This is a genomic window from Actinomadura formosensis NBRC 14204, from assembly GCF_001552155.1.
Classification (GTDB): domain Bacteria; phylum Actinomycetota; class Actinomycetes; order Streptosporangiales; family Streptosporangiaceae; genus Spirillospora; species Spirillospora formosensis.
Map to the genome: position 1 here is coordinate 1 of NZ_BCQQ01000019.1, position 56763 is coordinate 56763.

A 56763-nucleotide genomic window follows, 5' to 3' on the forward strand; every position below is an offset into this window, starting at 1 on the left:
CGCTCGTGGAAGGAGTGCGCGCTAGCGCATGACGCCGAGAGCGAAGCAATAAACACGGTAGCCTGGGACGCGTCTCAGAACTCACCTGCGAGCAGCGGAAGAGGGCGATCTCCGCCGTGTCGACAGAGTCGTCGCAAACAAGTGCCGACCCACAGATCCCAGATTTCGGCGCCAACGAGTGGCTGGTCGACGAGTTGTACCAGAAGTACCTCGAAGACCCGAACTCCGTTGACGAAGCCTGGTGGAACTTCTTCGCGGACTACCGGCCGGACAGCCGGCCGTCGCCGGTGACCCCGGCGTCCCCCCAGGCGTCCACCGAGAGCGCGGCCACGGTGGCCGCGAACGGCACCGCGGCCGCTCCGCCGACAGCGCAGCGCCCGGTGACACCGTCGAAGGCGCCCGCGCCGAAGGCGGAGCCGAAGCCGGCTCCGCCGCCGGTGCCGGCGGGCGCCGAGGAGGTCCGGCTGCGCGGTGTCGCCGCCCGGACGGTCACCAACATGGAGGCCAGCCTCGGCGTGCCGACGGCGACGAGCGTGCGGGCCGTCTCGGCGAAGCTGCTGATCGACAACCGCATCGTCATCAACAACCACCTCAAGCGCGGGCGCGGCGGCAAGGTCTCGTTCACGCACCTGATCGGGTACGCGATCGTCAAGGCGCTCACGGCGATGCCGGAGATGAACGCCGCGTTCACCGAGGTGGACGGCAAGCCGGTGCTGGTCCGGCCGGAGCACGTCAACTTCGGGCTGGCGATCGACCTGCAGAAGAGCGACGGCTCGCGGCAGCTCGTGGTGCCGAGCATCAAGGCCGCCGAGACACTGGACTTCCGCCAGTTCTGGGCCGCCTACGAGGAGATCGTCCGCAAGGCGCGGGGCGGCAAGCTCACCCTTGACGACTTCCAGGGCACCACGATCAGCCTGACGAACCCGGGCACGATCGGGACCGTCCACTCGGTGCCGCGGCTGATGCCCGGCCAGGGGACGATCATCGGCGTGGGCGCCATGGAGTACCCGGCCGAGTTCGCGGGCGCGTCCAGCGACACCCTGTCCCGCATGGGGATCAGCAAGGTCATGACGCTGACCTCCACCTACGACCACCGGATCATCCAGGGCGCGCAGTCGGGCGACTTCCTGCGCCGCATCCACGAGCTGCTCCTCGGTGAGGACGGCTTCTACGACGAGATCTTCGAGGCGCTGCGCATCCCGTACGAGCCGGTGCGCTGGGTCAAGGACATCTCGGCCTCGCATGAGGACGATGTCGCGAAGGTCGCCCGTGTCCACGAGCTGATCCACGCCTACCGGGTCCGCGGCCACCTGATGGCCGACACCGACCCGCTGGAGTACAAGCAGCGCCGCCACCCCGACCTCGACATCCTCAAGCACGGCCTCACCCTGTGGGACCTGGAGCGCGAGTTCGCGACCGGCGGGTTCGGCGGCAAGCCGACGATGAAGCTGCGCGAAATCCTCGGCGTGCTGCGGATGGCGTACTGCCGGACGGTCGGCATCGAGTACATGCACATCCAGGACCCGGAGGAGCGCGCCTGGATCCAGGAGCGCGTGGAGGTCCCGCACGACAAGCCGTCGCGCGAGGAGCAGCTGCACGTGCTGCGCCGGCTGAACAGCGCCGAGGCGTTCGAGACGTTCCTGCAGACGAAGTTCGTCGGGCAGAAGCGGTTCTCGCTGGAGGGCGGCGAGTCGGTCATCCCGCTGCTGGACTCGGTGATCTCGGCGGCGGCGAAGGCGAGCCTGGACGAGGTCGTCATCGGGATGGCGCACCGCGGCCGGCTGAACGTCCTCGCGAACATCGTCGGCAAGTCCTACGGGCAGATCTTCGGCGAGTTCGAGGGCAACCTGGACCCGCGCAGCGCGCAGGGCTCCGGTGACGTGAAGTACCACCTCGGCGCGTCCGGCGACTTCGTCGCGAGCGACGGCTCCAAGATCCACTGCGAGCTGGTCGCGAACCCGTCCCACCTGGAGACGGTCGACCCGGTGCTGGAGGGCGTCGTCCGCGCCAAGCAGGACGTGCTGGACGTCGGCGAGGCCGGGTTCACCGTGCTGCCGATCCTGCTCCACGGCGACGCCGCGTTCGCCGGGCAGGGCGTGGTGGCCGAGACGCTGAACCTGTCGCAGCTGCGCGGCTACCGCACCGGCGGCACCGTCCACGTCATCATCAACAACCAGGTGGGCTTCACCACCGCCCCCGAGTACTCGCGGTCCACCGTCTACGCGACGGACGTGGCCCGGATGATCCAGGCGCCGATCTTCCACGTGAACGGCGACGACCCGGAGGCGTGCGCGCGGGTGGCGCGGCTGGCGTTCGAGTACCGGCAGACGTTCAAGAAGGACGTCGTCATCGACATGGTCTGCTACCGGCGCCGGGGCCACAACGAGGGTGAGAACCCGTCGTTCACCCAGCCGCTGATGTACGACCTGATCGACGCGAAGCGTTCGGTGCGCAAGCTGTACACCGAGGCGCTGATCGGCCGCGGCGACATCACGGTGGAGGAGGCCGAGCAGGCGCTCCGCGACTACCAGGAGCAGTTGGAGCGGGCCTTCACCGAGACCCGCGAGGCGGTGAAGAAGCCGCTCGAACCGGGTTCGGTCGTAAAGCCGGACGTCGAGGAGAGCATCCCGATCGACCACGGCAAGACCGGGACGGCGATCCCGCCGGAGACCGTCAAGCGGATCATCGAAACCCAGGTCGCGCTGCCGGAGGGCTTCACCCCGCACCCGCGGCTCCAGCCGATCCTGCAGCGCCGCGCCCAGATGATCGAGGACGACGCGATCGACTGGGCGACCGGCGAACTGCTGGCGATGGGCTCGCTGCTGATCGACGGCCACCCGGTGCGGCTCGTCGGGCAGGACACCCGGCGCGGCACGTTCGGCCAGCGGCACGCGGTGCTCGTCGACCGCAGGACGGGCGAGGAGTACACGCCGCTGAAGCAGTTCGGGCAGGGCGTGTCGAAGTTCTACGCGCACGACTCGCTGCTCAGCGAGTACGCGGCGATGGGCTTCGAGTACGGCTACTCGATGACCCGCCCGGACGCGCTGGTCTGCTGGGAGGCCCAGTTCGGCGACTTCGCCAACGGCGCCCAGTCGGTGATGGACGAGTACATCTCGTCCGGTGAGCAGAAGTGGGGCCAGCACTCCAGCGTCGTGCTGCTGCTGCCGCACGGCTACGAGGGGCAGGGCCCCGACCACTCGTCCGCGCGGATCGAGCGGTACCTGCAACTGTGCGCGCAGGACAACATGACGGTCGTCTACCCGACCACGCCGGCGAACTACTTCCACCTGCTGCGCTGGCAGGTGCTGTCGGGCCGGAAGAAGCCGCTGGTCGTGTTCACGCCGAAGTCGCTGCTGCGGCTGAAGGCGGCCACGTCCCCGGTCGGGCAGGTCACCGGCGGTGCGTTCCAGCCGGTCATCCCGGAGAGCGACCCGGCGGTCGACCCGGCGGGTGTGAGGCGGGTGCTGCTCACCACCGGCAAGATCTACTACGAGGTGGTGAAGGCCCGGCAGGAGGCCGGCGCTTACGACACCGCGGTCGTCCGGGTCGAGCGGCTGTACCCGCCGCCGGTGGATGAGATCAAGGCGGAGCTGGCCAAGTACCCGGCGGACGCCGAGGTCGTGTGGGTGCAGGACGAGCCCGCCAACATGGGCGCCTGGCCGTTCATGGCGCTGAAGCTGCCGCATCACATCGAGGGCCTGAAGATGTCGCGGGTGTCGCGCCCGGCGTCCTCGTCGCCCGCGGTGGGGTCGGCGAAGCTGCACCAGGCGGAGCAGGAGGCTCTGCTGGCGAGACTGTTCGAGCAGAAGTAGCCGGACACGACAAGGAATCACCCAGACCCGAGGGCTCCGGTGCGTCGCGCCGGGGCCCTCGGTGTCCCGAGGGCAGGATCGCAGAAAGAAGACATCGGCTCATGTACTTCACCGATCGGGGCATCGAGGAACTGACGGAGCGGCGCGGCGCGGAGGAGGTCAGCCTGACGTGGCTGGCGGAGCGGCTGCGCGAGTTCGTCGATCTGAACCCCGAGTTCGAGACACCCGTCGACCGCCTGGCCACCTGGCTTGCCCGGCTGGACGACGACGAGGACGACTGACTCGATCATAAACACGACATGTCTTGACTTTCCGGGAACGCGACATATCGTGTTCACTGGATCAAGGAGCCGGACGAAGGGCGTCGCGATGTCGCGCTGGACGATCGAGGAACCCACCACCCTGGACTTCGACGGCGTGGTCGCGCTGCGCGTCACGCTGATCGCGGGCAGCGTCTCGGTACTGGCCTCCGACGAGCGCCCGTCCATCATGATCGGCGATGTCGAGGGCCCGCCGCTGATGGTCACGCACGAGGCCGGCATGCTGACCGTCACCCACGAGAAGCTGTGGGAGGGCGTGCTGAGCTGGCTGCGCACCCACAAGTGCCGGGCCACGATCACGGTGACCGTCCCGCACGACTGCCCGGTCTCGCTGAACCTCGTGTCGGCGGACGCGGTGGTGACCGGCATGACGACCCGCACGTCCATCAAGAGCGCGTCCGGCGACGTGACGCTGGACGGGGTGGCGGGCACCATCGACGCGGGCACCGTGTCCGGCGCGATCGAGGCGCAGGGCCTGGACGGGACGGTCTCGTTCACGTCCGTCGCCGGCGACCTGTCGCTGGCCGGCGCGTCCATCGGCACTCTCGCCGCCCGCACGGTCAGCGGGCGCATCGCCGCCGACATCGCCCTGTCCGGCGACGCCAGGGTGGAGGCCAACACGGTGTCCGGCGAGGTGGCGCTGCGCGTCCCCGAGGCGGCCGGCGCGCAGGTCACGCTGAACTCGGCCGCCGGGCGGATCGAGACGTCCTTCCCCGAGCTCGGCCGGCGGGACCGGACCATCGCGCAGAGCGTCACCGGCAAGATCGGGGACGGCACCGCACGGCTGACCGTCAACACGGTGTCCGGCTCGATCACCCTCCTCGGCCGCGACGACGACACCCCCGAGATCACCACCCCCCGAATGGAGAAGTGACGACGTGAGCCCCGTCTTCGGCCACGGTCGCCTGCGGCTGTACCTGCTGAAGCTGCTGGAGGAGAGCCCGCGGCACGGCTACGAGGTGATCCGGCTGCTGCAGGACCGGTTCCTCGGGGTCTACTCGCCCTCCCCCGGCACGATCTACCCGCGGCTGGCCCGGCTGGAGTCCGAGGGCCTCGTCACGCACGAGGTGATCAAGGGCAAGAAGGTGTACTCGCTGACCGACAAGGGCCGCGAGGAGCTGGAACGCCGGATGGACGAGCTGGCCGAGCTGGAGGAGGAGATCGCCGCCTCGGCGCAGGAGTTCGCACGCGGCGTGCAGGAGGACGTCCGGCAGACCGTCCGGACGCTGCGCGAGGAACTGACCGAGGCCGCGCGGACGATGCGCGGACAGGGCAAGACCACGTCCAAGGACGCGTGGAAGGAGACCACCGAGCGGCAGAAGGAGGAGTGGCGGCGGCAGAAGGAGTACTGGCGCGAGCAGAAGCAGGCGTGGAAGGAGGAGTGGCGGCAGAACTGGGACGACGCCTGGAAGACGGCGACCGGCACCCCCGAGGACGTCGCCCGTCTCAAGCTGGAGCGCCTGCTCCGCAAGTTCGTCGAGGACGTCCGCAAGTCGGCGAAGAAGGCCCGCCTCGACGACGACGCCCTCACCGCCGCACAGGCGATCCTGGACGAGGCCCGAGAGCGCCTGAAGAACGAGATCTTCCGCAAAGAAGGGCCGTGACCGGCAGGGCCACGGCCCCCCGGTCTCACGGTGTGAAGACGATCTTCCCGAAGAGGTCACCCTCCGCCATGGCGGCGAACCCCTCGCGGGCCCGGCTCAGCGGCAGCGTCCGGTCGATCAGCGGCCTGGTGCCCGTCTTGGCCAGGAACCGCGCGAGCCGCTCCAGCTGTGCCCGCGTCCCCATGGTGGACCCGACCACCGACAGCTGCAGGAAGAACACCCGGTTCAGCTCCGCGGGCGGCGCCTGGCCGCTGGTGGCGCCGGCCACCACGATCCGCCCGCCGGGCCGCAGCGACTTCAGCGAGTGCGACCAGGTCGCCTGCCCGACGGTCTCGATGACGGCGTCGACCCGCTCCGGCAGCCGCGCCCCCGGCTCGAACGCGGCGTCCGCCCCGAGCTCCCCGGCGCGCTTGCGCTTGGCCTCGCTCCGGCTGGTCGCGTAGACGCGGTACCCCGCGGCCGAGGCCAGCGCGATGGCGGCCGTCGCGACCCCGCCCCCCGCCCCCTGCACGAGCACGGACGCCCCGGGCTGCAACCCCGCCTTGTCGAACAGCATCCGGTAGGCGGTGAGCCACGCCGTCGGCAGGCAGGCGGCCTCCTCGAACGACAGCTCGGCGGGCTTGGGGACGAGGTTGCGCCGCGGCACCGCGACCTTCTCCGCCAGCGTCCCCTGGTGGACCTCCGACAGCAGCGACCGCTTCGGGTCGAGGGTCTCATCGCCGCCGCCCCGGTCGGGGTCGCCGATGACCGAGTGGACGATGACCTCGTTGCCGTCCTCGTCCACCCCGGCCGCGTCACAGCCGAGGATCATCGGGAGCCTCTCGGCGGGCAGCCCCACCCCCTTCAGCGACCACAGGTCGTGGTGGTTGAGCGCGGCGGCCCGCACCGTGACGGTCGTCCACCCGTCCGGTGCCTCGGGTTCGGGCCGCTCCCCCAGCGTCAGCCCGTTCAGCGGATTGTCTGCGTCGATCTGCGTGGCCGTGACAGCGAACATGAACCGACACTAACCGTCCGGCCGGCACGGCGAACGGCCCGCCCCCCGGGCGAGAGGACGGGCCGGCTGCCGGGCGAGCGTCACAGGACCTTGGAGAGGAAGTCCTGGGTGCGCCGGTGCTGGGGGTTGGTCAGGACGTCGCGGGGGGTTCCCTCTTCGACCACGACGCCGCCGTCCATGAAGACCAGGGAGTCGCCGACCTCGCGGGCGAAGCCCATCTCGTGGGTGACCACGACCATGGTCATGCCGTCGAGGGCGAGCTGCTTCATGGTCTCCAGGACCTCGCCGACCAGTTCCGGGTCGAGCGCGGACGTCGGCTCGTCGAACAGCATCAGCGCCGGCTCCATGGCGAGCGCCCGCGCGATGGCCACCCGCTGCTGCTGCCCGCCGGACAGCTGCGCCGGGTAGTTCTCCACCTTGTCGCCCAGCCCGACGCGGGTCAGCAGCGCGATGGCGCGCTCCCTGACCTGCGCCTTCGGCTGCTTCTTGACCCGGCAGGGCGCCTCCATGACGTTCTCCAGCGCCGTCATGTGCGGGAACAGGTTGAACCGCTGGAACACCATGCCGATCTCGCGGCGCTGCGCGGCGACCTCCCTGTCGCGCAGCTCGTAGAGCTTGCCGCCGTGCTCGCGGTAGCCGACCAGGTGGCCGTTCACCCACAGCCGTCCCGCGTTGATCTTCTCCAGGTGGTTGATGCAGCGCAGGAACGTCGACTTGCCGGACCCGGACGGCCCGACGACGCACATCACCTCGCCGGGCTTCACCTCCAGGTCGATGCCTTTCAGCACCTCCAGCCGCCCGAACGACTTGTGCACCGCCTCGGCCTTGACCATCAGGCCGCCGCTCTCGGGCGCGGGCCCCTTGGGGAGGAGATCGCTCGTCATGTCCTCACCTCGTTCACTGGCCGCCGCCCCCGCCGCGGAAGCGGAGCCGCTGTCTGGCCGCGCCTCCCCTGCTGGTGCCCTTGCTGTAGTGCCGTTCCAGATAGTGCTGCCCGACCATCATGACCGAGGAGATCAGCAGGTACCACAGGCAGGCCATCACCAGCATCGGGATGATCTTGTAGGTGTTGGCGTAGATGGTCTGCGCCGTGAACGTCAGCTCCGAGTACGGGATGGCCGCGACCAGCGAGGTGTTCTTCAGCATCGAGATCGCCTCGTTGCCGGTCGGCGGGACGATCACGCGCATCGCCTGCGGCAGCACGATCCGGCGCATGGTCTGCATCCGGGACATGCCGAGCGCGCTCGCGGCCTCCTGCTGCCCCTCGTCCACCGACAGGATGCCGGCCCGGACGATCTCGGCCATGTAGGCGGCCTCGTTGAGGATCAGCCCCAGCGCCGCGGCCAGCGCGGCGTTGACCAGCTCCTGCGTCTTCCACGTCTCGAACTCGGGCCCGAACGGGATGCCGATCCCGACCGTGGGGAACAGCGTGCCGATCGCGCCCCAGATGAGCAGCTGGGTGTAGAGCGGGGTCCCGCGGAAGAACCACAGGTAGACCCACGCAGCACCGCTCAGCAGGGGGTTGGCCGACAGCCGCATCAGCGCGAGGATGATGCCGAGCACCACACCGCCGACCATCGCGGCCAGCGTGAGCCACACGGTGTTGAGGACGCCCTTGAGCACCGCATTGGAGAACAGGTACTTCCACTGCTCGGACCAGTCGAGCGCCTTGCTGGTCAGCAGGAAGTGCAGGAACATTGCGACCAGCACGAGGACGACGGCTCCGCCGAGCCAGCGTCCCGGGTGCCGGACGGGGACGGCCTTGATCGCTTCCGGCCGTCCCCTTTCGACGTCGTTGTCGACGGCCATGGATCAGCTCTGCGCCGCGTTGATCGCCGGGTCGGTGATCGCGCCGCTCTCCACCCCGTTCTCTACCAGGATCTTCTTGTAGGTGCCGTCCGCTATCAGTGCCTTCAGCGCACCGAGCACGGCTTCCTTGAACTGGCCGGAGTCCTTGCCGATCGCGTAGCCGTAGGGGGCGGTGTCGTAGACCTGGCCGATGATCTCCAGCTTGCCGGTCTTCTTGGCCGCGCCGCCGACGATCGGCGAGTCGGCCGCCATCGCGTCGACCTTGCCGGCGACCAGGTCGTTGTTGACCTCGGTCTGCTGCTTGCGGACGACCTGCTTGATCGGCGGCTTGCCCGCGTCGGTGCACTTCTTGCTGCGCGCCGTGAGGTCCTCGACCTCCACGGTGCCCTGCTGGACGCCGATGCTCTTGCCGCAGGCGTCGTCGGGGTTGACGCCCTTGGGGTTGCCCTTGAGCACGCCCCAGGCGATCCCCGCGCTGTAGTAGCTGACGAAGTCGACGACCTTCTCCCGCTCCTTGTTGTCGGTGAAGGAGGAGACGCCGATCTCGTACTTGCCGGACTGGACGCCCGGGATGATCGTGTCGAAGCCCGCGTTGTGGTACTCGGTCTTCAGGCCGAGCTTGGCCGCGACGGCGTTGAACAGGTCGACGTCCCATCCGACGATCTTCTGGGTCGCCGGGTCGACGGATTCGTTGGGCGGATACGACGCGTCCGAGCCGACCGAGATCTTGCCATCGCTCTTGATCGCGTCCGGGACCATGGCCGCGAGCTTGCTGTCCACGCTCGTGTTCGAGGCGGCGGTGCCGCCGGAGTCGCCAGAGTCGTTGCTGTCGCCGCACGCCGACAGGGCGAGGGCACCTGTCAGCACGAGCGCGCCCGCCGCGGCAACGCGACGGCGCAGAGAACCGGTGGTCACAGGTCCCCCTCCAGATCGTTTCGTCGGATCCAAAGATCCGAAGGTCAGATGCACAGTTTGACGTATAACATCCCTGATCTGGATAAAGTCTCCAAAACAATCACGCAACGAGGAAGCTCCGGAACGTTCCACCGACCTCCGTTTTCCGCTACGGACCGGATACGTGTGGCCACCGTCACGTGATGGTCAACACCCACCCCGGCCAGCGGAGGCGCGTCATCGCGTGTGGCACAATCGGACAACGGGTGACCCCCGTACGTCGCGAGATGACCACCAGGTGCCAGGCCACCACGCCACCACCACCGCGGCGGCATCGCAAGAAAGCCAACTTTCACTGACAGGGGTCGCTGTGGCTGCTGAGCCCATTACCACCGAACCGCTCTCACTGGACGACGATCCGGCCTTCCCGCTGCACCGCGGCGGCAAGCTGGAGATGCGGTCGACCATCCCGGTCCGCAACAAGGACGATCTTTCGCTGGCCTACACGCCGGGCGTCGCCCGCGTGTGCACCGCGATCGCCGACAACCCCGAACTCGCCTACGACTACACGTGGACGTCCAGGGTCGTCGCCGTCGTGACCGACGGCACCGCCGTGCTCGGCCTCGGCGACATCGGCCCCGCCGCCTCCATGCCGGTCATGGAGGGCAAGTCGCTGCTGTTCAAGGAGTTCGCGGACGTCGACTCGGTGCCGATCGCGCTGAACTGCACGGGCGTGGACGAGATCGTCGACACCGTGATCCGGATGGCGCCGAGCTTCGGCGGCATCAACCTGGAGGACATCAGCGCCCCCCGCTGCTTCGAGATCGAGGACCGGCTCCGTGCCGCGCTCGACATCCCCGTCTTCCACGACGACCAGCACGGCACCGCGATCGTCGCGCTCGCCGCGCTGAAGAACGCGGCCCGCCACGTCGGCAAGCCGCTGTCGGAGCTTCGCGCGGTCGTCGCCGGCGCGGGCGCGTCCGGTATCGCGGTCTCGCGGATGCTGATCGAGGGCGGCATCGGCGACATCGCGCTGTCCGACAGCAAGGGCCTCATCCACGAGGGCCGAGACGGCCTGAACCCGGTCAAGGAGCGCATCGCCGCGCTCACCAACCGGTCGCACCTGAAGGGCTCCACCGAGGAGGCGCTGCGCGGCGCGGACGTGTTCATCGGCCTGTCCGGCAGCACCGTCCACGAGTCGTGCGTCGCCACCATGTCGGACAACGCGATCGTGTTCGCGCTGTCCAACCCGACCCCCGAGGTGCATCCGGAGGTGGCGCGGCGGCACGCCAAGGTCGTCGCGACCGGCCGCAGCGACTTCCCGAACCAGATCAACAACGTGCTGGCGTTCCCGGGCATCTTCCGCGGCGCGCTGGACGTCCGGGCGCACTCGATCACCGAGGGCATGAAGCTGGCGGCGGCGAACGCCCTGGCCGGCATCGTCGGCGACGACCTGAGCGCCGACTACATCATCCCGAACCCGTTCGACGACCGGGTCGCCCCGGCCGTCACCGCCGCGGTCGCCGACCAGGCCCGCCGCGAGGGCGTCAACCGCATCTGACCCGCCGGCGCCCGGAGGCACGCCTGCCCGGTGTGCCTCCGGCGCTCATCCACGTCTCGCGGCGTGCAGGAGGCCCGCCCGGGAGAGGGGCCGGTAGCGGCCGACGACCCGGCCGACGACGAGGGCGTCCGGGACGGCACCGAAATCCCAGCTGTCCCGGCGGCCCGGGGCGCGCTGGTTGTCGCTCTCCAGCCACCAGCCGCCCCGTGTGCGATGACCCGCGCGTTTGACGATGAGGAGCCCCGGCCGCTCGGGGTGCTCGGCGACGACGAGCGCGCCGGGGGCCGGCGGTGTCCCGGCCCGCACGATCAGCCAGTCCCCGGGCCGCAGCGCGGGCAGCATCGACTCGCCGGAGACCTCGACCGTCCGCAGCCGCCGCACGCCGGCCAGCGCGAGCACCGCGGCACCGGCCGCCCCCCAAAGCGCCGCTCTGCGAACGCGCATGACTCTCCCTGTCCGTCCACCTGTACATCGTCCGTCCGCATACATCGGCGGACGCCGGTCACAACACTGCTGGAAGGGTTCCGGGCCGCTCGCGGCCCGGGTCTTAGGCCGAAATACCGAGTGCCCTGGCCGGACGGGCCCTGGGCCACAAGGGTAATGTCGGTGACCTGAGCATGATCCGCAACGAGGGAAGGGAACCGCAGGTGTTGCTCAAGCTTCTGCGCCCGAAGACCATGGTCTCCGCGCACTGCGACCTGCCGTGTGGCGTCTACGACCCGGCGCAGGCCCGGATCGAGGCCGAGTCGGTCAAGGCGATCTGCGAGAAGTACGCGGCCAACGAGGACCCGGAGTTCCGCGCTCGGGCGATCCTGATCAAGGAGCAGCGCTCCCAGCTGGTCAAGGAGCACCTGTGGGTGCTCTGGACCGACTACTTCAAGCCGCCGCACTTCGAGAAGTACCCGCAGCTCCACCAGCTGTTCAACGAGGCGACCAAGCTCGCCGGCGCCGCCGGCACCAAGGGCACCATGGACGTCAAGGCCGCCGAGGACCTGCTGGGCAAGATCAGCGAGATCGACAAGATCTTCTGGGAGACCAAGCAGGGCTGACCTGCTCTGCGATCGCGGGGGCCGTCCGGTGCGCGGACGGCCCCCGCGGCGCGTCAGGAGCGGGCGGTCCTGGTGAGGGCGTCGCCGGTCATGCGGTAGACCGTCCACCCGTCCTTGGGGTGGGCGCCCAGGGCCTCGTAGAACCCGATCGCCGGGCGGTTCCAGGTCAGGACGGACCATTCGACGCGTTCGTAGCCGCGGTCGTCCGCTACGCGGGTCAGCTCGGTGAGGAGGGCCTTGCCGTGGCCGTGGCCGCGGTACTCCGGTTCGACGAACAGGTCTTCCAGGTAGATGCCGTGGGTGCCGTTCCACGTGGAGTAGGTGATGAACCACACGGCGAACCCGACGACGCGGCCGTCGTGCTCGGCAACGTGCGCGAAGACCTTCGGGTCGGTGCCGAAGAGGCTCTCGCGCACCTGGTCCTCAGTGGCCTTCACCTCGTGCGGGGCGCGCTCGTACTCCGCCAGTTCGCGGATCAGCCGCAGGATGTCCGGGACGTCGTCCGGGGTCGCATACCGAATCACAGGCGAAGGCTATTCGAGCGGCGCGGGTCATCGCCCCCGGCGCCCTCCCCCCGGGGTGATTCGGAGCACCTTCTTTCCGCTCGTCGCGGACATTGGTGAGAAAACCACGCGCGCCGAAGTCTCGCGGCACGCGTCGCAGGCGGTAGTTTCAAAGCAGCGGGACCATCCTGCGAGGGAGTGACGTGACCGAGGAAACCGCTGCAATGCCGGCCAGTACGAAGTTGTCCGTCCGCGACGTGGTGACGGTGAAGCTGCCCGCCGCGAGCGCCTACCTGTCCGTGCTGCGGACAGCGACCGCGGGCCTTGCGGCCAGGCTGGACTTCACGCTGGACGAAATAGAGGACCTGCGCATCGCCGTGGACGAGGCGTGCGCGATGCTGCTCGCCCAGGCCCTGCCCGGGACCGACCTGACCTGTGAGTTCGAGCTGACCGGGGACGCCATGCGGATCTCCGTGTCGGTGCTGACCGTGGACGGTGAGGAGCCCAGCCGCGACACCTTCGCCTGGACGGTCCTGTCGTCCCTGGCGGGCGAGGTGGACGCCGCGGTGGGCTCCGACGACCGGGTCACCGTGACGCTGCAGAAGCGGCGCGGTGCGGCGGGGGCCCCGTGACGGAGAAGACGACGACGGAGGAGACGACGATCGCCGGTGTGAGCAGCGAGCGATCGGAGTCCGCGGTGCCCGACCGGGCGCGGGCCCGCGCACTGTTCGAGCGCCTCGCCGAGCTTCCCGAGGGCGACCCGGAGCGCCAGCGCATCCGCGATCAGCTCGTGGAGCTGCACCTGCCGCTGGTGGAGTATCTCGCCCGCCGCTTCCGCAACCGCGGCGAGTGGCTGGACGACCTGATCCAGGTCGCCACCATCGGCCTGATCAAGTCGATCGACCGGTTCGATCTGGAGCGCGGCGTGGAGTTCTCCACGTACGCCACGCCCACGATCGTCGGCGAGATCAAGCGGCACTTCCGCGACAAGGGCTGGGCGGTGCGCGTCCCGCGCCGGCTGCAGGAGCTGAAGCTGTCGCTGACCAAGGCGATCAGCGATCTCGCGCAGCGCGAAGGCCGGGCGCCGACGGTCAGCGAACTGGCCGCGCACCTGCAGATGAGCGAGGAGGAGGTGCTGGAGGGCCTGGAGTCCGCCAACGCCTACTCCACCGTGTCCCTGGACGCCCCCGACTCCGGTGACGAGGACGCTCCCGCCGTGGCCGACTCGCTCGGCATGGTGGACGAGTCGCTGGAGGGCGTCGAGTACCGGGAGTCCCTCAAGCCGCTGCTGGAGAAGCTCCCCGCGCGCGAGAAGAAGATCCTGCTGCTGCGGTTCTTCGGGAACATGACGCAGTCGCAGATCGCCGCCGAGCTCGGCATCTCCCAGATGCACGTGTCCCGGCTGCTCGCCCGCACGCTGGCACAGCTCCGCGAGGGCCTGACGGCGGACGAATGAGGCCGTTCACAGGGGCCCCGGGATCGGATCCCGGGGCCCTTCGGCGTTCGTTCAGTCCTTCGCGGGCTGTTCCCCGAGGCGGTCCCTGAGGCGCCGCCCCAGCGAGCGCGGTTCCGTGGCCGCCGCCTTCACGGGTTCGGCGGCCTCCCGCGGCCTCTCCTCGTCCCGCTCGTCCTCGTCGTGCTCCTCCATCAGCCACGCGGTGGTCGGCGGGCTGAGGACGGCGATCAGCGCGAGGACGGCGATCACGCCCATCGGGATCGCGATGGCGGGACGTTCGCTCTGCCACAGCGACCAGGCGATCGGCAGCGCGAACAACTGGGTGAGCACCGTGGGGGCGCGGCTCCACTGGTCGGCGCGCAGCAGCCCGCGCGCGCAGCCGAGCATGCCGAGACCGCCGGCGAGGGAGAGCACGGTGACCCCGATCGCGCTGGCGGGGTCGACGGCGGCGCCGAGGGCCGTCTCCACGCCGGTGTAGCCGCCGAACCCGACGGCGACGAGGCCCTCCACGGCCTCCAGGGCGGCGGCGGCCTGCACGGTGATGGGGCGCTTGCTCACACCCCGAACCCTACTCGTCCCGTTCACGTGCGCGTCCCATACCCTGGGCGCCGTGCGCGCCATGCTCATCGCCAACCCCAAGGCGACCTCCACCTCCCGGCGAGCCCGCGACATCCTCATGCGGGCCTTCACCGGCGACCTCGACCTCGTCCTCGCCGAGACCGGCCACCGCGGACATGCGACCGAACTGGCCCGGCAGGCGGCCGTGGACGGCTACGACGTGGTGATCGCGCTCGGCGGGGACGGCACGGTGAACGAGGCGGTCAACGGGCTGCTCGCGGACGGGCCGTCCGCCGACCTGCCGGCGCTGGCGGTGCTGCCGTCCGGGAGCGCGAACGTCTTCGCCCGCGCGCTCGGTCTGCCCGGCGACCCGATCGGCGCGACGACGGTGGTGCTGGAGGCGCTGCGTGCGGGACGGTACCGGACGGTCGGGCTCGGCACGGCCCGCCATCCGGGCGGCACGGAGCGGTATTTCACGTTCTGCGCGGGTGTCGGGCTGGACGCCGAGGTCGTCCGGGAGGTGGAGCGGCGGCGTCACGCGGGGTCCCGCGCGGACCCGTCGCTGTATGTGCGGACGGCCGTCCGGCATTTCTTCTCCGGCACCGACCGGCGGCATCCCGCGCTCACTTTGGAACAGCCGGGACGCCCGCCGAAATCGGGGCTGTTCCTCGCGGTCATCTCCAATACCTCGCCGTGGACTTTCATGGGCCGGCTGCCGGTGAACCCGAGCCCGAAGGCGAACTTCGGACGCGGCCTGGACGTGTTCGGGATGCGTTCGCTGGAGATCGGCCCGACGGTCGGCGCGGTGGTCCAGATGCTGACGGCGCGCACGCGTCCCCTGCAGGGACGGCACATCGTGAACGTGCACGACGCGGCGGAGGTCACCCTGCGGTCGGAGCGTCCCATGGCCTTTCAACTGGACGGCGACTACCTCGGCGAACAACGCAGCGTGACGTTCCGGTCCGTTCCGAAGGCGATACGCATCGTTATTTGAGCGCGCCCGGGTAGCCAGGTGAGAGCCAAGTAACACGCCCGACCCACGGGTGTGACACATGCGACACCCATACTTTGAGAATCCTTTCTCAAAGGTCTTGCGTCCCCCGTACGCCCCTGACACGCTCAAAGTGCGCCGACCAGGGACCCCAACGCCGCCGGTCCCCCCACGGCGCCGCCGAACATTCACCCCCGGACCTGGCCCTCGCCACCCTGGGCGTTCGCAACATGTGAAATTGTTCACGAAAGTGGAGTTTCTCCACCACCTGACGAAGGAGTGGACCGCATGGACTGGCGCCACCGCGCAGCCTGCCGTGACGTGGACCCCGAGCTGTTCTTCCCGATCGGCAACACCGGGCCCGCGATCCTGCAGATCGAGGAGGCCAAGCAGGTGTGCCGGCGCTGCGACGTCAGCGACGCCTGCCTGCGCTGGGCGCTGGAGTCCGGCCAGGACTCGGGCGTCTGGGGCGGCATGGGCGAGGACGAGCGCCGCGCGCTCAAGCGCCGCGCCTCCCGCGCCCGGGCCCGCGCGAACGCCGGCCTCTGACCCTCCGCCCTCACGGCGCCACCGCCTCCCAGCCCCCGGCAGGAGAGCGCGTGGCGCCGTCGCGTCAGTACCGCCGGTGGGTGTGGTCCAGCGGGATGTCGACCACCACTTCGGTGCCGCCGCCGGGCCGGGGCCGAAAGTCCAGCCGGCCGCCCAGCTCGCCCATGATGAGGGTGCGGACGATCTGCAGGCCGAGGCTGTCGCTGCTCTCCACGTCGAAGTCCGCGGGAAGGCCGGCACCGTCGTCCGCGACGATCGTCACCAGCCGGCGGCCGGACGGGGCCTCCTGCGCCCCCGGCTCCTGCGACGCCGCCTCCTCGTGCGGGGCACGGGGCGCGTGCGCGCCCGCCGCCGGCCATTCGCCCCACACCGGCACGCCGCCCGGCTTGCGGGGCTCCTCCCCCTCCCCGTAGCGGTGCGTGATGACCTCCAGCGTCCCGAACCGGCCGGCGAGACCGTGCTCCAGCGCGTTCTGCAGCAGCTCGGTGAGCGCCATCGCCAGCGGCGTCGCGATCTCCGCGGGCAGGACGCCGAAGCTGCCGGTCCGCTTGGGCGCGACCTTGGTCTCCGGTGTCGACACCTCCCCCGCCATCGTGATCACGCGGTCCGCGATGTCGTCGAAGTCGATCAGCTCGTCCGGCGTGTGCGACAGCGTCTCGTGCACGATCGCTATGGATCCGACGCGGCGGACCGCCTCGTCCAGCGCGGCCCGTCCCTCCGGGATCTGCAGCCGCCGGGCCTGCAGCCGCAGCAGCGCCGCGACCGTCTGCAGGTTGTTCTTCACCCGGTGGTGGATCTCCCGGATGGTGGCGTCCTTGGTCATCAGCTCCCGGTCCCGCCACCGCAGCTCGGTGACGTCCCGGCACAGGACGACCGCGCCGATCCGCGTCCCGCCGACGACCAGCGGGATCGTCCGCAGTTGCAGGATCGACCCGCGTGACTCGACCTCCACCTCGCGCGGCGCCCGCCCGGACAGCACGACGCTGAGCGCCTCCTCCATCGGCTCGCCGGTGTCGCACAGGTCCGCGGTGATCCGGCCGAGCACCTCGCCGACCAGGTCCGCCGGGTAGCCGAGCCGCCGGTACGCCGACTGCGCGTTCGGGCTCGCGTAGGTGACCTTGCCGGAACGGTCCAGCCGCATCAGCCCGTCGCCGACGCGCGGCGAGCGGACCATGTTCGGCTCCTCGCCCGGCACCGGGAACCGGCCCTCGGAGATCATCGTGGCGAGGTCGCTGGCGCTCTGCAGGTAGGTCAGCTCCAGCCGGGACGGGGTGCGCGCCGAGCTGAGGTTCGTGCTCCGCTGGATCACGCCGAGGATCTTGGCGCCGCGCCGGACCGGGATCGACTCCTCCCGGACGGGGATGCCGCTGCCCCACTCCGGGTCGCCCTCGCGGACGATCCGGCGCTCCCGCCACGCCACGTCGATCAGCTTGCGCCGTCCCGTCCGGACGACCTTGCCGACGAGGTCCTCGGGGTAGGCGGTGGGGCCGGTGGTCGGGCGTATCTGCGCGATCGCCACCCAGCCGGGGACGGTGGCGCCGGTGTCCAGCATGCCCCGCTGGACGCGCCCGCCGCGGGACGACGGCTCGGCGGGCAGCGCGTCCGCCGACCGCAGCGGCACCCAGAGCAGCAGGTCCGCGAACGACAGGTCGGCCAGCAGTTGCCAGTCGGACACCAGCGCGTGCAGCCATTCCAGGTCGGCCTCGGTGAGATCGGTGTGATCACGGACCAGATCGGTCAAGGTAGGCACACGACCATCATCGCCGATCGGCCTTGGTACCCGCGCCGGTCCCCCGGCCGCGGGCGACCTGGCAGGATTCCCGGCATGACCGCAGGACGAGATCCCCTGGCCAGGCTCCGGGACGCGGCCGCGCGGCGCGCCGCGGACGGGCTGCACCGGACACTGCGGCCCCGTCCCGACGGGCTCACCGACCTGGCGTCCAACGACTACCTCGGGCTCGCCGGCGACCCCCGGCTCGCCGCGGGCGCCATCGCCGCCGCCCGCGCGTGGGGCACCGGCTCGACGGGGTCGCGCCTGGTCACCGGGACGACCGAGCTGCACGCCGAACTGGACCGGCGGCTCGCCGCGTTCACCGGCAGCGCCGCCGGCCTGGTGTTCTCCTCCGGCTTCCTCGCCAATCTCGGCGTGATCACCGCCCTCGCCGGGCCCGGCACGCTCGTGCTGTCCGACCAGGTCAACCATGCCTCGATCGTGGACGCGTGCCGGCTGTCGCGGTCCCGGGTCGTGATCGTCCCGCACCGGGACACCGCCACCGTCGAGCGGGCCCTCGCCGAGCGCGAGGAGGACAACGCCCTCGTGGTCACCGACGCCGTGTTCTCGGTGGACGGCGACCTCGCGCCGCTGAGCGCGCTGCACGCGGCCGTCCGGGCCCACGGCGCACTGCTGGTGATCGACGAGGCGCACGCGCTCGGCGTCGTCGGCGACGGGGGCCGGGGCGCCGCACATGCCGCGGGCCTCGCCGGCGAACCCGACGTGATCCTCACGCTCACGCTGTCGAAATCGCTCGGGTCCCAGGGCGGCGCGGTGCTCGGCGCCCCCGAGGTGATCGAGACGCTGATCGACACCGGGCGGTCGTTCATCTTCGACACCGGCCTGAACCCGCCCGCCGCCGGCGCCGCGCTCGCCGCCCTCGACGTCCTGGAATCCGACCCGGGCCTGCCCACGCGCGCGCGTGGGCAGGCCAGGCTGATCGCAAACCTCGCGGCCGGTTCCGGCCTGGAGACCGCCGACCCCGCCGCCGCAGTCGTCCCCGTCTTCCTCGGCGAGCCGCACACCGCGCTCCGGGCCGCCGAGATCTGCGCTGAGCATGGGCTCCGTGTCGGCTGCTTCCGCCCGCCGTCGGTTCCGAAGGGGCGCGCGTGCCTGCGCCTCACCGCCCGCGCCACGCTGGAGGAGCGCGACCTCACCCGGCTGCGGGCGGCCCTGGCGGAGGTAGGGTGTTCTACCGGCCGTAGTCTCCCGCATAACATCGGGGAAAACCGATGATGAACGTGAGGAGATGCCGTGACGGAGGTCAGGGGCGGGCCCCGGCACGGGGGAGGGTTCGAGCACGGATTCGACCGGGTCTCGCTGGGCGGCATCGGTAAGCGCCACCCGAACCAGGCGCCCCGGATCCCGAAGTACTACAAGCTGAAAGAGCTGCTGGTCGAGCTGATCCAGTCGCTGCCCGCCGGCAGCCCGCTGCCGCCCGAACGGACCCTCGCCGAGAAGTACGAGACGTCCCGGACCACCGTCCGGCAGGCACTCGCCGAACTCGTCGTCGAGGGCCGCCTCCAGCGCATCCAGGGCAAGGGCACCTTCGTCGCCAAGCCGAAGGTCGCGCAGGAACTCCAGCTCGTCAGCTACACCGAGGACATGCGGCACCACGGGCTGCGCCCCGAGACCCGCATCCTGGAGGCCGGCTACGTCAGCGCCGACGAGAGCCTCGCGGCCCTGCTCTGCATCCGGCCCGGCGGGCGTGTCCTGCGCGTCCACCGGCTCCGCCTCGCCGACGGCGAGCCCATGTCCATCGACACCTCCCACCTCCCGGCCCGCCGCTTCCCCGGCCTGCGCCGCGAGCTCTCCCGCCACCACTCCCTCTACGAGACGCTCGCCACCGCCTACGACGTCCACCTGACCGAGGCCGAGGAAACGATCGAGACCGTCCTCGCCACCCCGCATGACGCCCAGGTCCTCGGCGTGGACGTGGGCCTCCCGATGCTCCTGCTGTCCCGCCACGCCTTCGACGCGACGGGCCAGCCGGTGGAGTGGGCCCAGTCCCTCTACCGAGGCGACCGCTACAAGTTCATCACCCGCCTCAGCCGCTGACCTTCCCCGTCCGATCGGGCTCTGACCGGCGACTTCTCGACCTTCGACCACAAGTTCGAAGGTTTTGGCTACGCTGGGTGCACCCCTTCTCTACGATGACTGGAGCAGATCGTGAGGGAAAGGTCGCAGAACGTGACAAAAACCGCAGTTTCCAGTCTCGATGACGTGTCCGAGGACACGCTGTACGACATGTGGACGCGCGGTGAGGTGGAGGACCTTCTCGATCTTCCGTACGAGGGACTACGGGTCGAGATCATCGGGGGTCATATCGTCGTGTCACCGGCACCCACCGTGGCGCATGCCTGCATACTCAGCGCCATCAGTCAGGCGCTGACGGCGGCCTCGATGACGGACCCCGACTTCCCGTGGACGTCCACACAGGTCGTCAACCTCTACCGGAGGTCAGCGCCTCCCTCTTGCATTCCCGATCTCCTCGTCCTGGAGAGGGATGTACTCGACGCGGCCGGCGAAGCCGACACCTTCGGATTGCTGCCGGACGAGATCGAGATGGTGGTAGAGGTCACTTCTCGGAGCAACTCCGAGCAGGACCGACCGCCAACGGGTGGGAGGCGGCTGGCGAACCCGAACAAGTGGTCCGGCTACGCCGAGGTCGAGATTCCCTACTACCTCCTCGTCGATCGATCGCCGAAGGAGGCCAAGACGACCCTCTACTCCATTCCCGACCGGTCCACGGGCGCCTACCTGCACGGGGAGTCGTGGGAGTTCGGGGAGACGATCCAGTTGCCGGAGCCGTTCAACGTCGAGATCGAGACCAGCCGCTGGCGGCCATGGAAGTAGGGAACGAACCCGCGGCCACGATTCCCCCAATGGCGACGACCGTCGATCAGCGGACCGGGATCGTGATCCACGGCGTGACCTACCCCGAAGATCCCCGGGACATGACCGGCGAGGAGATCCGGAGACATCTTCTCCTGCCGGAAGAAGCATCGATCAAAGTCCTCGATCACCAGGACGAGGGGACTCTCACCGAAGTCGGCATCTCATGGGCCGAGGACGTCGATGGCAAGGTCGTACTCGACCACATCCGGCAGATCATTCGAGAGCGGATGATCAGAAGCGTGTGAGCGCGCGGCCGGCGAGCCGCGCGCTCGCCTCGCGGTCACAGGGTCTGGCTGAGGGCCTTGATGGGCATTTTCAGGTCGGTGAGGAGTTCCAGGTCCTTTTCGGCGGGGCGCCCGAGGGTGGTCAGGTAGTTGCCGACGATGATGGCGTTGATGCCGCCGAGCATGCCTTCGCGGGTGCCGAGGTCGCCGAGGGTGAGTTCGCGGCCGCCCGCGTAGCGGAGGATGGTGCGGGGCAGGGCGAGGCGGAACGCGGCGATGGTGCGGAGCGCGTCGGTGCCCTCGACCAGCGGCAGATCGGCGAACGGGGTGCCGGGGCGGGGCGCGATGAAGTTCAGCGGGACCTCGTCGGGTTCCAGTTCGGCGAGCTGCGCGGCGAACTCGGCGCGCTGCTCGATGGTCTCGCCCATGCCGACGATGCCGCCGCAGCACACCTCCATGCCGGCGGCCTTCACCATGCGGAGGGTGTCCCGGCGTTCCTCCCACGTGTGGGTGGTGACCACGTTCGGAAAGTGGGAGCGGGCCGTCTCCAGGTTGTGGTTGTAGCGGTGGACGCCCATCGCGGCCAGCTCGTCCACCTGCTCCTGGGTGAGCATGCCGAGCGAGCACGCGATGTTGATCTCGACGGCGTCGTTGATGGCCTTGACGCCCTCGCGGACCTGCGACATCAGCCGCTCGTCCGGGCCGCGGACGGCGGCGACGATGCAGAACTCGGTCGCGCCGGTCCGCGCGGTCTCCTTCGCCGCCTCGACCAGCTCCGGGATGTTCAGCCACACCGACCGGACGGGCGACTCGAACTTGCCGGACTGCGAGCAGAAGTGGCAGTCCTCGGGGCAGCCGCCGGTCTTCAGCGACACGATCCCCTCGACCTCGACCTCCGGCCCGCACCAGCGCATCCGGACCTCGTGGGCCAGCGCGAGCAGGTCCTCCAGCCGGTCGTCCGGCAGGTTCAGGACCTCCAGCACCTGCTGCTCTGACAGGCCCCTGCCCTCGTCCAGTACCTGCCGGCGGGCGATGTCGAGGATGTCCGTCACGTGCTCTCCTTGTCCAGGCCGTAGCTGTCACGGAAGGCGGCGGCATCGAAACCGCCGCCGAGCGAGGGGGCCAGGCCGCGGTGCGCGGCCGGCAGGAACTCCGCCGGGTCCAGCGCGCCCGCTCCCGCGGGCAGCGCGCCCGCCAGCGGGCGGGCCGCGATGGTCTCCAGGTCGCGGATGTTGCTGCGCATCGCGAGGTCCGGATCGTCCGGCCACTCGCCGATCACGACGCCGGCGAGCTGCACGCCGCGGTGCGCCATCGCCTCCAGCGTCAGCGCGGTGTGGTTGAGCGTGCCGAGGTCGGGCCGGGCCACGACGACGACGGCGGCGCCGAGCCAGCGCGCCAGGTCGGCGATCGTGCCGCCCTCCTCGTCGTAGCGGACGAGGAGCCCGCCCGCGCCCTCGACCAGCACCAGCCGGCGGCTGCCCGCCAGTTCCTGGACGCGCTCGGCGACCTCCGGCAGCCGGACGGGCGGGAGCCCGGCGTGGCGGGCGGCGGCAGCCGGGGACAGCGGGTCGGGGAAGCGCGCGAACTCGTGCACGTCGTCCAGGCCGGCGAGCCGGCGCACCTCGTCGAGGTCACCGGGCTGCCCGTCGCCGACCCCGGTCTGGCCGGGCTTGACGACGGCGACCGACGCGCCGCGGGCGGCGGCGACCGCGGCCAGCGCCGCGGTGACGACCGTCTTGCCCACGCCCGTACAGGTCCCGGTAATCACGAGCACACTCACAAAGCGGCACACTAGCGCGGGCCTGTGACGCGGGCGCCCGCCGGACCCCACAGCATTCGAGGGGCGTTTTTGTAACGGGCGGAACCCGGCGGCGCGGCGGCGCGTCCAAGGTCCATGCCCGGTCCGTACACACGCTCCCACCGGGTGCCGGCGCTCGCCTGCGCGGCCTTGACGGCCTGCGCGGCGCTGACCGCGTGCGGCGACGGCTCCGGCACCACCGGATCCTCGCCCTCGTCCCCCGCACCCTCCACGTCCGCCCCCGCACCCTCCACGCCCGCGACCTCGTCCCCCGCCGGGGAAACCCCCGCCGGCGAGAACCTCGTCCTGCGCTGGCGCAGGACCGGAGGCATCGCCGGTCTCGGCGGCCCCGGCGGCGTCCCCGACTTCTCCCTCTACTCCAGCGGACGCGCGGTGGCCGTGTCGCAGGGTGGCGGGCTGACCGAGTACCACCTGAAACCGGACGCGTTGCAGCGGCTCCTGGGCGAGGCCCGCGCGGCCGGTCTCGACCGCTCGCACACGGTCGGCTCCGCGCAGTTCACCGACGCGATCATCACCGTGGTCACCATGGGCGACACCGCGACCCGCATCTTCGAACCCGGGTCGCCGCCCGGCCCGGAGACCGGGTTCCTCAGAAAGAGGTTGAACCCGGCGGGTTGGCCCGCATCCGACCAGTCGGCGAAGCCCGAGCCGTACGCGCCGGAGAGGACGGCCGTCCTCGCGAACCAGGCGCCCGGCGGCGGCCCCGCCAAGACGTGGCCGCTGGCGCCGCTCGGGGACGGAGTGCCGGTGGCCGGGAGCATCTGCACGCCGGCCCCGTCCCGGAAGATCCCCGCCACGGGCCCCGGCGTCACCTGGCGCAGCAAGGGCAGAAACTACTTCGTCAGGCTTCGCCCCCTTCTGCCCGGCGAATCGTCCTGCCGGGACCTGGCCTGACACACGGCGGCACGGCCGGTTCTGCCGGTGGGCGTCTATAGCCTGGTTCGGCACGGTCCGCCGATCATGGTGATCTGGAGAGTTGCTCGATGCGTACGCTGCACGGCCGTGACGTGGCCGCCGATGTCTGAGCCCGTGTTCGTCCGGGAGGCTCGGGCCGACGAGTGCGAACTCGTCGGGGAGTTGACCGTTGAGGTCTATGTACACGGTGGTCTCGTGTCGCCGGAGTCGCCGTATGTGAAGACGTTGCGGGATGCGGGCGACCGGGCCGCCAAGGCCGAGCTTCTCGTCGCGGAGGTGCGGGGCGAGGTCGCCGGGGCGGTCGCGTACTGTCCGCCCGGCAGCCCCTACGCGGAGCTGGCCGGGCCGGACGAGGCCGAGATCCGGATGCTCGCCGTCCGGGAGAAGGCCCGCGGGATGGGGGCGGGGCGGGCCATGGTGCGGGCGTGTGCCGAGCGGGCGCGGGCCGCCGGGCTCAGCGGGTTGCGGCTTTCGACGCAGCGCAACATGGACGCCGCGCAGCGGATGTACGAGCGGATGGGGTTCGTCCGCACCCCCGAGCGGGACTGGGCTCCCGTCCCGGGGGTGGATCTGCTGACCTACGCCCTTCCGCTCTAGGACGTGCTCTGCGGGGCGCCGTGCTCGGAGCAGCGGGCCGTCCAGCCGAACGGCGTCACCTGGACGACCATGCGGCGGCGGCAGCGCGCGCAGTAGCGGGGCGGTTCCATCTCGCGGGCGGCGCGGCAGGCGGCGTGGTCGCCCTCGGCGGCGGGCTCGCCGCAGCGGTCGCAGTACACGGCCACACTCTACGACGGCCGGCGTTCAGCGGCGGGCGCGCATGCGGCCGACGAGCCCGGTGTCGTAGGCACCGGCCGCGAACTCGGGACGGTCGAGCAGCTCGCGCAGGAAGGGCAGGTTCGTCGGCGGCCCCTCGATGCGGAACGCGTCCACGGCGGCTCTGGCCCTGGCCAGCGCGTGGTCACGGTCATCGCCGTGGACGCACAGCTTGGCGAGCAGCGGGCCGTAGTGGGTCGTGACGGTGGTGCCCTCGGCGTAGCCGGCGTCGATGCGGATTCCGTCGCCGACGGGCTCCTCCCACACCTTGATCTCGCCGGTGCCGGGGAGGAAGTGCCGCGGGTCCTCGGCGAGGACGCGGAACTCGACGGCGTGGCCGCGGGGGGCCACGCCGGTGAACGAGACGGGCTCACCGGCGGCGATGCGGAACTGCTGCTCGACGAGGTCGATGCCGCCGGCCATCTCGGTGACGGGGTGCTCGGCCTGCAGGCGGGTGGTCATCTCCAGGAAGAAGAAGTCCTGCGCGGCGGGGTCGACGAGGTACTCGACGGTGCCGGCGCCCCGGTAGCCGACGGCCTCGCCCGCGTGGACGGCGGCGGCCAGCATCCGCTCGCGCAGCGCCGGCGGGACGCCGGGGGACGGCGTCTCCACGGCGACCTCCTGGTGGCGGCGCTGGACGGAGCAGTCCCGGTCGCCGAGCGCGACGACCATGCCGTCGGCGAGGCCGAGGATCTGCACCCCGACGTGCCGGGCGCCCTCCACGTACCGCTCCAGGAGGACATCGCCCTGGCCGAAGACGCGTTCGGCGTGGGTGCGGGCCGTCGCGTACGCCTCGCGGAGGGACGGCTCGTGGTGCGCGGCGGCCATGCCGATGCCGCCGGCGCCCGCGGCGGGCTTCACCATGACGGGGTAGCCGATGCGCTCGGCCTCCTCGATCGCCGTGCCGGTGTCGGGGACGGGCTCCCACACGCCGGGCGCGACGGGGACGCCCGCCTCCTTCATCAGGTTCCGGGCGTTGATCTTGTCACCCATCCGCGCGATGGTGAGCGGCGGCGGGCCGACCCAGACCAGGCCGCGGTCCGCGACCTGCCGGGCGAACGCGGCGCTCTCGGCGAGGAACCCGGAGCCGGGGTGGACGGCACGCGCGTTGGTGCGGTGCGCGGCCTCCAGGATCGCGGCGGCGTTGAGGTAGCTGCGGGCCGGGTCCGCGGGGCCGATCAGGACGGCCTCGTCCGCCTCCGCGACGAACGGAAGGTCGGCGTCGGCCTCGGAGTACACGGCGATGACCTTGAGGCCCATCGCGCGGGCGGTGCGCAGGATCCGGCCGGCGATCTCCCCGCGGTTCGCCACGAGCACGGACTCGAACACCGGCGGACACTCCCTCACGGACGGGCCGGGACCGGATGTCCCGACCCCCGCAGACTAGTGCGGGCGGCGGCTCCGCGTCCGGCGGTACGGCCGCCCTTCTCATTCGCAGCAGTGATGGTGCGCTTCGGGCTCGGCCCCGGCCGGCGGGTGGACCGGCCGCGCGGGACGCAGCGACAGGATCTCCGCCAGCACCGAGACGGCGATCTCGGGGGCGGTGCGGGCGCCGATGTCCAGGCCCGCCGGGGTGTGAACACGGTCACCGCGGTCGAGCGCCGCGGCCACCGCCGCGCCCCGCTTCCGGCTGGCGATCAGCCCGATGTAGGGGACGCCGGCGTCCAGCGCGGCCTTGAGGATCGGCTCCTCGTCCCAGCCGTGGGTGGCGACGACGACCGCCGCCGCGTCCGGGCCGGGCGGGTCCGCCGCGCCGGTGGGCCGGACGTCGAAGCCGGCCGCGCGGCCGACGTCGGCGAGCGACCGCGCGACCGGCCCGTCCCCGTAAATGTGGAGCAGCGCGGGCGGGATCACCGTTTCGAGGAACACCTCCAGCGTCCCGCCCGACAGGCACGGGTTGTGCACCGTGACCAGCCCCTCCGTGCTCGTCGCTGGGGGACGGCCGCCCGCGCGGCCGGCGGGCGGGCTTTCCGCACCCGGTGTGATCCGCAGCAGCGTCGACTCGCCCGAGTCGAGCAGCCGGAGCGCCTGGTCGCGCACCGTCGCCTCGGCGCAGTGGCCGCCGACGAACCCCTCCATCGTCCCGTCCGGCAGGACGAGTGCCCGGTCGCCCGTCTTCGCGCTGGTCGGACGCTCCACCCGCACGACCGTCGCCAGCACGTACGGCGTCCGCTCGCCGCGCAGCCGCTCCGCCCGGTCCATCATGGGATCGCCAGATCCGTGCGGAACGGCCGGCCCTGGATGACGCGCCAGACGTTGGCCGGGGTGAGCGGCATGTCGGCGTGCCGGACGCCGTACGGCGAGAGCGCGTCCACGACCGCGTTGACGATCGCGGCGGGCGAGCCGACCGTCGCGGACTCGCCGACGCCCTTCGCGCCGAGCGGATGGTGCGGGGACGGGGTGACGGTCTCCCCCAGTTCCCACGACGGGCATTCCATCGCGGTCGGCAGCAGGTAGTCCATGAACGAGGCGCCGAGATGGTTGCCGTCCTCGTCGAACGCCATGACCTGCATGAGCGCCATCCCGACCCCGTCGGCGAGCCCGCCGTGCACCTGCCCCTCGACGATCATCGGGTTGATCCGTACACCGCAGTCGTCGACCGCGACGAACCGCCGGACGGCGACCTTGCCCGTCCCCGGATCGACGTCCACGACCGCGATGTAGGCACCGAACGGGTAGGTCAGGTTGGGCGGGTTGTAGACGGTCGTCGCGTCGAGCTGGCCCTCCACGCCCGCGGGCAGTTCGAGGGTGCCGTGCGCGGCCATCGCGATCTCCTGCATGGTCGCGCCGGACGACGGATCACCGCGCACGGCCCAGCGTCCCGGCGTCCACTCCAGGTCCTCCGGCGCCGCCTCCAGCATCGCGCCCGCGACGATCCGGGCCCGCTCGCGCACCTTGCGCGCCACGACCGCGGTCGCCGCGCCCGACACCGGCGTGGACCGCGACCCGTAGGTGCCGAGCCCGAACGGTGTCTGGTCGGTGTCGCCGTGGACGACCTCCACGTCGTCCACCGGTATCCCGAGCTCGTGCGCGACGATCTGCGCGAACGTCGTCTCGTGGCCCTGCCCCTGCGTCTGGACGGAGATGCGCAGTACGGCCTTCCCGGTCGGGTGGACGCGGAGTTCGGCGCCGTCCGCCATGCCGAGCCCGAGGATGTCCATGTGCTTGCGCGGCCCGGCGCCGACGGCCTCGGTGAAGAAGCTGACCCCGATGCCCATGAGCGGGCCGTCGCCGCGCGCACGCCGCTCGGCCTGCTCGGCGCGCAGTTCGTCGTATCCGGCGATCTCCATGGCCTTGCGGAGGGTGCGCGGGTAGTCGCCGGAGTCGTACTCCCAGCCGGTGGCGGTCGAGTAGGGGAACTGCTCGGCGCGCAGCAGGTTACGGAGCCGCAGTTCGGCGGGGTCGATGCCGAGTTCGTCCGCGAGGATGTCCATCATGCGTTCGACCAGGTAGACGGCCTCGGTGATGCGGAAAGAGCAGGCGTAGGCGACCCCGCCGGGCGCCTTGTTGGTGTAGACGCCGGTGACCTCGCAGTGCGCCGCCTCGATGTCGTACGAGCCGGTGAACACGTGGAAGAACCCGGCGGGGAACTTCGTCGGCTGCGCGGTGCCGTTGAACGCGCCGTGGTCGGCGAGCACCTTCACCCGCAGCCCGCGGACGCGGCCGTCCCGGGTCGCGGCGATCTCGCCGCGCATGTGGTAGTCGCGGGCGAACGAGGTCGTCATCAGGTTCTCCGACCGGTCCTCCACCCACTTGACCGGACGTCCCGTCACGATCGACCCGACGATCGCGCAGACATAACCGGGGTAGATGCCGACCTTGTTGCCGAAGCCGCCGCCGATGTCCGGCGACACGACCCGGATCTTGTGCTCGGGCAGCCCGGCGACCAGCGCGTACACGGTGCGGTGCGCGTGCGGGGCCTGGGTGGTGGTGTACACGGTGAGCTTCCCGGTCACCTTGTCCATGTCGGCGACCATCCCGCACGTCTCCAGCGGCGCCGGGTGGACCCGCGGGTACAGCATGTCCTGGGCGAGCACCACCTCGGCGTCGTCGAAGAGCCGGTCGGTGGCGGACGCGTCGCCGGCCTCCCAGTCGAAGATGTGGTTGTCGGTGCGTCCCTCCAGGTCGTCGCGGATGACCGGCGCGTCGTCGTCCAGCGCGCGGCGGGCGTCGATCACCGGCGGCAGCGCCTCGTAGTCGACGTCGATGAGTTCGAGCGCGTCCCGCGCCGCGTAGTGCGATTCGGCGACGACGAACGCGACCTCCTGCCCCTGGAAGCGCACCTTGTCGGTCGCCAGGACCGCCTGGACGTCGCCGGAGAGCGTCGGCATCCACGCGAGGTTCAGCCCCGCGAGCGTCTCGCCCGTGATCACGGCCCGTACCTGCGGGTGCGCCTCGGCCGCGGTGGTGTCGACGGACACGAGCCGGGCGTGCGCGTGCGGGCTGCGCAGCACCGCCCCGTACAGCATCCCCGGCAGCTTGATGTCGTCGACGTAGTTGCCCTTGCCGCGGATGAACCGGGCGTCCTCCTTGCGCTGCACCCGGCCGAACCCGCGATGCCCGTTCTCGCTCATCGCGCCACTTCCTCGGTGTCCCGCGCGGAGTGCTCGGCCGCCCACCGGACGGACCGGACGATGTTCTCGTAGCCGGTGCACCGGCAGATCTGCCCCGATACCGCCTCGCGGATCTCCGCCTCGGACGGGTCGGGGTTGTGGTCGAGCAGCCACCGCGACGTCATCAGCATCCCCGGCGTGCAGAACCCGCACTGCAGGCCGTGGCATTCGGTGAAGCCCCGCTGCACGGGGTCGAGTTCCCCGTCCCGTTCCAGGCCCTCCACGGTGCGGACCTCCTTGCCGGCGGCCATCACCGCCAGGACCGTGCACGACTTCACCGGCACTCCGTCCAGCCAGACGACGCAGGCGCCGCAGTTGGACGTGTCGCAGCCCCAGTGCGTCCCGGTGAGGTCCAGTTCGTCCCGCAGGAAGTGGACGAGCAGCAGGCGCGGCTCGATGTCGCGGGTATAGGTCTGCCCGTTGACCGTCACGGTGATGTTCACGTCGGGCACCTCTCGTAGGCGCGGCGCAGCGCGCGGGTGGTCAGCTCACCGGCGAGGTGGCGCTTGTAGTCGGCGGGTCCCCGCTGGTCGGAGCCGGGATCGCAGTGCCGCGCGGCGACCCGCCCGGCCTCGGCGAACACCTCCTCGGACGGGACGGCGCCGCGCAGCACCTCCTCCGCCTCGGCGGCGACGAAGTGCTCGGCGCGCACCGCCGTGAGCCCGATCCCGGCCTCGGCGATGCGGCCGCCGGCCAGCCGGAGCGCGGCCCCGGCGGCGGCGAGCGGCCAGTCCCCGACGCGCCGCTCGACCTTCACGTAGGCGCTCGACCCGCCCGGCCGGATCGGGATGCGCAGCTCGGTCAGCAGCTCGCCGGGCTCGACGACCGTCTCGTAGGGGCCGGTGTGGAACTCGCGGAGCGGGACCGTCCGCTCCCCGTACGGCCCGCGGATCACCGCGGACGCCCGCAGCGCGCCGAACGCCGCCGACAGGTCCTCGGACGGGTCGGCCTGGCAGAGCGAGCCGCCGACCGTCCCCCGGTTGCGCACGACCGGGTCGGCGATCACCCGTTCGGCGTCGTGCAGGATCGGGAAGTGCTCGCCTACGACGGCGGAGTCCAGCAGTTCGGCGTGCCGGACGAGCGCGCCCACGCACAGCTCGCCGCCGTCGATCCGGATGTGGGACAGCTCCGTCACGTCGTTGATGTCGATCAGCGCCTCGGGCTGGGCCAGCCGCAGCTTCATCATCGGGATGAGGCTGTGCCCGCCGGCCACCACCCTCGCCTCGTCGCCGTGCCGCGCCAGCAGCGCGAGCGCCTCCTCGACGGTCGTCGCCTTCGCGTACTCGAAATTCGCGGGAACCTGCACGGCGCCCCCTCGGAGTCGGCTGTGACTCAAGTCTCACCACGCCCGTGCGCAGGAACAACGCCGGAATAAGCGAAGGGTTAACGAGTGCCGCGCGGGGGTCCACACTGGTGGCATGACGCTGACGCAGCTCGGCGCGTTCGTCCTCACCGCCCGGCTCGGGTCGGTGAAGGAGGCCGCGCGGGCGCTGAACGTGAGCGAGCCCGCGGTGTCGCAGGCGCTGACCGCGCTGCGCCGGCATCTCGGCGATCCGCTGCTCGTCCGCGGGCCCGGCGGGATGACGCTGACCGAGGGCGGTGCGCGGCTGCTGCCGATCGCGTCGCAGATGGTGGTGCTGGGCGCGGAGGCCGAGGGCGCGGTGCGGGCGGCCCGGGGCGCGCCCGAGGCGCTGCGGGTCGCCGCCGCCCCGGCCGTCGCCGAGTTCGTCGCGACCCCGCTGCTGGACGCGTTCACCACCCGGTCCCCGCGCGAGGTCGAGGCCGGCGCGGGCGTCGTGGCCGGACCGGAGATGGCGGTCCTGCTGCACAACCGCCTGGCCGACCTCGCACTCGGCCCGCACCTCGCCGACGATCAGGGCGTGGTCAGCGAGCCCGTCTTCCGGGCCCGGCTCATCGCCGTCGGTACCGGACCCGCCCCGCGCCCGCGGTGGCTGGTGGACCCGTCCGGGACGGACCCGTCCAGCGAGACGTCCCGGCTGCTGCGGCGGCTGAAGGTCCCCGAGGACCGGGTCCGCGTCTACCCGAACCAGACGGCCGCGTGGGCGGCCGCCGCCGACGGCGACGGTCTCGCGATCGCGATCGCGCACCTGGTGGCGCCGCGCGTGCAGCGCGGTGAGCTGCGCGTCATCGCCACGCCGGCGACACCGGCGGAGATCCGCTGGCACGCCACCACCATCGCGCCCGACCGGCGCCCGCCGCTGGCGGGCGCGTTCCGCCGCTTCCTCGCCACGGCCGAGGCCCTGCACATCATGCGCTCTCCCGGCGCGGGCGTCCCGCCGTCCCGTTTCCATCCGCCGGTCTACGTGACGCTCTGGAGCTGACGCCGTCCAGCGGCAGCCGGCTCGGTGGCCATCACGCGGGACGGCGGAGCCGGCCGGACGGCGCCGTGCGCACCGGTGGGCGGCGGTCAGGGGTGGATCCGGAGGGCGATGCGGTCGGGGACGGCGGGGGTCACCAGGGCCACGCGGGCACCGTCCGGGGCGGTGAGGACGCAGAACCGGCCCGGCTTGACGTCACTCGGCGGGATCTGGACGCGTCCGCCCAGCTCGACGGCCTTCGCGGCGGACTCGTCGCAGTCGGCCACCCAGAAGTACGGAATCCAGTGGGGAGGGTAGCCGGGCGGCCAGTGCTCGTCTATCGGCACCATGCCCGCCACCGGCCTGTCGCCGATCTTCCATTCCGTGTAGCGGGCGTGGTAGTAGTGGCGCTCCACCGCCTTCCAGCCGAAGACGCCGCCGTAGAAGCGGCGGGCGCCGCGGATGTCGCGGCAGGCCAGCTCGACCCAGCACATTGCGGCCGGCTCGTCCACGACGCCCGCGCCCTGCGGGCGGTAGGGGCGCCAGAGGGCGAAGTCGGCGCCCTCCAGGTCGCAGCACAGGGCCATCTGCCCGAGGCCGACGACGTCGGTCTGTTCGGCCAGCACCATGCCGCCCTCGGCGCGGACGGTGTCGAGCGTGGCGGGGATGTCGTCGGTGCGGAAGTAGCACGTCCATGAGGAGGGCTGGGAGTCGTCCGCGAGCGCCTGCATCCCCCCGACCGCCGGTCCCTGGATGCCCCCGAGGGTGAAGATCTCGTACTCGGCTATGCCGACGGTCAGGGTGTAGGAGTACCAGCCGAACAGATCGCGGTAGAACTCCTTCGACCGCTCCGGGTCCGGGCTGGCCAGTTCCACCCAGGCGGGGAAGCCCGGAGCGAAGGACGTCACCTCGGGCATGGCCTGCCCCTGACAGCTCGCATGCCACCACGCTAGGGAGGCGCTCGCAATCTGCGCTGTGGGATATCGCCAAAGAGCGCGCAAAGCGGCCGACCGCATTCCCGACCGTCCGGAGCACCCGGACGAAACGGGCGAAGCGCGCGGCGTGCCGCTCAGCGGTCGTCGTCGATCTCCCCGGTGACGGGTTCCTCGACGTCCTGCTCGGACGGTCTGGGCGGCTCGGGCCCGTCCGGGCCGCAGCGCACGACGTACTCGACGCGGATCACCCGGAAGAGGCGTCCGAGGACGCTGATCTCGGCGCAGGGAATCCCGTTGCGCAGCAGGTTGGCGGCCCTCCGGTAGGCGGTGAGCGCGGCGGGCGACGATCCCGGCATCAGCGGTACGACCAGGTCGAAGTACGCGGCCAGATGGTCGCGGACGGCGGCGGGGCTGTGCAGGAAAGGGCCCTGCGCCGGCCATGCCCCGCCGGCCCGCTCGGCGACGGCGAACCGGGTCCGCAGCCGCGCGATCCCGGGATGGGTGGTGAGGGCGCGGCAGGCGTCGCGGGTCACCTCGGGCGCGATCTCCGGCCCCGCCGGGATGTGCTCCCACCGCTCCCCCAGCAGCGCCGTGGACCCCGGTACCCGCGCGGCGGGTAGCAGGCCGTGGTCGAACCGGCGGGCGTCGCGCCGCGTGCGGGGTTCGGGGAGCGCGTCCGGATCGCCGGGACGGGGCGGTTCCGGACCGTCCCGGCCGAGCCGGCAGAACCGGTCGGCGCGCACGACCCGGAACACGCGCCCGGCGACCGTCAGCTCGTCCGGCCGTGCACGGTCCAGCCGGGCGGCGCCGCGCAGATACTCCGCGCGGAGGGCGGCGTGGTCGCGGGCCATGCCGCGGAACCACCAGCCGAGGGAGTCGCGGGCGTCCTGCGGGGACGTCCGTTCCATCCCGGACATCATCCAGCCGCCGGGAACCCGTTCCATCACCCCGTACGTCGTGCCGCACCAGCGCACCACGGGATACGTCAGCTTGGCGCGTGCCTCGGCGAGCCACGCCGATCCGTCCGCCGGCGACGAGACGGGGAGATCGCCGGCGAGGGCCGCTCCGTCACTTCCCCTCATGCCCCTATCGTCACAGGGGCCGGCCGTCACCGCTCGTGTTTCGGCGATTCCGGTGGGTCAGGACTTGCGGGCGCCGATGGCGGCGGCGATGGCCGGCCAGCTCTTGGCCAGCTCGCGCTTCCAGTACTTCCAGTTGTGCATGCCGGGCCCGTACAGGTTGGACGTCACCGGGACGCCCGCCTTCTTCGCCGCCGCGACGAAGTTCTCGTTCATCGTGCCGGCGAGCTGCTCACCGATGCGTCCCCCGTTCAGCGGCGAGGTGTCGGGCTTGTCGTAGGGACCGGGCTGGCCGTTGCCGGATGAGACGTAGACGCCGATGCCCTTCAGCTTGGCCACGTTGACGGTCGCGTCGTGCGCCTGCCAGTTCGCCCGCTCGGTGATCGGGTCGCCCCAGATGGCGGTGCCCGCCTCCCGGTTCATGGACGTCAGGATGATCGGCATGCCGGGCGCGGTGATGTTGAGCGCGCCGCTGTAGGCCGCGGCGTACCTGAACAGGCCGCGGTGGCGCTCGGCGTAGGTGATGGCGCCCTGCCCGCCGGACGACAGGCCGATCGCGGCGCGCACCGCCCCGGCGTGGAAGTTGCGCTCCATCAGCGGGATGACCTCCTCGATGTGGAAGGTCTCCCACTTGGGGATGCCGCCCCTGCCGCCGTTCCACCAGTTGGTGTACGAGCCGTTCCAGCCGCCCTCGGGCATCACGACCATCGCGTTGTACGGGCCGATGATCTGCTCGATGTTGGAGTCCTTCGTCCAGGACGTGTAGTTGTTGTTGCCGCCGTGGTAGGCGTACACGACCGGCCACGTCCTGGTGGTCTTGGACTTCCAGCCGCTGGGGACCATCACCCGGGTCTTCACGGCCGCGCCGAGCGCCGGCGAGGCGATCGTGACGTCGAACTGCCGCGAGTTGATCTTCTGCACGGCGGTGATCGCGGCGCCGTCGGGGGCCTTGGCGTACTTGCCGGACGCGGCACCGGGCGGCATGTGCGGCTTCTCGCCGTGGCTGCCGCGGTTGGTGTCGGGGTCGGTGGGGGCGGGCGAGTCGCCGCCCGTCCCGAACGGGTTGCTGTTCAGCGGCATGCTCGGCAGCTTCGGCGTCTTGGCCGGCTTGCCGGGGGACGCGGCCGCCTTGGGCGCGGACGGCTGCGTCGCGGGGCCGAACGACGGGATCGGCTGGGAATTGCCCGACGCCTCCGACTCGCTCCTCGGCACGCCGATACCCGCCTGCGCGAGGCCGACCATGACGGCGGGCAGCAGCACGGCCGCCGCCGCGGTGCCCGCGATGGCGATCTTCCGGTCGGTACGCTTCTTCATGAACTCCCCAGCCGCCCCCGGCCCGACGCTCTGCTCGTCCGGAGAAACTACTGTCCCCGGCGTCACACCCGCAAGTATTGGCAAAAAATGCAATAAAGGTGAGACAGTGCGCGGGGCCGGAGCGGCGGAATCCCCTCTGTGACCCCGGTCACCGCACCGGTCACCGCCCAGTGCCCGGACGTATCGACTGGCCGTGCCGGAACACGTTGCACGGATCCCAGTACCGTTTGACCTCCTGAAGTTTCGCGTAGCCGTCCTTGTAGTAGAGCGTCTCCCACGACTGGCCCGACGTGTTCCAGCACGGATCGTTCAGATCGACGTCGGGATACCCGATGTAGCAGCCGTCCGTGATCTCGCCGTCCGCGACGGGCACGCCGCCGGTCGCCTCGAACGTCGCCCGGTAGATGTCGCGTATCCAGGCGATGTGCGTGTCCTCGCGGGGGTCGTGCTTCGGCCAGTAGACCTGGTACTGGACTTTCAGGATGGAGTCGCGCTGCCGTGCCGCCGTCCGGTACGGCGGCCTGTTGACGGCGCCGCCGTACGAGTCGACCTGGATGAGCGCCTGCTTGTTCGCATACTCGGTGTACCTCTCCTTGCCGAGATAGGTCCACATCGCGGTGATCTGCCGCTCGGTGAAGGGTTTGCGCAGATAGGCCGACTTGTGCTTGCCGCAGCGGTTCTCGCCCCTGGAGTTCAGCACCTGCGTGGCCGTCAGCCACGGCATCACGCGTGGAACGTCCATGTGGACGAAGTGCTCCCCCATCACCGACCGGATCTTCGTGGCGGACGGCCCGATCCGCCCGTCGAGGGCGGCGATGAAGCCGGCCATCGCCCGGTGGCCGTCCGGGTCGTCCACGTCCACCTGCGCCAGAAGCCCGATCTGGCCGTTGCTGACATGGGTGAGCTTGAGCATCGCGAACAATTTCCCGGCCGCCGCCGACGGATCCTGGTGGTCGCGGAAGTACTCGCCGAACGCCGTCACCAGCGTGGCGAACTCGTCCTTGGTGAATTCCTTCCAGTCCCAGGCCAGGGCCGTCAGCAGAACCTGTTCGGGCGGCTGCGGAAGCCCCCGGAACCAGAACCGGGTGACGACCCCGAAGTTCCCCCCGCCGCCCCCGGTGTGCGCCCACCACAACTCACGCAGCCTCGGGTCCTCGTCATCACGCCTGGCCACCACCAGCCTGACGTTCTTGTCCTCGTCCACCACCGCCGCTTCCACCGCGTAGAGGTAATCGACGGTCAGCCCGTACTGCCGCGACAACAGCCCGAACCCGCCCGCCGGAACATGGCCGCCCAGCCCCACCGAGTAGCACGACCCGCCCGGCAGCGCCTTCCCGCTGACGGGATACAGGTGGCCGTAGACATGCCGGTTGGTCGCCCCGGCCTCGACGCAGTACGCCTTCATCGAGCCGTCGTAGGACACCCCGCACATCGGGCTCACGTCCAGGATCACCCGCACGTCCTCGCCGCACACGAAGTCCTCGTAGCAGTGCCCGCCGGCCCGCACCGTGATCCGCGTCCGCGCCGGGTCCTCCGGCACCTCGCGCACCGCCTCGCCGAGCGCCGCCCGGACCTCCTCGGGCGTCCGCACCAGCCGCACGTACTCCGGCTCGGCGATCCACCGCTGGTTGAACCCCCGGCTGAGCGCCGGATACCGCTTGTCCCCGGCCCGGACGACCGTGGCCGGCAGCGTCGAGATCTCACTCATGGCGGCATCGCCTCCGCGCACCTGGAAGAAGGACGCGAAGAACCCTTCCCAGCCCGCTCCGCATGTAGTCGATCGGTATCAGACGGTCAGCGACCGGAAGAGGCCGCCGAGCGGCGGGCTCGGCGGCCTTTCCCACCTGGGACGCCGTGACCCCGGTGGGGGTGCCGGGGTCACGGCGTGGGGACCGGTTCGGCTGACGTCGGGCCGGCCGGTCCCCGGGGTCAGGAGGCGGCGAAGTCGTACTTGGCGGTGATGGTGGCGGATGCGGGGCAGAACAAGCCGCTGGTCCTGTTGACGGTCTGGTTCGCGAAGGTGGCGGTGACCGGGAGGTCCGTGCCGGTGAAGCCACCGGTCAGGTTTCCGCCGTAGGTGCAGCCGATGGCGTCCATCGCGAAGCCGTTGATGGTGGCGACGCCGTTGTCGAGCTTGCCGCTCCAGGGCAGGGCCTTGGGCGTGACCGTGACCCCGCAGCCGTCGACGGTGGCGGAGGTGATGGACAGCGTGCCGTCGGAGGCGATGGTGCCCTTCAGTGTGGAGCTGGTGCAGGAGGCGGAGACTCCGGCGTCGATGGTCATGGTCCCGTTCAGGGTCGCCGTGAAGTTGCCGGCCGTCCAGGCCAGGGCGGGGGTGGCCGTCACGGCGAGGGCGAGGGCGGCCGCGGCGGAGGCCGAGGCGATCGTGGCCAGCTTCGTGGTGCGGGACAAGGGAGTCCTCATTTCGAACGGTGGGCGTCGCGCCTGCACCCGAAGGGATGGGGGTGGAGGTCCATGATCCATGGGCCGCTCCGCCATGCCGGCCGGGCGGCGCGGGCGCCGTGAATCGAGGACCGGGAGCGGGGAACCGTCGTGCTTCGTCGCCCACAGGTTCCAGCACTCCAAGTAGAACGCGTTCTACAGAGAAAATAAGCAAAGTCCGCCGGACAGTCAATGGCCGATCCGAAAGATCATGCATTCCCCCTTACCCGGGCATTCACAAAATGGCGTTTCGAGTGTCCGATAGAGGTCCGGGCCAGCCGAAGCGTTCGCGGAGGACCGGGAGAAGGTCGGATCCGACCCAGGCGCGGAAGTCCTTCTGGTGATCAGGACCGGATTGACAGAAGGAGAGGTGGGTGAACCCCGCACCGGACGGTCTGCGCCGCGGCCCCCTGCACCACCACGGCCGGGCGGTAGCGCATGGTCGGGCAGGTCGCCATATTCCATGCCGGCTCGCACACCCGTCCGGTGGTGCCGAATCGTCAAGACACGGTCAGCGCCCCCCGGCGCGGCTTCGGCACGTGAGAACACGCGAGATGACGCGACGACACGGCCGACCACGCCAGAGTTGGCCACAGTCTGTGACGTCTGCTATACGTAGAGCTACCGCACTCCGATTCTGGGGTGCGGAAGGCAACACCCGGTCTCCGCCTTGGGATCCGGGTGTGACAAGGAAGAGAAGGAAACACATGAAGTCCTACAGCTACACCGAGCTGGACCAGCTGGCCGGCGAGGTCCTGCCGGAGCGGGCCGTCCTGTCCACCCTTCTCGCCGGCGGCGGCGACGGCGGCGGCGCGATCGTCGTGCCGAACTGCGCGACCAACGTGGTCAACCAGAGCGGCAGCCTCGGCCAGCTGCTGCTCGCCGGGCCGAACACCACGACCGTCGCCTGCAGCGGCGCCACGGTGGCCGCCGGCGGCTGATCCAGGCGCGCACGACCGCGGGCTCATGCCCGCACCGGAAGGGCTGGCGCTCTGCCGCCAGCCCTTCCCCCTTCTTTCCGAACGACGCGAAAGCGAACAGATGGGCCAGACGAACTCTCACACGCTCACCTACGCGGACCTCGACCGGCTGTCGGGCGAGGTGCTGCCCGGGCGGCTGCTGCTGTCGGCCCCCGGTCACGGAGGCTCCATCGATGCGGTGTACGCGTGCCAGTACACCCACTCCGCCGGGACGACCGGGCTGCTCGGCACCGGCCTGCTCGCGGAGCCCGAGCAAACGACGGCCACGTGCTTCCCCGTCGTGGTCCGCCCCGGCTCATGAACGCCCCGGCGAACCAGGCCACCGGAGACGCCGGCGCTCCGGCGCCGCTCACCCTTCCCGCCCTCGCCGAGGGCGCCGAACTCGTCGGCGAGTTCAAGAACTCCGGCTACCGCGAACCACCCCAACTGGTGTACCTGCCCGGCCGCCGGATCGTCCGGCTGCCGCCGCTGCTGTTCCTCGTCGCCGAGGCGCTGCACGAACACCGCGACCTGGCGGAGACGCGGGACGTGCCCGCGGCGCTCGACACGGTGGCGGCGTCGGTCAGCCAGAAGGCGGGGGCACGGCTGAGCGCAGAGCAGCTCGTCTACCTGGTCGACCGCAAGCTCGCGCCACTCGGCGTCACCACCTACAGCGACGGCACGCCGCCGGCCCGGGTCAAGGCCGATCCGTTCCTCGGGCTGAAGTTCAAGGTCGCCGTGATCCCCGAGCCGGTCACCTGGTTCCTCGCCGGGTTGTTCGGCTGGCTGTTCCGGCCGATCGTCGTCGCCGCCGCGGTCACCGCCGTCATCGTGAGCGAGGTGTGGCTGCTGACCGCCCGGTCGATCGCCGACGCGCTCCAGCAGACCTTCCTCGTCCCGGTCAGCATCCTGATGATCATGGGGCTGGGGGTGCTGTCGTGCGCCTTCCACGAGATCGGTCACGCCGCCGCCTGCCGCTACGGCGGTGCCCGGCCGGGAGTGATGGGATGCGGCATCTATCTCGTGTGGCCCGCCTTCTACACCGATGTCACCGAGTCGTACCGGCTCGGCCGGGCGGGCCGGCTCCGCACCGACCTCGCGGGCGTCTACTTCAACGGCATCTTCATCGTCGGGCTCACGCTGCTGTACCTGGCGACGGGGTTCGAGCCGCTGCTCGTCGCCGTGCTGTACGTCAACGTCGAGATGGTCCAGCAACTGCTGCCGACGCTGCGGTTCGACGGGTACTACATCATGTCGGACCTGATCGGCGTGCCCGACCTGTTCAAGTACATCGGCCCCATCCTGCGCCGGACGCTGCTGCGGCGCCCCGCCGACGCACGGCTCCGGGACCTCAAGCGCCGGCCGCAGATCCTCGTCACGCTCTGGGTGCTGACCGTGGTCCCCCTGCTGGTGTTCCAGATCGGACTCATCGTGTCGCAGATCCCGAACCTGGTCGCGAAGGACTGGTGGATGGTGCGCCGGCTCGCCTTCACCGCCTCCCAGGGGGGCGGCCCGCTCGAACTGGTCACCTCCGGGCTCCAGATCGTCCTGCTCGTCCTGCCGCTGGCCGGTGTGGCGCTGATCCTTTTCGGTTTCGCACGCCGGCTGGTGCGGTGGGCCGTCCGCTACGTCCAGGGGCCCGGGCCCCAGGCGATGCCGGGCACCTGAACACGCCCGGACGAGCGCCGGACGCCCGCGGCGGGGCGTCCGGCGCTCGCGTTCACCGCACGGCCTGCCTGATGTCCCGCATCCCGGGCCATCCGTGCCATTCGAGGAGCAGGACGGTGGCGTCGTCGTCCAGGCGTCCCGCGTGGTGGGTGAGGATGTTGTGGACGAGGCGCCGCAGCGTCTCGGGCACCGACAGCCCGTCGGCCTCGCGCTTGATGACGAAGTCGACGAACCGGCGCAGCCCGAACTCGCGTTTGGCCGGGTCGCGGGCCTCCACGATGCCGTCGCTGTACAGCAGGAGGCGGTCATCCGGTTCGAGTTGCTCGCTGCACAGCCTGGGAACGATGCCGAGGCCCGTCCCCAGCGGTGTGCCCGGCTCGCACTCCAGTGTGGTCACCCAGTGCGACTTGCGGATGACCACGGGCGCGGGATGACCGTGCGAGATCCACGACAGCAGGCCCGACCGGAGGTCGAGCTCCGCCAGGATCGCCGTGACGAAACGCCCGCTCCCGTCCTGTTCGAGCAGCGCCTCCTCGATCGCCCGCCCCGCCTCGATCAGACCGGCCCCTTGCAGCCGGCTGTTGCGGAACGCCGCGACGGCCAGGTTGGCCGTCAGCCCGGCGGCGGTGTCATGCCCCATCGCGTCGAAGATCGCCAGATGTACCGTGTCGCCGGCCAGCGCGTAGTCGAAGGTGTCGCCGCCCAGCATGTAGGCCGGCTCCAGGGCGGCACTGATGACCACCTGGTCGTTGGCGAAGGTCTTCGGGGGCATCAGCCGCCACTGCATCTCCGCCGACACCGCCATGTCCCGGGTCCGCACCAGCCGGGAGAAGGAGTCGCTGTACGGCCCCTTGCTGACGATGATCAGCGCGACCGTCGCGGCGAGGTACTCGGCGTCCTCCCTGGCTCGGGCGTCGTCCCGGCCGATGGTCACCCTGATCACCCCGATCCGCTCGGCCCCGTTGAGGATCGGCAGCCAGTAATGGCAGGTCCCGTCGTCGAACACCTGCCCGGTCGTCGGCTCCATCATCTGGAACACCCGGCCCCCGATCGTTCCCTCGATCCTGAGCTCCGCGGCCTCCGCCCCCGGGGCCCGCCCGGCGTCCGGCCCCCTGCCGGTCAGCAGCCGCAGCACCGTCTGCTGCAGGTCGACGACGTAGATCGCCACGTCGTGGAGCCCCTCGTCGGCGGCGTAGCGGGCCACCGCGTCCGGCAACTGCTCCATGGACATCAGGTGACTGGCCGTCACCAGCTCTCTCAGCATCGGCTCGCCGCCCTACGCTCTCGGCTCTCCACGGCTCATCCCACGCCACTCGCCATCCTCCTGGGAGGGGTTTACCCTTCGTGTCTTTTCCCATGTGACACCCGGTCCAAGGCGGGCCGGGCATACGGCCGTCCGGCCGGTACGCCGCCCTGCCGGGGCGGCACCGGGGCGCACCGGCCGCCGCGGACCTCCCGGCCGTACCGGCGGCGGAGGGGCGGGTGAGGTGGGACACACCGGGGGCCGGCCGCACCCGCGCCGGACCGGCCGAAGGCACAGGTCACGGGCCGAGTTTATCGTTTTCTGACAAATCATGCCGGAAAAGCACGACCATGAATTAACTGAAGGAATGTGCTAAAACCCGTCTGAGGTTCGGCGACGCGGAAGGATCATCATGGGCGCGGCGGAGGCTCTCGCACAGGTGGCCGACACGGAACGCTATCCGCTGACCGATCCGGACGGCACCGGCTGGCGCGCCGTCGTTTCCCGGACACGGGACGAGCTGGAGCGATCCGGATGCTGCGTGCTGCCCGACTTCATTCGCCCCGCATTGCAGGACGCGCTGCGGGCGGAATGCGCGACGATCTCGCCGTCCGCCCATTATGACGTCGAAACGGTGAACGCCTACAACATCGATGTCGATACGCCATTGCCGGACGGCCACCCGGGGCGCATCAGATTCCAGCGGGGCAACGCGTTCGTCGCACGTGACCGCATCCCCGCCGGCTTCATCATCCACCGGCTTTATGCGAGCGGGCTCTTCCAGCGGTTCGTGGCGAGCTGCTTCGGGCTGCCGCGGGTGCGCGAGCTGGCCGATCCGCTGTCGGGGCTCTGCCTCAACGTCGTCAACCCGGGGATGGAGCATCCCTGGCATTTCGACACCAACGAGTTCACCGTGAGCCTGCTGACGCAGGAGTCCGCGGACGGAGGCGTCTTCGAGTACTGCCCGAACATCAGGACGGCGGAGCGGGAGAACTTCGGCGACGTCCGGGACGTGCTGACCGGGCGCGGCGAGCACCTCGTCCGCCGGCTCACGCTGCGCCCCGGCGACCTGCAGCTGTTCAAGGGACGGTACTCGCTGCACCGGGTGAGCACGGTCCGCGGGGACACGGCGCGGCACACCGCGATCTTCGCCTACAGCGAGCGCCCGGGGGTCATCGGCAGCGTCGCGCGCACGAGGCAGCTCTTCGGCCGTGTCCTGCCCGAGCACCTGGCGGCGGAGGGGCGCGCCGTCCGGGTCGACCGGTTGCTCGATTAGGAGGGCGCGTTGCGCGTCGACACGACGGGGAAGATCTCGCTCGACCACATCTATACGCGGCCCGATCCCCGCGCCTACTTCAGCACACTCCGCGATCTCCACTACAACATCCCGGAGCTGGCGAAACCGCACTTTCTCCGGCTCATCGCCGAATACCGGGAGGCGCGCGGGATTCCGGTCCCGACCGTTCTGGACATCGGCTGCTCGTACGGGATCAACGCGGCCCTGGTGAAACACGGCGCCACGATGGACGAGCTGTACGATCGCTACGGCGGCCGCGACGCCCACCGGCACACGCGCGCCACATTGCTGACCCGCGACCGGGAGCTGGTCCATTCCCGTGAACATGCCTTCGGTGACCATGCGGGCCGGGTCCGTTTCCTCGGGCTGGACGCCTCGGACAACGCCCTTTCCTACGCACTCGACGCGGGTTTCCTGGACGGCGCCGTCCACGCCGACCTGGAGAACGGCGAGCCGACCGGCGAGCAGCGCGCCCAGCTCGCGGGAACGGACCTGGCCATCTCCACGGGCTGCCTCGGCTACGTCACCGAACGCACCATCTCCCGGATCATCGACGCCCACGAGGGCCCTCTGCCCTGGATGGCGCATTTCATCCTGCGCATGTTCCCGTTCGACCCCATCGCCGACACCCTCACCGCCGCCGGCTACGAGACCGTCCGCCATGACGGGCTGTTCAGGCAGCGCCGATTCGCGACACCGGAGGAACAGGCGCTCGTCCTGGAGCGGCTCGCGGACGTCGGCGTCGACCCGTCCGGCCTGGAGACCGGCGGCTGGTTCTACGCGCAGCTCTACATTTCCCGCCCCGCCGGCCGGCGACCGTAGCGGAGCCCCGGCGGAGACAACGACACGAGGAACGAAGTGAACGCCAGCGAAGAACTCTCGTCCCGCACCTTCGGCAACGAGGCGGGCCTGCCGCGCGTGCCCCTGCCGACGCTCGACGAAACCTGCGAGCGGTTCATGGAATGGTGCGGGCCGCTGCTCACCGACGACGAGCGGGCGCGGACGGAGGCGGCGCTGGCCGAGTTCGCCCGCCCGGACGGCCCCGGCCGCGCCCTGCACGCGGCGCTCGAACGCTACGACGCGTCCGAGGGCGTGCACAGCTGGCTCGACACGTTCTGGCCGTACCGGTACCTCGGCCGCCGCGACCGCATCGCGCTGAACGCCAACTTCTTCTTCCTGTTCAAGGAGTCGCCCGAGGGGCAGGTGGAGCGCGCGGCCGGCCTGATCGCCGGGGCGCTCGACTACAAGCTGCGGCTGGACGAGGAGCGGATCCCGCCGGCCGTGCAACGCGGCCGTCCCCTGTCGATGGTGCAGAACCGGTTCCTGTTCTCCACGACGCGCATCCCCGGCGTGGAGCAGGACACCGTCCGCGCGCCTTACACCGGCGCGTGGCCCGGCCCGTCCGGCGCCCGGCACATCGTCGTGTTCTACCGCGGCAACGTGATCCGGATGGACGTGGTGGGCCCGGACGGGCACCCGCACACCCTGGAGGAACTGCGCGCGGGCCTCGGGACGATCTTGAAGGCGGAGGCCGCGGTGGAGCCGTCCCCGGGGCACCTCACCACCAAGGCCCGCGCCGGGTGGGCGGCGAGCCGCGACGCGCTTCTCGCCCTCGGCAACGGCAAGGCGCTCGACGACGTCGAGACCGCGCTGTTCTGCGTCTGCCTGGAGGACTTCACCCCCGCGAGCGCCCTTGACGCCTGCGACCATCTGCTCCACGGCGACAGCGGCAACCGCTGGTTCGACAAGGCCGTGTCCTTCATCGTGTTCGGCGACGGCACCGCGGGGATCAACGTCGAACACTGCGGCCTGGACGGCACCACGGTCCTCACCTTCGTGGACGCGCTGCTCGGCACGCCCGCCGAGGAGCTGTCCCGGCGGTCGGGCGCCGCGCCGCAGGGGCTTCCCGTCATCGAGCCGATCGAGTTCGTCCTGGACGACGACCTGCGGCGGGACGTCCGGGACGCCGCGGCCTCCTTCGCCGCCTACGCCGCCGCGACCGCCACGGCCACGGTGTCGTTCGACGACTTCGGCTCCGCCGAGGCGAAACGGCTGAAGACGTCCCCGGACGCGTTCGCCCAGATGGCCTACCAGCTCGCCCATCGGCGCGCGAAGGGCCTCACGGGCACCACCTACGAGTCGATCGCGACCCGCCAGTACCGGCACGGACGCACCGAGGCGATGCGCGTCGTCACCCCCGAGGTGCTCCGCTTCGTCGAGGTCATGGACGATCCCGCGGCCGACCGCGAGGCCCGCCGGGACGCGTTCCGCGCCGCCGCCGACGCCCATGTCCGCCGCGCGAAGCAGTGCCAGGCCGGGCAGGCGCCCGAGCAGCATCTCTGGGAGCTGCAGCTGATCCAGAAGCGGCGCGGCGCCGAACTCGGCGTCACCGAACCGCTCCCCCTCTTCGACACGCCGGGCTGGGTCACGATGCGGGACGACTATCTGAGCACCAGCTCGGCACCGTCGGTCAACATCCGGTACTTCGGGTTCGGCTCCACCAGCCGGCAGTGCATCGGGGTCGCCTACGTCCTCCTCCCGGACCGCTTCAACGTCTACCTGAGCACCCCGGAGCCCGTCGCCGGCGCGATGCACATGTTCGCGGACAGGCTCCGCGAGGCCGTCCGCGAGCTGCGCGACCTCCTCTCCTGATCAGCGGCCCGGCCGGGCGGGCCGGTGGATCCGCCCGATCGGGCGGCGGCGTACTTCCCTTCGGCACCCGGACGACCAAGACCGCTACTTGTGTATTCGTCCATATTTTTCCGACGAATCCGGCGTTACGGTGATCTCAGGTCGAGCCAACCGTGGAGGCCCGGCATGACGGCCTTGTTCGGCGAAGCGAACGCCAAGGGGGATCTGGTCTCCGGCGACAAGCATGTCCACCTCGCGCCCGCGCCGGAGGCGGAGGCACCTCCCCGGCAGCTTCCCCTGGACGTTCCCGGGTTCACCGGACGGCGGGACGTCCTCGACCGGCTCGACGCCCTCGTCGCGGACGCCGGCCCGGCCCCGGTCATCATCGCGCTGACCGGGATGCCCGGCATCGGGAAGACCGCGCTGGCGGTGCACTGGGCGCATCTGATGGCGGACCACTTCCCCGACGGGCAGCTCTTCATCGATCTGCGCGGCTACACGAAACGGGGCCCGATCTCCCCGCGCGAAGCCCTCGGCCAGGCGCTGCGGACGCTGCGGGTCCCCTCCAGCCGGCTGCCGGTCGAGGAGGACGAGCTCGCCGCGCTCTACCGGTCCCGGCTCGCCGGCAAACGGGCCCTGATCGTCCTGGACGACGCCGCGTCCGCACAGCAGGTGTATCCGCTGCTACCCGGCACCTCGTCCTGCGTGGTCGTCGTCACGGCCCGCCGCAGGCTCACCGCGCTGGTCGCGCGGTGCGGCGCCAAGGCGACGGCACTCGACCTGCTGTCCCCGGCGGAGGCGCGCGACCTGGTCGGCGAGGTCGCCGGGCGGGAGCGGACGCAGCGCGAGCCCGACGCCACCGCCGAACTCGTGCAGATGTGCGCGCGGCTCCCGCTGGCGCTGCGCGTGGCCGCCGCGAACCTCGCCACCCGTCCGCACCAGTCGGTCGCCGCCACCGTGGAGGCGCTCGCCGAGGGCGACCGGCTGTCGAAGCTGGCGGCGGGCGAGGACCCGGGCGAGGCGGTCGGCGCCGCGTTCGACCTGTCCTACCGGGGCCTCGCACCGGACCGCCGCCGCGCGTTCCGGCTCCTCGGGCTCTTCGAAGGGCAGAACGTCGCGCCGGCGGCCGTGGGGGCCCTCCTCGGGACGACGCCGGAGGCCGCCCGGCGCCTCCTCGACGAACTGGAGACGGCCGGGCTCGTCCAGGCGATCGGGGGCGACCGCTACCACCTGCACGAACTGCTCCGCGAGTACGCGCAGGGCCGTGCGCTCCGGGAGGACTCCTCCGTCGTCCGTACCGCCGCCATCCAGCGGCTCGCGATGTGGTACCTCACCACCGCCCAGCAGGCGGGACGGTTCCTCGACCGGTACCGCCGGACGATCCGCCAGGAGCTCACCGCCCCGCCGGTGAACCCCGACCCCGCCGAACGGGCCCGGCACCTCGAATGGTTCGCCGCCGAACAGCAGAATCTCACCGAGCTCACCCGGCAGGTCGCCCGCCTGCACTGGGACCAGCTCGCCTGGGAACTGGCCGACGCCGTCTACGACTTCTTCGAGCTGCGCCGCTACTGCCACGAGAACCTGGAGGTCCACCGGGTCGGCCTGGAGGCGGCGCAGCGGGGCGCCAACCCCGTCGCCCGCTTCTTCATGCACCACCACATCTCCGTCATCTACCGCGAGCTGGGCCAGACGCAGGAGGCCCTGCTCGAAGCGGCGTCGGCCCTTCGGCTGAGCCTGCAGGTCGAGGACCGCTACGGGGAGGCGGCCGTCCTGGACAACATGGCCCGGACGCACCTCCAGCTCAGCGACTACCGGATGGCGCTGGAACTGGGCAAGCAGGCCCTCGCGATCCGGCGCGAGATCAGCGACCGGCACGCCGAGGCGACCACGCTCGACACCCTCGCCCGCGGCTACCAGGGCCTCAGCGAGTACGCCAGGGCGTACGAGTGCGCCGCGGACGCCCTGGAGATCCGCAAGGAGATCGAGGACCTGCGCGGCGAAGCCGAAACCCTCGACAACATGGCCCGCATCTACTACGGCTGGGGCCGGATCAGCGAATCCCAGGACGCCACCGAGCAGGCGTTGAGGATCCGCAGGGAGATCGGAGACCGGCACGGCGAGGGCGAGACGCTCGCGTTCCTCGGCTACCTCTACATGCGGATCGGCCGCCACCTCCAGGCCCGCGCGTACGCCGAGGAGGCGCTCAGCATCCGCCGCAAGATCACCGACCGGCAGGGCGAGGGCCACGCCCTGGTGTACCTCTCCACGATCAGGCGGCGGCTCGGCTGGCACGAGAAGGCCGTGGAGGCCGGGCTCGAAGCGCTCGACATACTCCAGGAGCTCCGCGACCGGCACGGGGAGGCGGAGGCCCTGGACAGCCTGAGCCGCTGCTACCGCCGGATGGGCGTGTACGAACGGGCCAGGCAGGACGCGAACCGCTCGCTCGTCATCCGCCGCTCCATCGGGGACCGGCACGGGGAGGCGAACGTCCTGAACGCCCTCGGCCTCATCGAGCTCAACGCCGGGCGGCTCGGCCGGGCCCGGCACGCGGCGAAGCGATCACTGCGGCTGTGCCACCTGATCGACGACAGGCGCGGCATCGCCGGCTCCCTCGACCTGCTCAGCAAGGTGTACCTGCAGATGGGCCTGGCGGAGAAAGCACTGCGCACGGCGGAGAGGGGCCTGAGCCTGGAGGACGATGTCGGCCACAGCTACGGCAAGGTCGTCACCCTGCGCAACCTGGGCGAGATCCTCCTCCGCCTGAACCGTCCCACCGACGCCATGGTCCAGGTGCGCTTGGCACGCCGCCTTGCGGCGCAGATCGGCGTCCAGCACGAAGAGATCAAGGCCCTCCGCCTGCTCGCCCTGATCTGCGACACCGCCGCCGACCCCGCCGCGGCCGGGGCCGCCCGCACCGAAGCGGACGCGATCGACCACGAGCTGAAGCAGCTCCTGGGCGACCCCTGAGCCGATCTCCTTCACGAAGATCAGGGCACCGCGGCCACCCCCGGTCCGCGGCCGCCACCAAAAATCCGCCCTCGACTCCGTGTTGATTTCCCATTCATGAGTTTCGGGCGCTCTTCTGTGGTGCAATTTGCAATCTGGGGCCTAAGTGAGGCCCGGTTCTTCACCCAGGGACGTACCTTGCTCCCGAATGACCGTTTTCTCGCTTGTGGTGAGATTCTCAGATTGCATTACGGCCACCGCCGGCCCGTATTCCTGGGCGCCCCACGCCGCCACTACAGCCTGCACTATACGTACAAGCACGACGACCGAACGTACCTGATCTCCCAGGTGCGCAGGGAACCGGGGCGGATCCCTTTCGGCTGGCAATTCGCCATTATGCAAACACTGGCCGATACGCGGGCGAGATCCGTGGTGCGGCCCCCGGTCCCGACCCGGCACGGCCATTCCTGGGTGACGGTTTTCCGGGACCACTGGTTCGTCCGCTCCTATGCCGAGCACGACCCGGCCCCCGACTGGCTGGCGGTCTCACTGGTCGAGGACGCCGCACGGAAACTCGCACTGGTGCACCGGAACACGGCCGCCATCGAACGAGCGGCGCTGGACGCCTCGGAATCCGACCTGAACGTCTACGACTGGCCGATGACCCGCGTTCTCAGGCGGGCCGATCCGCTCATCGCCGACATGGTGTCGAGGGGACGCAGCCTGGAGCACATCAAGGTCGTCAGCGCGGGGCTGGCCAGGCTGAGCAAGGAGCGAGTCGGGTTGTACCTCGGCCCCAAGGGGATCACCCACCATGATCTGCGGACCGAGAACCTTCTGGTCGAGGACGGCCGGGTCGTCGAGATCGTCGACTGGGACCGGGCGCACTGGGACGTCCAGTGGTACGACGTCACGCTCGCCGGGCTGCACCTGGCCTATCTGGAGCCGGCGAATCTGCGCTGGGACCTGGCCGATGCCTTTATCGCGGCCTATCAGGAGGAAACGGAGCACGAACTCAAGCCGGACGCGCTGGCGTGGTTGTTCCGGTTCACGGCGGTGCGCAATCTCGCGGTCTCGCGGTCGCCCGCGAAGTGGGCGCGGCTGGCGCGCGGCGTCGAGAACCGCTGGGGCGGGATGCCGTCAGCGATTGTGGGTGATCTTGTTGCCGAGGACCAGGTCGCCGCGGACCTGAACGTCCCCGCTGAAGACGGTGGTCCCCTGGGGGCCGTCGGGGTCGGGTGAGCGGGGCGCCGGGGCCGCGGGCCGGTTCGCCGTGCCGGCCAGGTACATCCAGGCTTCGGTGGTGGTCTCCTTGACGGTGAGCGTCACGCGTTCGAAGGCTCGCGGGTCGATGGGGCCGTGCAGGTGGGCGACGTAGGCGTCGTAGACGAACGACGAGACGATGAAGCCCAGGTCGGCGCCGGTCTCGGCGAGGGCGGTCTTGAGGACGGGGGCCTCCATGAGGCGGGCCGTCTGGATGATGACCTGGCCGTTCAGGCCCTCGGCGTCCGGTGTGACGGGGCCGACGTGCAGGGCGGCCCGCAACTGGACGCGGACGGCGGCGCTCGCGCGGTGGTTGTGCCGGCGGAGCGCGACGGCGAGGTGCCCGGCGAGGGGGTCGATGAGGGACGCGGTGGGGACGGCGGGCGAGACGATCACCAGCGCGCCGTCGCCGCGGTCCTCGCGGTAGGTGTCGGCGGGCGGGACGTCCGAGGCCGCCAATGCCGACAGCAGGATGCCGTAGGTGACGTCCCGGACGACCTGACGGTCCTCGTCGTCGCGGGACGGGTCGCCGAACCCCGCGACGTCGCAGAACAGGACGGAGCAGTTCAGTCCCGACCAGGGCGCGAGGGCGCCGGCGGGCGCGCGGTCGAGTGGTGCCTCCACGGTACGAGTGAACGCCCCGGGCGGCCGGTCGTCCAGGTCACCGGACACAGAACCGCCCATGTCACCGGGCACGGAGGGGCGGGTATGCCGGGGCGTTATGACCTGTTGGCATTTCCCAGGGTCCGATGGGCGGTGCGACTTTTATGGCGTTCCTTGGGTCTTTTGCGCAGAAGTTCCCGGCCGGCATCCCCCCGGCACCGGACGGGAGTTGCGCGAGAGGTGTCCCACGGCGCCGGGAGACAAGGCGGAAGTGAATGAGAACGCGTACCCGACCCGCCCGGGCACGCCGGTGGCTCGCGGTCGGTGCCGCGGGGGTGGCCGCGGCCGCCCTCACGGCCTCGGCCGGAGTCGCCTCGGCACAGAATCTGCCAATCAGCCAGCAGGTCCAGGAGCAGGACTCGTGGTGCTGGGTCGCCAGCGGGCTGACGATCGCCAAGTTCCACGGAAGGGGCAACGTCAGCCAGAACGACTTCTGCAACCTCGGGTTCGGCTACCCGCGCGGAAGCTACTGCCCGAACCAGGCCGGCTATCTGGAGTACGACCAGCGCGCGTACCAGGCGCTCGGGCTCTCCCCCGGCCAGGTCACCGGCCCGCTGTCGTTCCAGTCGGTCACGGGCGAGATCAACGCGCAGCGGCCGATCCTGACCGGCATCTACTGGTCGGCCGGCGGCGGCCACGCCCAGGTCATCTACGGCTACCAGTCGGGCAGCCAGACGATCGCGTACGGCGACCCGTGGCCGTACAGCCCCCGGTACTCGGAGATGTCGTACAGCGACTACGTCAACAACTACGAGTTCCAGTGGGGCCAGGCCCTGTCCGGGATCGGGGGTTGATATGCGATACACCGCGAAACTCGCGACCGGCGCCGTGATCGGCGGGACGGTCCTCCTGAGCGGCACCGCGGCGATGGCCGCCGGCCCGTCGCCGGACGCGGCCGCCGCCGCGAAGGTCGCCGCGTCCCCGGCGGCGCAGCAGCGCCTCGGCGAATTCTTCGTCCACCTCGACCAGCACCAGCGCGGTCAGCTGACGAAGCAGGACGTCCCGGCGTCCGCGGCCGCCGCGAAGGCGCCCCGGCTCGAAGGGGCCGCGCAGTCCGTCAACTCGCTGAACCCCGCGTTCGTGAAGGGCACGGGCGGCGCGCCGGTCGCGACGTTCGCCTACATGGCGATCGGCGCGCGGTCGGCGAGCGGGCAGCACGCCACGATGTGGCTGACCAGGTCCGGCAAGAGCTGGAAGGTCATGAACGTGATCTCCGGGTCGGACGAGTCCGCCTACCCGGCGCAGGCGCAGGGCGGCACGGTGTTCACCGAGCCGCAGATCCGCGCCTGGTACCGGCTGAAGGACGGCCGGGTCACCGCCCTCAACAACACGGCGAAGACGTCCGTGGGCAACGGCGTGTCGCTGGCCGAGTACCAGCGGCTCGTCCACACCCGGTACGCCGACAAGCTGCCCGGCACGGCCTACCAGCGGTCCGGGTTGTACGGCGGCTTCTCGCCCACGACCGGCGTGCGCAAACCGGCGCCGGACAGGGGCCCGGCGCCCACTCTGGTCGCGCTCGGCGCGGGCGGCGTGGTGATGGCCGCGGGCGTCACCCTCGTGCGGCGCCGCCGCCAGGGCGACCACTAGCGACCCTCGCGCGGGTTCCGGGAACTACCCCCCGCCCCGGAACCCGCGCGTCGGTCACCCGCGGACCGGGACGGGCAGCGCCGGATGCGCCTCGGGGTGCGCGTCCCACCATTCGCGGTAGACGGGCTGCGCCCGGACGAGATCGAGGTAGACGTCGTTGAAGACGCCGCGCAGCCGGCCCGCCGCCTCCTCCGCCTCGGGCCGCCACCCCAGCACGACGCGCTGCCCGAGCGGGTCTCCGGTGATGCGCCGGAACGTCACCCCGTCGCGGGGTGCCGCGGTCGGGTGGTAGACGGCGACGGCGTGTCCCGACCGGATGAGCGAGGAGGAGACCTGCCAGTCCGACGACCAGTACCGCACCCGCGGCTGGAATCCGGCCGCCGCGCACACGGCCCGGAAGTACGCGGGCCACGGGCCGTCGTCGAGCGGGTCGTCCAGCCAGTCCTCGTCGGCGAGCTCGCCCAATCCGACGGTGGTGCGGGCCGCGAGCGGGCTGGACGACGACATCCCGACGAGCACCGGCTCGCGCTCCACCAGCACGAGCCGCCGCAGCCCGTCACGCGGACACGGGTCGTAGTCGACCGGTTCCTGGAACAGGCCGATGTCGAGCGCGCCGGACGCCAGCAGGACGGGGATGCACCCGCCGCCCGGATCGACGCGCAGGTGCAGCCGCGCCTCGGGCGACAGCGAGCCGAGATGGTCGCCGAGCCGGGTGAGCGCGGGGCACGCCTGCACCCCGACCCGCAGCAGCGGCATGGCCGAGGGATGGCGGCGCTGCGCGAGCGCGGCGTTCAGGTCGTCGATGCCGGAGAGGGCGGCGCGGGCGCGGGTCGCGACCTCCGCCCCGACCGGCGTCGGTCTCACGCCCTCGGGGGAGCGTACGAACAGTTGCACGCCGAGATGCCCCTCGACACGGCGGAGCATCGTGCTGACCGCGGGCTGGGTGAGGCCGAGCCGGGCGGCGGCCTTGCTGATGCTGCCGGTCGCGGCGATCGCCTCGATCATCCGGAGATGGTGGGGGCCGAGATCCACGTTTACTCCTGACTTGTCTCTGCCCCGTCCGGTATGTCAGCCGCATAGTAACCCCGGATCGGCCCGCCGTGGAGGGAAATGCGGGCGGGGCCGGTTCGCCCCCAGGTCAGCGGGGATCGCCGGTCCGCCGCAGTTCCCGGGGGCTCACCCCGAACCGCTGCCGGAACGCGTGACTGAGCGCGCTCGCCGAGGAGAACCCGGTCGTGTGGGCGAGGTCGGTGATGGTGACGTGCCGGTAGAGCGGGTCGCGCAGCCGGTCCCGGACGAGCCGGAGCCGCTCCTCGCGGATCAGCTCGCGGGGTGTCGTGCCGGCCCGTTGCAGCGCGAGCTGGATCTGCCGCAGCGACCAGCCGAGGTCCTGCGCCATCGCGGTGCCGGTGAGGCCGGGGTCGGTGGCGTGCGCGCGGACGTAGCGGCGCACGACCGCCTCCACCTCGGCGAGCGGGCCGGACACGTCCGGGCACCGCGTGCCCGCGACGGCGAGGCACAGCAGTTCGGTGATCCGGTCGCAGGCGGCGTCGAACTCCGGCCCGGTGAGGGTGTCGCGTTCCTCGCCGACGGCCCGCACCATGCCAGCGACGACACGGCCGAGGCCGGCGGTCAGATCGACGCCCGTCACCGGCAGGGACGGGAGGTTCAGCCGCCCGTCCACCTCGCGGGCGGGGATCGTCATGACGAGCGCGCGGGCGGGGCCCCGCTGGACGATCCGCAGCGGCGCGGCCGGCGGGACGAGGCCGCCCGTCCGCGGGCACAGCCGCGCCTCCCGGCCGTCCTGCAGCATGAGCAGCTCGCCGTGCAGCGGCAGCAGGAACCGGTAGCCGCCGCGGGTGTCGCGGCGGGCCTGCCCGGCGGTGCGCACGCAGTCGGCACGGTCCGCCCGGTACTGGACGATCCGGTAGGCGGGGACGGCGGGGACGGCCCCGTTCGAATCGGTCTCACTCGGCCGGACAGGACCGCCGAGGAGATCGTCCACCGCAGGCCCTTCCGCCGTTCCATCCGTGCCCGGCGGGGCCGGCACGTTGATCGTTCGTCGCCCGAGGTTAGTACGATCACCGTCGCCAAATCAGCCGAATCAAGCGCAAAGTAACGCGATTCAGACTGTGGGTGATCTTGCCATGCGCCCGCCGGCAAGTTCCTTGCGCGCGAGCACAAGCGCGCCTCCGCGAACCGTCCTACGGTGCCGAACCTGGGGCGTGTTCTGCGCCACCCGAAACCCCGGTCTCTGAGGCGGTCCCGGCGCTGCGCAACGGGCCGGTCCACCTCGCCCGAGCCCTCTGCGCACCGAGGATCTGATGGAGCAATTCCTCTTGGCGGCGGCGTTCGTCCTCGTGGCGGGCGCCGGCATCGCCGCCGCCGTCCTGCTGGTCCGCCAGCGGCGGGTGGCGGCCGAGCTCCGCCGGCAGAACGCCGTGCTCGCCCGCGGGCTGGATCTGCGCGAGAAGGAGCTGCGGCACCTCGCCGACGTCCGGCTGCCCGAGCTCATGGAGTCCCTGACCAACCCCGCCGTGCGCGTCGCCGGCCCGCTGCACGACCTGGACCGCGAGGCGCCCGCCTTCGAGCAGGCGCTGCAGACCGTGATGGACCTGTTCGCCGGGTCCGCCGCGCGTGTCCGCGAACGCGCCGACCGGTCGGCGAAGTCGACGCTGCGCGCGATGATGCGCGCCGTGCAGAGCCTCGCCAACGAGCAGCAGCTCGCCATCTCGCACATGCAGGAACGCCACGACGACCCGGACGTTCTGGAGGGCCTGCTCCGCATCGACCACATGAACGCCCAGATCGGACGGCGCGCCCAGGCCACCGCCGTGCTGTGCGGGTCGTGGCCGGGGCAGCAGCGCTCGGCATCCTCGCTGACCGACGTGGTGCGCGGCGCGACCTCCCGCATCCGCGACTACCTGCGCGTCAACCTGGAGGGGTCGCCCAACAGCGCGGTGACGAGCCGCGCCGTGGAGCCGGTCGTGCTGACCCTCGCCGAGCTGCTCGACAACGCCGCGCGGCACTCCCGCCCGGACACCACCGTCGAGGTCAACTTCCGCTCCGTCCACAACGGCGTCGCGATCACGATCGACGACGCGGGCGTCGCGATGGACGCCGACGAACTGCAGCATGCGTCCGAACTGCTGTCCGGCGAGGTGTCGGTGGACATCCACCGGCTCGGCGACCCGCCCCGCGTCGGGTTCGCGGTCGCGGGCGTGCTCGCCGCCCGGTACGGGTTCCGGGTGTCGGTCGACAGCCACTCCCCCTACGGCGGCGTGCGGGCCGTGGTGTTCCTGCCGAGCGCGCTGCTGACCACCGTCCCGGACGAGCGCGGCCCCGCCCGGGCGGTCCCGGCCCGCGCCGCGGAGAACACCGCGCCCGCGGACGGCACGTCCACGGCGAGCGGGCTGCCCAAGCGCAACCGCGTCGCGGTCGCCGAACCTCCCGCGGCGCCGGACGGCGAGGAGGAGCCCGGCGCACCGGATACCGGGGAGCGGCCCCCGGCCCGGCCCGCGCGGGAGACCGCCGCCGGCCTCGGCGCCTGGCAGCGCGGGACGCGGTCCGGCCGCGCCCGCACGCCGCCCGACGCCGGCGGACCGGGCGCCGAGAGCAAGGATCTGCGGCCATGAACGAGGGAGGGAACAGCGCGATGGACGACGGGACGAACCGGCTCGGCTGGATGCTGGACGACGCGCTGCGGATGCCGGAGACCCGCTATGCGATCCTGCTGTCGGCCGACGGGCTGCTCATGGCGCACTCCGAGCGGATCAGCCGGGACGAGGCGGAACGGCAGGCCGCCGGCATGGCGGGCCTGCAGTCGCTCGCCCGCAGCACCGCCGAGTTCTGCGGCGATGCGGGCAGCACATGGCGGCAGACGGTGAACGAGTTCGACGACGGCTATGTGTTCCTCGTCGCCGCCGGGCCCGGCGCCTACCTCGCGGTGTCGGCGACGCAGCGCGTCGACATGGAGACCGTGTCGTTCCGGCTGCAGGAACTCGTGCAGCGGCTGGGCAAGGAGATGACCAGCCCGCCGCGTCCGGGCGCGGGCAGCCCCGCATGACCCGGCGCGGGAACGGGCGCGCGCTGGTGCGCCCGCACGTCGTCACCGGCGGCCGGGCGCACCCGACCCGTAACGTGTTCGACCTCGTCACCCTCGTGATCGCCACCGGCGACCCGCCGCTTCACCCCGGGGGGACGACCCCCCGCACCCCGCTTCGGACCACCGGCCTGTCCCCCGAGAAGCTCCGCATCGTCGAACTGTGCCGCGGCGGCGCGCTGTCGGTCGTCGAGATCGCCGGGCATCTGAACCTGCCCGTCGGGGTCACCAAGGTGCTGCTCTCCGACCTCGTCGACAGCGGGCACCTCGCCACCCGGGGCGCCGCGCCCACCGTCCGGCAGCCGGAGGTCCGGCTTCTCCAGGAGGTGCTCGATGGACTCCGCGCTCGCCTCTGACACGTCCTACGTCCGCGCCAGCGTCCGTACCGCCGTCAAGATCCTCATCGTGGGGCACTTCGCCGTCGGCAAGACCACCTACGTCGGGACGCTGTCGGAGATCCGTCCGCTGCGCACCGAGGAGCTGATGACGCAGGCCGGCGCGACCGTGGACGACCTCGCCGGTATCCGCGACAAGACGACCACCACGGTCGCGCTGGACTTCGGCCGTCTCACCCTCAGCGACGACCTCGTCCTCTACCTGTTCGGCGCGCCCGGCCAGCAGCGCTTCACCCGGCTGTGGGACGACCTGGCGCGCGGCGCCCTCGGCGCGCTGGTCCTGGTGGACACCGCCCGGCTCAAGGAGTCGTTCGCCGTCATGGACATCGTGGAGAAGCGGGGACTGCCGTACGCGGTCGCCGTCAACCACTTCGACGGCTCGCCCGTCTTCCCCGACGCCGAGGTCCGCGAGGCCCTCGACCTCGCGCCCACGACGCCGCTCGTCACCTGTGACGCCCGGGACCGCAGATCGTCCACCGAGGCGCTGATCTCGCTCGTCGACCACCTCCTGACCCTGGGCGGGGAGACCGCATGACCACCGAGCACACCGCGCCGGAGCGCATCCCCCTGTACGGCCCGGACTTCGCCCGGGACCCGCGCGCCGCCTACGCCCGCATGCGCGCCCACGGCGACCTCGCGCCCGTCGAACTCGCCCCCGGCGTCCCCGCGACGCTGGTCATCGGGTACGAGGCGGCGCTGGAGATCCTGCGCGACCCGGAGACGTTCCCGCGCTGCAGCGAGGTGTGGGAGGAGGAGGTCGGCCCGGGC

Annotated in this window: 57 protein-coding genes (1 of these 57 only partly in view); 32 read left to right on the plus strand and 25 right to left on the minus strand. The window is 71.3% G+C overall.

The genetic code is table 11. The features are described 5' to 3' along the window. Nucleotides 1–116 precede the first annotated feature (116 nt). The 4 genes from AF1_RS07190 to AF1_RS07205 all read left to right on the plus strand — a co-directional run bounded on the left by AF1_RS07190 (nt 117) and on the right by AF1_RS07205 (nt 5736). A complete protein-coding gene (locus AF1_RS07190; protein ID WP_067794226.1) occupies nt 117–3812 on the plus strand; it encodes a multifunctional oxoglutarate decarboxylase/oxoglutarate dehydrogenase thiamine pyrophosphate-binding subunit/dihydrolipoyllysine-residue succinyltransferase subunit in 3696 nt (1231 codons plus the stop codon). Nucleotides 3813–3913: 101 nt separating this feature from the next. Next, nucleotides 3914–4093 (plus strand): DUF6104 family protein, encoded by a 180-nt coding sequence (locus tag AF1_RS07195; RefSeq protein ID WP_067794227.1) that lies wholly within the window; start codon nt 3914–3916, stop codon nt 4091–4093. 88 nt (nt 4094–4181) lie between these two features. Beyond that, nucleotides 4182–5006 carry a DUF4097 family beta strand repeat-containing protein gene (locus AF1_RS07200; RefSeq protein WP_067794228.1) on the plus strand — a complete coding sequence of 275 codons (825 nt, stop codon included), beginning with the start codon at nt 4182–4184 and terminating at the stop codon, nt 5004–5006. Between the two features lie 4 nt (nt 5007–5010). Continuing rightward, complete coding sequence (locus AF1_RS07205) at nt 5011–5736, plus strand: PadR family transcriptional regulator (protein WP_067794229.1); 726 nt, start codon at nt 5011–5013, stop codon at nt 5734–5736. A 25-nt stretch (nt 5737–5761) separates the two neighbouring features. On the opposite strand, the gene AF1_RS07210 is transcribed toward AF1_RS07205, so the two are convergent. From AF1_RS07210 to AF1_RS07225, 4 genes are all read right to left on the minus strand, one after another. Next, nucleotides 5762–6730 (minus strand): zinc-binding dehydrogenase, encoded by a 969-nt coding sequence (locus AF1_RS07210; protein ID WP_067794230.1) that lies wholly within the window; start codon nt 6728–6730, stop codon nt 5762–5764. A gap of 80 nt (nt 6731–6810) precedes the next feature. Further along, nucleotides 6811–7614, minus strand: coding sequence for an amino acid ABC transporter ATP-binding protein (locus AF1_RS07215; protein ID WP_067794231.1), 804 nt, complete (start codon nt 7612–7614; stop codon nt 6811–6813). Nucleotides 7615–7627: 13 nt separating this feature from the next. Beyond that, nucleotides 7628–8539, minus strand: a complete 912-nt coding sequence (locus AF1_RS07220; protein ID WP_067794232.1) for an amino acid ABC transporter permease — start codon at nt 8537–8539, stop codon at nt 7628–7630. A gap of 3 nt (nt 8540–8542) precedes the next feature. Further along, on the minus strand, nt 8543–9454 hold the full coding sequence (locus AF1_RS07225) for an ABC transporter substrate-binding protein (RefSeq protein ID WP_067794233.1): 912 nt from the start codon (nt 9452–9454) through the stop codon (nt 8543–8545). Between the two features lie 349 nt (nt 9455–9803). Between AF1_RS07225 and AF1_RS07230 the strand changes: the two genes are divergently transcribed. Further along, nucleotides 9804–10994 carry an NAD(P)-dependent malic enzyme gene (locus tag AF1_RS07230; protein ID WP_067794234.1) on the plus strand — a complete coding sequence of 397 codons (1191 nt, stop codon included), beginning with the start codon at nt 9804–9806 and terminating at the stop codon, nt 10992–10994. Between the two features lie 45 nt (nt 10995–11039). Here AF1_RS07230 and sodX read toward each other — a convergent pair whose 3' ends face one another. Next, nucleotides 11040–11438, minus strand: a complete 399-nt coding sequence (gene sodX, locus AF1_RS07235) for a nickel-type superoxide dismutase maturation protease (protein WP_084262532.1) — start codon at nt 11436–11438, stop codon at nt 11040–11042. 203 nt (nt 11439–11641) lie between these two features. Here sodX and sodN point away from each other — a divergent pair, with 203 nt between their 5' ends. Beyond that, nucleotides 11642–12043 (plus strand): superoxide dismutase, Ni, encoded by a 402-nt coding sequence (gene sodN / locus AF1_RS07240; RefSeq protein WP_207393998.1) that lies wholly within the window; start codon nt 11642–11644, stop codon nt 12041–12043. A gap of 53 nt (nt 12044–12096) precedes the next feature. Here the strand turns inward: sodN and AF1_RS07245 are convergent, their stop codons facing one another. Further along, entirely contained in the window at nt 12097–12567 is a 471-nt protein-coding gene (locus tag AF1_RS07245; protein WP_067794236.1) for a GNAT family N-acetyltransferase, read from the minus strand. 182 nt (nt 12568–12749) lie between these two features. Between AF1_RS07245 and AF1_RS07250 the strand changes: the two genes are divergently transcribed. Continuing rightward, nucleotides 12750–13178: an ATP-binding protein gene (locus tag AF1_RS07250; protein ID WP_067794237.1), complete on the plus strand. Its 429-nt coding sequence runs from the start codon at nt 12750–12752 to the stop codon at nt 13176–13178. A gap of 65 nt (nt 13179–13243) precedes the next feature. Further along, nucleotides 13244–14002 (plus strand): RNA polymerase sigma factor SigF, encoded by a 759-nt coding sequence (locus AF1_RS07255; RefSeq protein WP_026401215.1) that lies wholly within the window; start codon nt 13244–13246, stop codon nt 14000–14002. 51 nt (nt 14003–14053) lie between these two features. Here the strand turns inward: AF1_RS07255 and AF1_RS07260 are convergent, their stop codons facing one another. Then, nucleotides 14054–14560, minus strand: coding sequence for a hypothetical protein (locus AF1_RS07260; protein WP_174548829.1), 507 nt, complete (start codon nt 14558–14560; stop codon nt 14054–14056). 52 nt (nt 14561–14612) lie between these two features. Here AF1_RS07260 and AF1_RS07265 point away from each other — a divergent pair, with 52 nt between their 5' ends. Together AF1_RS07265 and AF1_RS07270 are read left to right on the plus strand one after the other, a co-directional pair. Beyond that, complete coding sequence (locus AF1_RS07265; RefSeq protein ID WP_067794238.1) at nt 14613–15554, plus strand: diacylglycerol/lipid kinase family protein; 942 nt, start codon at nt 14613–14615, stop codon at nt 15552–15554. Between the two features lie 285 nt (nt 15555–15839). Beyond that, complete coding sequence (locus tag AF1_RS07270) at nt 15840–16100, plus strand: WhiB family transcriptional regulator (RefSeq protein ID WP_067794239.1); 261 nt, start codon at nt 15840–15842, stop codon at nt 16098–16100. 64 nt (nt 16101–16164) lie between these two features. Here AF1_RS07270 and AF1_RS07275 read toward each other — a convergent pair whose 3' ends face one another. Continuing rightward, nucleotides 16165–17850 carry a sensor histidine kinase gene (locus AF1_RS07275; protein WP_067794240.1) on the minus strand — a complete coding sequence of 562 codons (1686 nt, stop codon included), beginning with the start codon at nt 17848–17850 and terminating at the stop codon, nt 16165–16167. A 75-nt stretch (nt 17851–17925) separates the two neighbouring features. On the opposite strand from AF1_RS07275, the gene AF1_RS07280 reads away from it, so the two are divergent. The 4 genes from AF1_RS07280 to AF1_RS07295 all read left to right on the plus strand — a co-directional run bounded on the left by AF1_RS07280 (nt 17926) and on the right by AF1_RS07295 (nt 21014). Continuing rightward, complete coding sequence (locus AF1_RS07280) at nt 17926–19107, plus strand: 8-amino-7-oxononanoate synthase (protein ID WP_067794241.1); 1182 nt, start codon at nt 17926–17928, stop codon at nt 19105–19107. A gap of 93 nt (nt 19108–19200) precedes the next feature. Beyond that, on the plus strand, nt 19201–19929 hold the full coding sequence (locus AF1_RS07285) for a GntR family transcriptional regulator (protein ID WP_067794281.1): 729 nt from the start codon (nt 19201–19203) through the stop codon (nt 19927–19929). Between the two features lie 165 nt (nt 19930–20094). Next, nucleotides 20095–20727: a Uma2 family endonuclease gene (locus AF1_RS07290; protein ID WP_067794242.1), complete on the plus strand. Its 633-nt coding sequence runs from the start codon at nt 20095–20097 to the stop codon at nt 20725–20727. Nucleotides 20728–20756: 29 nt separating this feature from the next. After that, nucleotides 20757–21014: a hypothetical protein gene (locus AF1_RS07295; RefSeq protein ID WP_067794243.1), complete on the plus strand. Its 258-nt coding sequence runs from the start codon at nt 20757–20759 to the stop codon at nt 21012–21014. 35 nt (nt 21015–21049) lie between these two features. Here AF1_RS07295 and bioB read toward each other — a convergent pair whose 3' ends face one another. Both bioB and bioD read right to left on the minus strand, forming a co-directional pair. After that, entirely contained in the window at nt 21050–22045 is a 996-nt protein-coding gene (gene bioB / locus AF1_RS07300) for a biotin synthase BioB (RefSeq protein ID WP_067794244.1), read from the minus strand. Beyond that, entirely contained in the window at nt 22042–22773 is a 732-nt protein-coding gene (bioD, locus tag AF1_RS07305) for a dethiobiotin synthase (protein ID WP_067794245.1), read from the minus strand. The genes bioB and bioD overlap by 4 nt, the downstream gene beginning before the upstream one ends. Before the next feature lie 144 nt (nt 22774–22917). On the opposite strand from bioD, the gene AF1_RS07310 reads away from it, so the two are divergent. Together AF1_RS07310 and AF1_RS07315 are read left to right on the plus strand one after the other, a co-directional pair. After that, a complete protein-coding gene (locus AF1_RS07310) occupies nt 22918–23706 on the plus strand; it encodes a hypothetical protein (RefSeq protein ID WP_131732524.1) in 789 nt (262 codons plus the stop codon). 123 nt (nt 23707–23829) lie between these two features. Further along, on the plus strand, nt 23830–24324 hold the full coding sequence (locus AF1_RS07315; protein ID WP_067794282.1) for a GNAT family N-acetyltransferase: 495 nt from the start codon (nt 23830–23832) through the stop codon (nt 24322–24324). Here the strand turns inward: AF1_RS07315 and bsaP are convergent. The 6 genes from bsaP to AF1_RS07345 form a co-directional block, all read right to left on the minus strand. Further along, complete coding sequence (bsaP, locus tag AF1_RS07320; protein WP_067794283.1) at nt 24321–24503, minus strand: biotin synthase auxiliary protein BsaP; 183 nt, start codon at nt 24501–24503, stop codon at nt 24321–24323. The genes AF1_RS07315 and bsaP overlap by 4 nt on opposite strands. 25 nt (nt 24504–24528) lie before the next feature. Continuing rightward, nucleotides 24529–25869 (minus strand): acetyl-CoA carboxylase biotin carboxylase subunit, encoded by a 1341-nt coding sequence (locus tag AF1_RS07325; RefSeq protein ID WP_067794247.1) that lies wholly within the window; start codon nt 25867–25869, stop codon nt 24529–24531. Between the two features lie 99 nt (nt 25870–25968). Then, a complete protein-coding gene (locus AF1_RS07330; RefSeq protein WP_084262533.1) occupies nt 25969–26745 on the minus strand; it encodes an XdhC family protein in 777 nt (258 codons plus the stop codon). Continuing rightward, nucleotides 26742–29114 carry an aerobic carbon-monoxide dehydrogenase large subunit gene (locus tag AF1_RS07335; RefSeq protein ID WP_067794249.1) on the minus strand — a complete coding sequence of 791 codons (2373 nt, stop codon included), beginning with the start codon at nt 29112–29114 and terminating at the stop codon, nt 26742–26744. Before AF1_RS07335 ends, AF1_RS07330 begins: the two co-directional genes overlap by 4 nt. Beyond that, the gene (locus AF1_RS07340) at nt 29111–29596 is read right to left on the minus strand and encodes a (2Fe-2S)-binding protein (protein ID WP_067794284.1); all 486 of its coding nucleotides are present in this window, start codon (nt 29594–29596) and stop codon (nt 29111–29113) included. The genes AF1_RS07335 and AF1_RS07340 overlap by 4 nt, the downstream gene beginning before the upstream one ends. Next, a complete protein-coding gene (locus AF1_RS07345) occupies nt 29593–30459 on the minus strand; it encodes an FAD binding domain-containing protein (protein ID WP_067794250.1) in 867 nt (288 codons plus the stop codon). The genes AF1_RS07340 and AF1_RS07345 overlap by 4 nt, the downstream gene beginning before the upstream one ends. A gap of 112 nt (nt 30460–30571) precedes the next feature. Here AF1_RS07345 and AF1_RS07350 point away from each other — a divergent pair, with 112 nt between their 5' ends. Then, on the plus strand, nt 30572–31495 hold the full coding sequence (locus AF1_RS07350; protein ID WP_067794251.1) for a LysR family transcriptional regulator: 924 nt from the start codon (nt 30572–30574) through the stop codon (nt 31493–31495). A gap of 86 nt (nt 31496–31581) precedes the next feature. On the opposite strand, the gene AF1_RS07355 is transcribed toward AF1_RS07350, so the two are convergent. The 5 genes from AF1_RS07355 to AF1_RS07375 all read right to left on the minus strand — a co-directional run bounded on the left by AF1_RS07355 (nt 31582) and on the right by AF1_RS07375 (nt 37211). Beyond that, nucleotides 31582–32388 (minus strand): VOC family protein, encoded by an 807-nt coding sequence (locus tag AF1_RS07355; protein WP_067794252.1) that lies wholly within the window; start codon nt 32386–32388, stop codon nt 31582–31584. A gap of 152 nt (nt 32389–32540) precedes the next feature. Continuing rightward, nucleotides 32541–33488, minus strand: coding sequence for a DUF5954 family protein (locus tag AF1_RS07360; RefSeq protein WP_067794253.1), 948 nt, complete (start codon nt 33486–33488; stop codon nt 32541–32543). Between the two features lie 57 nt (nt 33489–33545). Further along, nucleotides 33546–34799: an alpha/beta hydrolase gene (locus AF1_RS07365; protein ID WP_067794254.1), complete on the minus strand. Its 1254-nt coding sequence runs from the start codon at nt 34797–34799 to the stop codon at nt 33546–33548. 160 nt (nt 34800–34959) lie between these two features. Beyond that, nucleotides 34960–36507: an FAD-dependent oxidoreductase gene (locus AF1_RS07370; protein ID WP_067794255.1), complete on the minus strand. Its 1548-nt coding sequence runs from the start codon at nt 36505–36507 to the stop codon at nt 34960–34962. A gap of 221 nt (nt 36508–36728) precedes the next feature. Beyond that, a complete protein-coding gene (locus AF1_RS07375; RefSeq protein WP_067794256.1) occupies nt 36729–37211 on the minus strand; it encodes a hypothetical protein in 483 nt (160 codons plus the stop codon). 737 nt (nt 37212–37948) lie between these two features. Between AF1_RS07375 and AF1_RS07380 the strand changes: the two genes are divergently transcribed. From AF1_RS07380 to AF1_RS07390, 3 genes are all read left to right on the plus strand, one after another. After that, complete coding sequence (locus tag AF1_RS07380) at nt 37949–38182, plus strand: hypothetical protein (RefSeq protein ID WP_067794257.1); 234 nt, start codon at nt 37949–37951, stop codon at nt 38180–38182. Nucleotides 38183–38282: 100 nt separating this feature from the next. Continuing rightward, entirely contained in the window at nt 38283–38522 is a 240-nt protein-coding gene (locus AF1_RS07385; protein ID WP_067794258.1) for a hypothetical protein, read from the plus strand. Continuing rightward, nucleotides 38519–39868, plus strand: coding sequence for a hypothetical protein (locus AF1_RS07390; RefSeq protein ID WP_067794259.1), 1350 nt, complete (start codon nt 38519–38521; stop codon nt 39866–39868). The genes AF1_RS07385 and AF1_RS07390 overlap by 4 nt, the downstream gene beginning before the upstream one ends. A gap of 52 nt (nt 39869–39920) precedes the next feature. Here the strand turns inward: AF1_RS07390 and AF1_RS07395 are convergent, their stop codons facing one another. After that, a complete protein-coding gene (locus AF1_RS07395; RefSeq protein ID WP_067794260.1) occupies nt 39921–41132 on the minus strand; it encodes a PP2C family protein-serine/threonine phosphatase in 1212 nt (403 codons plus the stop codon). A 391-nt stretch (nt 41133–41523) separates the two neighbouring features. Between AF1_RS07395 and AF1_RS07400 the strand changes: the two genes are divergently transcribed. The 5 genes from AF1_RS07400 to AF1_RS07420 all read left to right on the plus strand — a co-directional run bounded on the left by AF1_RS07400 (nt 41524) and on the right by AF1_RS07420 (nt 49227). Beyond that, nucleotides 41524–42387: a HalD/BesD family halogenase gene (locus AF1_RS07400; RefSeq protein ID WP_067794261.1), complete on the plus strand. Its 864-nt coding sequence runs from the start codon at nt 41524–41526 to the stop codon at nt 42385–42387. A 9-nt stretch (nt 42388–42396) separates the two neighbouring features. Beyond that, a complete protein-coding gene (locus AF1_RS07405) occupies nt 42397–43230 on the plus strand; it encodes a methyltransferase type 12 (protein WP_067794262.1) in 834 nt (277 codons plus the stop codon). Nucleotides 43231–43266: 36 nt separating this feature from the next. Beyond that, nucleotides 43267–45060 carry a choline/carnitine O-acyltransferase gene (locus tag AF1_RS07410; RefSeq protein WP_067794263.1) on the plus strand — a complete coding sequence of 598 codons (1794 nt, stop codon included), beginning with the start codon at nt 43267–43269 and terminating at the stop codon, nt 45058–45060. A 165-nt stretch (nt 45061–45225) separates the two neighbouring features. Beyond that, a complete protein-coding gene (locus AF1_RS07415; protein WP_067794264.1) occupies nt 45226–48006 on the plus strand; it encodes an ATP-binding protein in 2781 nt (926 codons plus the stop codon). A gap of 96 nt (nt 48007–48102) precedes the next feature. Continuing rightward, a complete protein-coding gene (locus AF1_RS07420) occupies nt 48103–49227 on the plus strand; it encodes a phosphotransferase (RefSeq protein WP_084262535.1) in 1125 nt (374 codons plus the stop codon). Here AF1_RS07420 and AF1_RS07425 read toward each other — a convergent pair. Continuing rightward, nucleotides 49126–49872 carry a nucleotidyl cyclase domain-containing protein gene (locus AF1_RS07425; protein WP_131732522.1) on the minus strand — a complete coding sequence of 249 codons (747 nt, stop codon included), beginning with the start codon at nt 49870–49872 and terminating at the stop codon, nt 49126–49128. The two genes, AF1_RS07420 and AF1_RS07425, sit on opposite strands and share 102 nt — an antisense overlap. 254 nt (nt 49873–50126) lie before the next feature. Between AF1_RS07425 and AF1_RS07430 the strand changes: the two genes are divergently transcribed. Next, nucleotides 50127–50705 (plus strand): papain-like cysteine protease family protein, encoded by a 579-nt coding sequence (locus tag AF1_RS07430; protein ID WP_067794267.1) that lies wholly within the window; start codon nt 50127–50129, stop codon nt 50703–50705. A 1-nt stretch (nt 50706) separates the two neighbouring features. Continuing rightward, nucleotides 50707–51498: a hypothetical protein gene (locus AF1_RS07435; RefSeq protein WP_067794268.1), complete on the plus strand. Its 792-nt coding sequence runs from the start codon at nt 50707–50709 to the stop codon at nt 51496–51498. Between the two features lie 54 nt (nt 51499–51552). On the opposite strand, the gene AF1_RS07440 is transcribed toward AF1_RS07435, so the two are convergent. After that, entirely contained in the window at nt 51553–52530 is a 978-nt protein-coding gene (locus tag AF1_RS07440) for a LysR family transcriptional regulator (RefSeq protein WP_067794269.1), read from the minus strand. A 106-nt stretch (nt 52531–52636) separates the two neighbouring features. Further along, the gene (locus AF1_RS07445; RefSeq protein WP_207393997.1) at nt 52637–53503 is read right to left on the minus strand and encodes a helix-turn-helix domain-containing protein; all 867 of its coding nucleotides are present in this window, start codon (nt 53501–53503) and stop codon (nt 52637–52639) included. Nucleotides 53504–53822: 319 nt separating this feature from the next. On the opposite strand from AF1_RS07445, the gene AF1_RS07450 reads away from it, so the two are divergent. The 5 genes in view from AF1_RS07450 to AF1_RS07470 are tightly spaced (each overlapping or abutting the next) and all read left to right on the plus strand, a layout consistent with a single transcriptional unit that may run on beyond the window. Further along, nucleotides 53823–55133: an ATP-binding protein gene (locus AF1_RS07450; protein ID WP_067794270.1), complete on the plus strand. Its 1311-nt coding sequence runs from the start codon at nt 53823–53825 to the stop codon at nt 55131–55133. Beyond that, entirely contained in the window at nt 55130–55564 is a 435-nt protein-coding gene (locus AF1_RS07455) for a roadblock/LC7 domain-containing protein (protein ID WP_242608733.1), read from the plus strand. The genes AF1_RS07450 and AF1_RS07455 overlap by 4 nt, the downstream gene beginning before the upstream one ends. Further along, on the plus strand, nt 55561–55956 hold the full coding sequence (locus AF1_RS07460) for a DUF742 domain-containing protein (RefSeq protein WP_067794271.1): 396 nt from the start codon (nt 55561–55563) through the stop codon (nt 55954–55956). Before AF1_RS07455 ends, AF1_RS07460 begins: the two co-directional genes overlap by 4 nt. Next, the gene (locus AF1_RS07465) at nt 55934–56530 is read left to right on the plus strand and encodes a GTP-binding protein (RefSeq protein ID WP_067794272.1); all 597 of its coding nucleotides are present in this window, start codon (nt 55934–55936) and stop codon (nt 56528–56530) included. The genes AF1_RS07460 and AF1_RS07465 overlap by 23 nt, the downstream gene beginning before the upstream one ends. Then, nucleotides 56527–56763: the beginning of a cytochrome P450 family protein gene (locus tag AF1_RS07470; RefSeq protein WP_084262538.1), read on the plus strand. 957 nt of this gene lie beyond the right edge of the window; only the first 237 of its 1194 coding nucleotides appear in the window; it begins with the start codon at nt 56527–56529; its stop codon lies beyond the right edge, outside the window. The genes AF1_RS07465 and AF1_RS07470 overlap by 4 nt, the downstream gene beginning before the upstream one ends.

Bases quoted from the DNA above. Each gene is read 5' to 3' on its own strand.
- AF1_RS07360 (WP_067794253.1), bottom strand. From the start codon at position 33,488: ATGAGGGGAAGTGACGGAGCGGCCCTCGCCGGCGATCTCCCCGTCTCG.
- AF1_RS07400 (WP_067794261.1), top strand. From the start codon at position 41,524: ATGGGCGCGGCGGAGGCTCTCGCACAGGTGGCCGACACGGAACGCTAT.
- AF1_RS07330 (WP_084262533.1), bottom strand. From the start codon at position 26,745: ATGATGGACCGGGCGGAGCGGCTGCGCGGCGAGCGGACGCCGTACGTG.
- AF1_RS07350 (WP_067794251.1), top strand. From the start codon at position 30,572: ATGACGCTGACGCAGCTCGGCGCGTTCGTCCTCACCGCCCGGCTCGGG.
- sodX (WP_084262532.1), bottom strand. From the start codon at position 11,438: ATGCGCGTTCGCAGAGCGGCGCTTTGGGGGGCGGCCGGTGCCGCGGTG.
- AF1_RS07210 (WP_067794230.1), bottom strand. From the start codon at position 6,730: ATGTTCGCTGTCACGGCCACGCAGATCGACGCAGACAATCCGCTGAAC.
- AF1_RS07430 (WP_067794267.1), top strand. From the start codon at position 50,127: ATGAGAACGCGTACCCGACCCGCCCGGGCACGCCGGTGGCTCGCGGTC.
- AF1_RS07435 (WP_067794268.1), top strand. From the start codon at position 50,707: ATGCGATACACCGCGAAACTCGCGACCGGCGCCGTGATCGGCGGGACG.
- AF1_RS07195 (WP_067794227.1), top strand. From the start codon at position 3,914: ATGTACTTCACCGATCGGGGCATCGAGGAACTGACGGAGCGGCGCGGC.
- AF1_RS07450 (WP_067794270.1), top strand. From the start codon at position 53,823: ATGGAGCAATTCCTCTTGGCGGCGGCGTTCGTCCTCGTGGCGGGCGCC.
- AF1_RS07460 (WP_067794271.1), top strand. From the start codon at position 55,561: ATGACCCGGCGCGGGAACGGGCGCGCGCTGGTGCGCCCGCACGTCGTC.
- AF1_RS07315 (WP_067794282.1), top strand. From the start codon at position 23,830: ATGTCTGAGCCCGTGTTCGTCCGGGAGGCTCGGGCCGACGAGTGCGAA.
- AF1_RS07365 (WP_067794254.1), bottom strand. From the start codon at position 34,799: ATGAAGAAGCGTACCGACCGGAAGATCGCCATCGCGGGCACCGCGGCG.
- AF1_RS07465 (WP_067794272.1), top strand. From the start codon at position 55,934: ATGGACTCCGCGCTCGCCTCTGACACGTCCTACGTCCGCGCCAGCGTC.
- AF1_RS07415 (WP_067794264.1), top strand. From the start codon at position 45,226: ATGACGGCCTTGTTCGGCGAAGCGAACGCCAAGGGGGATCTGGTCTCC.
- AF1_RS07220 (WP_067794232.1), bottom strand. From the start codon at position 8,539: ATGGCCGTCGACAACGACGTCGAAAGGGGACGGCCGGAAGCGATCAAG.
- AF1_RS07455 (WP_242608733.1), top strand. From the start codon at position 55,130: ATGAACGAGGGAGGGAACAGCGCGATGGACGACGGGACGAACCGGCTC.
- AF1_RS07335 (WP_067794249.1), bottom strand. From the start codon at position 29,114: ATGAGCGAGAACGGGCATCGCGGGTTCGGCCGGGTGCAGCGCAAGGAG.
- AF1_RS07215 (WP_067794231.1), bottom strand. From the start codon at position 7,614: ATGACGAGCGATCTCCTCCCCAAGGGGCCCGCGCCCGAGAGCGGCGGC.
- AF1_RS07380 (WP_067794257.1), top strand. From the start codon at position 37,949: ATGAAGTCCTACAGCTACACCGAGCTGGACCAGCTGGCCGGCGAGGTC.
- AF1_RS07395 (WP_067794260.1), bottom strand. From the start codon at position 41,132: ATGCTGAGAGAGCTGGTGACGGCCAGTCACCTGATGTCCATGGAGCAG.
- AF1_RS07280 (WP_067794241.1), top strand. From the start codon at position 17,926: ATGACCGCAGGACGAGATCCCCTGGCCAGGCTCCGGGACGCGGCCGCG.
- AF1_RS07355 (WP_067794252.1), bottom strand. From the start codon at position 32,388: ATGCCCGAGGTGACGTCCTTCGCTCCGGGCTTCCCCGCCTGGGTGGAA.
- AF1_RS07200 (WP_067794228.1), top strand. From the start codon at position 4,182: ATGTCGCGCTGGACGATCGAGGAACCCACCACCCTGGACTTCGACGGC.
- AF1_RS07295 (WP_067794243.1), top strand. From the start codon at position 20,757: ATGGCGACGACCGTCGATCAGCGGACCGGGATCGTGATCCACGGCGTG.
- AF1_RS07370 (WP_067794255.1), bottom strand. From the start codon at position 36,507: ATGAGTGAGATCTCGACGCTGCCGGCCACGGTCGTCCGGGCCGGGGAC.
- AF1_RS07390 (WP_067794259.1), top strand. From the start codon at position 38,519: ATGAACGCCCCGGCGAACCAGGCCACCGGAGACGCCGGCGCTCCGGCG.
- AF1_RS07420 (WP_084262535.1), top strand. From the start codon at position 48,103: ATGAGTTTCGGGCGCTCTTCTGTGGTGCAATTTGCAATCTGGGGCCTA.
- AF1_RS07270 (WP_067794239.1), top strand. From the start codon at position 15,840: ATGGACTGGCGCCACCGCGCAGCCTGCCGTGACGTGGACCCCGAGCTG.
- AF1_RS07385 (WP_067794258.1), top strand. From the start codon at position 38,283: ATGGGCCAGACGAACTCTCACACGCTCACCTACGCGGACCTCGACCGG.